The sequence below is a fragment of the Pseudomonas serbica genome (genome assembly GCF_028823535.1).
Lineage (GTDB): Bacteria > Pseudomonadota > Gammaproteobacteria > Pseudomonadales > Pseudomonadaceae > Aquipseudomonas > Aquipseudomonas serbica.
In genome coordinates this window covers 401,449-459,119 of the sequence record NZ_JAQIYM010000002.1, presented here as the reverse complement: position 1 = coordinate 459,119, position 57,671 = coordinate 401,449, and the positions used below count along the sequence as shown (strand labels likewise).

Below are 57,671 nucleotides of genomic sequence, written 5' to 3'. Positions count from 1 at the left end.
CCATGTTTCGTGTGGAGTTGGAAAATGGGCACGTCGTAACCGCGCATATTTCCGGCAAGATGCGCAAGAACTACATTCGTATTCTTACCGGTGACAAGGTGCGCGTCGAGCTGACGCCCTATGACTTGAGCAAAGGGCGCATCACTTACCGCGCTCGTTAATCAGGTCAATACAAGACGCCCGGCTTATGCCGGGCGTTTTTGTTTGCCTTCGACTTGAATCTGGCTGCAGCCCCATGTGGGAGCGAGCCTGCTCGCGAATGCGATATGCCAGTCAACATGAATGGAGACTGACACGCCCTCTTCGCGAGCAGGCTCGCTCCCACAGGGGCCGGCGCATTTCTTCAAGACAGCAAAAAGGCGCCGATCGGCGCCTTTTTGCTTTATTGCGATTTAACGTCAGGCCATTTCAGCCGTAGTCTCGAACTCAAAGGTCAGTTCGCCGTCCTTGATGTCGATGTGAACCACACCGCCATGTTCGGCCAGTTCGCCAAAGAGGATCTCCTCCGCCAGTGGGCGCTTGATCTTGTCCTGGATCAGGCGCGCCATCGGACGAGCTCCCATTGCCGAGTCGTAACCGCCAGCCGCCAACCAGCTGCGAGCCGCATCGGTGACTTCCAGCAACACGCGCTTGTCTTCCAGCTGCGCCTGAAGTTCGGTAAGGAACTTGTCCACCACGCTCTTGATAACCTCATGGCTGAGGCGACCAAACTGGATAATGGTGTCCAGACGGTTGCGGAACTCTGGCGTAAAGCTCTTCTTGATCACTTCCATCGCATCGGACGAGTGGTCCTGATGGGTGAAACCGATCGAAGCACGGGCTGCGGTTTCGGCACCGGCGTTGGTCGTCATGATAACGATCACGTTACGGAAGTCGGCCTTGCGCCCGTTGTTATCGGTCAGCGTTCCGTGATCCATCACCTGCAGCAGCAGGTTGAAGACTTCCGGATGCGCCTTCTCGATTTCATCGAGCAACAGCACGCAGTGTGGCTGCTTGGTGATGGCCTCGGTCAGCAGACCGCCCTGATCGAACCCGACATAGCCTGGAGGTGCACCGATCAGACGCGATACGGTGTGACGCTCCATGTACTCGGACATGTCGAAGCGAATCAGCTCGACACCCAGCGCCTTGGCCAGCTGACGTGCCGCTTCGGTTTTACCGACGCCGGTAGGCCCCGCAAACAGGAACGAACCGACTGGCTTGTCAGGCGACTTGAGGCCGGCACGGGACAGCTTGATCGCGGTCGCCAACGAATCGATCGCAGCATCCTGGCCAAACACCGTCAGCTTCAGGTCACGCTCAAGGTTACGCAGCAGCTCTTTATCGGAACTGGTGACGTGTTTTGGCGGAATCCGCGCGATTTTCGCGACGATGTCCTCGACTTGTGGCACCTCGATGCGCTTGACGCGCATTTCGATGGGTTGCAGGCGCTGATAGGCACCCGCCTCGTCGATCACGTCGATCGCCTTGTCCGGCATGTGCCGGTCATTGATGTAGCGTGAAGCCAGTTCGGCAGCGGCGCGCAGGGCCTCATCACTGTATTCGATATTGTGATGGGACTCGAAACGCCCTTTCAGGCCGCGCAGGATACCGATGGTGTCTTCCACCGAAGGCTCCGATACATCGACTTTCTGGAAGCGACGCGCCAGGGCACGATCCTTCTCGAAAATCCCGCGAAATTCCTGGAAGGTGGTCGAGCCGATGCAGCGGATATCACCGGACGACAACAATGGCTTGAGCAGGTTCGAGGCATCCATGACCCCACCGGACGCTGCACCCGCACCGATGATGGTGTGGATTTCGTCGATGAAGAGGATCGCCTGCGGACGTTTTTTCAACTCATTGAGCAACGCCTTGAAGCGCTTCTCGAAATCGCCGCGGTACTTGGTCCCGGCCAGCAAGGCACCCAGGTCGAGGGAATACACGACGCTGTTGGCCAGCAGGTCCGGCACCTGGTTGTCGACAATGCGCTTGGCCAGGCCTTCGGCGATCGCGGTTTTACCCACGCCCGCCTCGCCCACCAGCAGCGGATTGTTCTTGCGACGACGGGCCAGGATCTGGGCGACGCGCTCGACTTCCAGCTCACGGCCTACCAATGGATCGATTCGACCCTGGCGCGCGAGTTCATTAAGGTTGCTGGCATAAGCATCCAGTGGATTGCCTGAAGATGAAGACTCACCGCCCTCGTCGTCCTGCATATCTTGCTCGCCCTCAGAGTGATCGCCGTGCCCTGGCACCTTGGAAATGCCGTGGGCGATGTAGTTGACGACATCGATACGGGCAACGCTCTGCTGTTTCAGCAGGAACACTGCCTGACTCTCTTGCTCACTGAAGATCGCGACCAGCACGTTGGCGCCAGTCACTTCGCGTTTGCCCGAGCTCTGTACGTGAAACACAGCACGTTGCAGGACACGCTGGAAGCCCAGGGTTGGCTGGGTCTCACGATCCTCGTCATGCACGGGGATCAATGGCGTGGTGGAGTCGATGAACTCCTGCAGGTCATGCTTGAGTTTGTCGAGGTTCGCGCCGCACGCACGCAAAACGGTGGCGGCAGCCTCATTGTCCAATAGGGCCAGCAGCAGGTGTTCGACGGTCATGAATTCATGACGCTTCGAACGAGCCTCCTTGAAGGCAAGATTGAGGGTGACTTCGAGCTCACGGTTTAACATAGCTTCACCTCATACCCAAGTGGTCGGCGATTAACCGTCCTTCTCGATTTCACAGAGTAGCGGATGCTGGCTTTCCCTGGCGTACTGGTTGACCTGCATGGCCTTTGTCTCGGCGATGTCGCGGGTAAACACTCCACATACTGCCCGCCCTTCTGTATGGACGGCCAGCATGACCTTGGTCGCCAGCTCGCGATTCAGGTTAAAAAACACCTCGAGCACTTCGACGACGAAATCCATCGGTGTGTAGTCATCATTGAACAAAACCACCTTGTACATCGGCGGCGCCTGTAAAGCAGGCTTAGCCTCCTGAACAGCAATGCCTGCGGAATCGTCGTCGTGTTCCTCCGGGCGATCTTTCTGGAGAGTCGGGCGATCCTGATTGAATGTTAGTCGAATCTGGCTGATTGCATGCATGGAAAGAAAGGTTCGTCAGTTGTGCAAATACAGTGGTGGGGGCGGTCTTGGGTGATTTCAACTCCGACTGCCTGGTCACCTTGACTATCGGCAAAACGGTGTTACAACCAATAGAGCCCACAGTGGGTAAAAAAGGTCCGCGGAGTCAACTTTTTTTCTAAGAAGTGACTGCGGATGTACTGGATGATACTCCAGTGATGGAGTCTGTTGCAGAGGGAGTTGGTATGTCAGGTGTCAAGGTCAGTGGCAAGGTGAAATGGTTCAACAACGCCAAGGGGTACGGTTTCATCATCGAGGATGGCAAGACAGAAGATCTGTTTGCCCACTACTCGGCCATTCAGATGGAGGGTTATAAAACCCTGAAAGCCGGACAGGCCGTCGTCTTCGAGATCATCCAGGGGCCCAAGGGCCTGCACGCCGTCAACATCGGCGCTCCTGTCGATACCACGAAGGCCGCGAACCCTGCTACGCAACAAACCGTTACGGTTTAAACGCAGCATCGTCATCCAGTCATAAAAAAACCGCCCGGTTCAATCGCTTGAGCCGGGCGGTTTTCGCATGCATCGATGTTTCTTACATGTGCGAGATCAGCGCATCGCCGAAGCCGGACGAAGACACCAGCTTGGCGCCTTCCATCAAGCGCTCGAAGTCATAGGTCACGGTCTTGGCGGAAATCGCGCCATTGGTGCCCTTGATGATCAGGTCGGCCGCTTCGGTCCAGCCCATGTGGCGTAGCATCATTTCAGCCGACAGGATCAACGACCCCGGGTTGACCTGGTCCTTGCCGGCGTACTTGGGCGCGGTACCGTGGGTGGCTTCGAACATGGCCACGGTGTCGGACAGGTTGGCGCCTGGCGCAATACCGATACCACCCACTTCCGCCGCCAGGGCGTCGGAGAGGTAGTCGCCGTTCAGGTTCAGGGTTGCGATCACATCGTATTCCGCCGGGCGCAGCAGGATCTGCTGGAGCATGGCGTCAGCAATGGCGTCCTTGACGATGACATTCTTGCCGGTTTTCGGGTTCTTGAACTGCATCCACGGACCGCCGTCGAGCAGGGTCGCACCGAACTCTTCAGCCGCCACTTCGTAGGCCCATTCCTTGAAGGCACCTTCGGTGAACTTCATGATGTTGCCTTTGTGCACGATGGTCAGCGAATCGCGGTCGTTGTCGACAACATATTGCAGGGCCTTGCGCGCCAGGCGCTTGGTACCTTGCAAGGACACCGGCTTGACGCCGATACCGCAGTTTTCGTCGAAACGGATCTTGGTGACGCCCATTTCTTCTTTAAGGAACTTGATGACCTTGGTGGCTTCCGGGGTACCGGCCTTCCACTCGATACCGGCATAGATGTCTTCGGAGTTCTCGCGGAAGATCGTCATGTCGACGTCGCCTGGCTTCTTGACCGGGCTTGGCACGCCTTCGAACCAGCGCACCGGGCGCAGGCAGACATACAGGTCGAGTTGCTGGCGCAGGGCCACGTTGAGGGAACGAATACCGCCACCGACCGGCGTGGTCAGCGGGCCCTTGATGGAAACCACGTAGTCCTTGACCGCGTCCAGGGTTTCCTGGGGCAGCCAGGTGTCCTGATCGTAGACCTGGGTCGCTTTTTCCCCGGCGTACACTTCCATCCAGGAAATCTTGCGCTCGCCGCCGTAAGCCTTTTTCACAGCAGCATCGACAACCTTGATCATGACCGGGCTGATGTCGACACCAATGCCGTCGCCTTCGATGAAGGGAATGATCGGGTTATTAGGAACATTGAGAGAATGGTCTGCATTGACGGTGATTTTGTCGCCGACGGCTGGAACCTGAATCTTCTTGTAACCCATGCTGAACTCCATTGATTGGATTGAACATCTGGCTTGGTTCGAGCGTAACCCAGTTAAATCGGCGCGCAAACCCTATGTTCTATCGATAGGCCGCAAAGCTATACAACCTGCGCCCTACAAGCCTGAAATCAAAGGGAAAAGCGCCAAACTCAAGCATCGCGAATCACCTTACGCCCTGCTCGCTCCTGCGACCTTTAGACCAATGGACGACAAACGTTGTGTGTGAACCATCGGCAGATTGCCAGCTACCTATGTATAATGCCGCCGCTGACTAAAGGGTCACGTCAGGTTGAACAGCTCTACGACGAGTGTTTCAGCCCGATGAGACGGTCTGCTACCGCAGCCCGCCTACTTTGACGCCCTACTGATGCACCCAACATCACAGCAACGAAATCTCGATATTCGGCTCATGGATGACTTTGAACGAACGCGCTTACCCGGCGCCCCTCGAGTTTCTGCGCACGCTTTAGCAAAGAAGAGAGAGTTAATCCGAATATGCCCACCCGCTCGAAGATCATCTATACCTTCACCGACGAAGCTCCCGCCCTCGCCACCTATTCACTGTTGCCTATCGTAGAGGCGTTCACCGCCTCGGCTGATATCGCCGTTGAAACCCGCGATATTTCTCTTGCAGGGCGCATCCTGGCCAGCTTCCCCGAGCAATTGGGTGATAAAGCCGTAGCCGACCACCTCGCCGAACTGGGCGCCCTGGCCGTTACGCCTGAAGCCAACATCATCAAGCTGCCAAACATCAGCGCCTCGGTTCCGCAGCTGCAAGCCGCGATCAAGGAACTGCAAGCCCAGGGCTACGCCCTGCCGGACTACCCGGAAACCGTGAGCAGCGACGCCGACAAAGAAGCCAAGGCCCGTTACGACAAGGTCAAGGGCAGCGCCGTGAACCCGGTTCTGCGCGAAGGCAACTCTGACCGTCGCGCTCCGCTGTCGGTCAAGAACTATGCTCGCAAGCACCCGCACAAGATGGGCGCCTGGGCTGCGGACTCCAAGTCCCACGTTGCGCACATGAGCAACGGTGACTTCTACGGCAGTGAGAAGGCCGCCCTGATCGACGCCGCTGGCGCCGTGAAGATCGAGCTGATCGCTCAAGACGGCACCACCACCGTCCTGAAAGAAAAGACCACCGTCCAGGCTGGCGAGATCCTCGACTGCGCCGTCATGAGCAAAAACGCTCTGCGCGCTTTCATCGCCGCTGAAATCGAAAGCGCCAAGGCCCAGGGCGTGTTGCTGTCGGTTCACCTGAAAGCGACCATGATGAAGGTCTCCGACCCGATCATGTTCGGCCAGATCGTTGCCGAGTTCTACAAAGACGCACTGGCCAAGCACGCTGACGTGCTGGCACAGATCGGCTTCAACCTGAACAACGGCATCGGCGACCTGTACGCTCGCATCAAGGCCCTGCCGGCCGAGCAGCAAGCTCAGATCGAAGCCGATATCCAGGCGGTCTACGCCGCTCGTCCATCCCTGGCGATGGTCAACTCCGACAAAGGCATCACCAACCTGCACGTGCCGAGCGACGTCATCGTCGACGCATCGATGCCGGCCATGATCCGTGACTCCGGCAAGATGTGGGGCACCGACGGCCAGTTGCACGACACCAAGGCCGTGATCCCGGATCGCTGCTACGCCACCATCTACCAGGCGGTCATCGAAGACTGCAAGGCCAATGGCGCCTTCGACCCAACCACCATGGGCAGCGTGCCGAACGTTGGCCTGATGGCGAAAAAAGCCGAAGAGTACGGTTCCCACGACAAGACGTTCCAGATCAAGACCAACGGTGTTGTCCGCGTGACCGACACCAACGGCACCCTGCTGCTGGAACAGTCGGTTGAAGCCGGCGACATCTTCCGCATGTGCCAGACCAAGGACGCGCCGATCCAGGACTGGGTCAAGCTGGCCGTCAACCGTGCTCGCGCAAGCAGCACTCCGGCGATCTTCTGGCTGGACCCGATGCGCGCCCACGACGGCGTGGTGATCGAGAAAGTCCAGGCTTACCTGAAGGATCACGACACTGCCGGCCTGGACATCCAGATCATGGCCCCGGTCGACGCGATGAAGTTCACCCTGCAGCGCACCCGCGCCGGCAAGGACACCATCTCGGTAACCGGCAACGTCCTGCGCGACTACCTGACCGACCTGTTCCCGATCATGGAACTGGGCACCAGCGCCAAGATGCTGTCGATCGTGCCGCTGATGAACGGCGGTGGCCTGTTCGAAACCGGCGCTGGCGGCTCAGCGCCCAAGCACGTGCAGCAACTGCTGGAAGAGAACTTCCTGCGCTGGGATTCGCTGGGTGAATTCCTGGCCCTGGCCGCGTCCCTGGAACACCTGGGCGTGACCTACAACAACCCTAAGGCGCTGGTTCTGGCCAAGACCCTGGACCAGGCCACCGGCCAGTTCCTGGACAACAACAAGTCGCCATCGCGCAAAGTCGGCAACATCGACAACCGCGGCAGCCACTTCTACCTGGCGCTGTACTGGGCTCAAGCCCTGGCCGCCCAGACCGAAGACGCTGCACTGCAAGCGCAGTTCGCGACCCTGGCCAAGACCCTGACAGAGAACGAGGCAACTATCGTTGCCGAGCTCAACGCCGTTCAGGGCAAGCCAGTGGACATCGGCGGTTACTACCACGCCGACGCCGAGCTGATCAGCAAGGCCATGCGTCCGAGCGCAACTTTCAACGCAGCGGTTGCAGCGTTGGTTTAAGGTTGTAAGGAAGCACCACAAACCCCGGCCCTGTGCCGGGGTTTGTGTTTGTGGCCTTTGCTACAACTCTAATGTGAACACTGAACCCCTGTGGGAGCGAGCCTGCTCGCGAATGCGGTTTATCATTCAACATCAATGCTGGCTGACCCACCGCTTTCGCGAGCAGGCTCGCTCCCACATTGATCGCATTCCAAACTTGACATGAGGAAACTTCATGGAGTGGAAACCCCACATCACCGTCGCCACCATCGTCGAAGACAACGGCCGCTTCCTGATGGTCGAAGAACTCAAGCACGGTCGCGTGGTGCTCAACCAGCCCGCAGGGCATCTCGATCCGGACGAAACCCTGACCGAAGCCGCCGTGCGCGAAACCCTTGAGGAAACCGGCTGGGACGTCGAACCGACCGGCGTACTGGGCATTTACCTCTACACCGCCCCGAGCAACGGCGTAACCTACCAGCGGGTCTGCTTCATCGCAAAACCGCTGAAACACCACCCCGAGTATCAACTGGACGACGGCATCGTCGGCGCCAAGTGGTTGACCCGCGAGGAATTAATCGAGCAGCGCGGCAACTGGCGCAGCGAGCTGATCATGCGCTGCATCGATGACTATCTGGCAGGCATTCACTTTGGCCTTGCATTGATCCGTCCTTCTCTTTAGCCATGCAGGCTCCGGCCTGTTAGAATCGCGTCCTTTTTCAAGACACTCATTGAATCCCTATGCGTGATCCAGCCCCTTCTGACACACAAAAGAAGCGCGTCATTGTCGGCATGTCCGGCGGCGTGGACTCTTCCGTTTCCGCCCTCCTGCTGATCGAGCAGGGCTATGAGGTGGAAGGCCTGTTCATGAAGAACTGGGAAGAAGACGACGGAACCGAATACTGCACCGCCATGGATGACCTGGCGGATGCCCAGGCCGTGTGCGACAAGATTGGCATCAAGCTGCACACCGCCAACTTCGCCGCCGAGTACTGGGACAACGTGTTCGAGCACTTCCTGGCCGAATACAAGGCCGGCCGTACGCCGAACCCGGACATCCTGTGCAACCGCGAAATCAAGTTCAAGGCGTTCCTCGACTACGCCATGATGCTCGGCGCCGACCTGATTGCCACTGGCCATTACGTGCGTCGGCGCGACATCGACGGCCGCACCGAACTGCTCAAGGGCCTGGACCCGAACAAGGACCAGAGCTACTTCCTGCACGCCGTCGGCGGCGAGCAGATCGCCAAGACCCTGTTCCCGGTCGGCGAGCTGGAAAAACCGCAGGTTCGCGCGATTGCCGAGAAATACGAGTTGGCCACCGCGAAGAAAAAGGATTCCACCGGTATCTGCTTTATCGGTGAGCGCCGCTTCAGCGACTTCCTCAAGCAATACCTGCCAGCACAGCCGGGCGAGATCAAGACCACCGAAGGCGAAGTCATCGGCCGTCACCATGGCCTGATGTACCACACCATCGGCCAACGCCAGGGCCTGGGCATCGGCGGCCTGAAAGACGCCAGCGACGAACCGTGGTACGTACTGATCAAGGACCTTGCGCACAACGAACTGATCGTTGGCCAAGGTAACGACCACCCGTGGCTGTTCTCCCGCGCCCTGCTCGCCTCGGACATCTATTGGGTCAACCCGATCGACCTGAGCCAGCCCCGCAAGCTGACCGCCAAGGTGCGTTATCGCCAGAGCGACCAACCCTGCACCCTGGAGAAAACCGCCACCGGTTACCGCGCGACCTTCGATGACCCGCAACGCGCAGTCACCCCGGGCCAGTCCGTGGTGTTCTACGACGGCGAAATCTGCCTCGGCGGCGGCGTGATCGAAGTGGCAGAACCCTGGACTAGCAAGGGCCAGGCTCAATGACCCCCACCCAGGAACAACTGACGGCCCTCGGCGGGGTATTTCTCGCCGCGGTGCTGGTCGACAAGATCGCCAAGACCGGCCAGACCAACGAGGCCGGCCTGACCTGCATGCTCGGCAGCCTGCTGATCCGCGACCCCAAGGACACCCTGGAAGTCTATGGCGGCGACGACATCAACCTGCGCGAAGGCTATCGCGCATTGATCGGCGCCCTCGAGCGCGACCCGAGTGCCCTGCAGCGCGAGCCGCTGCGTTATGCCCTGGCCATGCTCGGTCTTGAACGTCAGCTGGCCAAGCGCAGCGACATGCTGGACGTGATCGGCAAACGCCTGCCGCAGATCCAGTCCCAGGTCGAACACTTCGGCCCGGCCCACGAAAACGTGATCGCCGCCTGCGGCGCGCTGTATCAGGACACCCTGAGCACGTTGCGCCAACGCATCCAGGTACATGGCGACATGCGCAACCTGCAGCAGCCGAGCAACGCCTCGAAAATTCGTGCCCTGCTGCTGGCCGGCATCCGTTCGGCACGCCTGTGGCGGCAATTGGGCGGTCATCGCTGGCAGTTGGTGATCAGCCGGCGCAAATTGCTCAAAGAGCTTTACCCATTGATGCGTAACGAATAACCCGCATCGGCGACACAGAACTCAGCAATACGCGTAATACGCCGGTCAGTTGGCGACGGACCGGCGGATTTTTTCATGTATGATACGCGCCCCATTTCGTTGCCCGACTGTCCGAGAACACCCCATGCAGCTCTCTTCGCTCACTGCGGTTTCCCCTGTTGACGGCCGCTACGCCGGCAAAACCCAGGCCCTGCGCCCAATTTTCAGCGAGTACGGCCTGATCCGTGCCCGTGTCCTGGTTGAAGTGCGCTGGCTCCAGCGCCTGGCCGCTCACCCTGCCATCAGCGAAGTGCCGGCGTTCTCCGCCGAAGCCAACGCTGTACTCAACACCCTGGCGGAAAACTTCTCTCTGGAGCACGCCGAGCGCGTCAAAGAGATCGAGCGCACCACCAACCACGACGTAAAAGCCATCGAGTACCTGCTCAAGGAGCAGGCAGCCAAGCTGCCGGAACTGGCCAAGGTCAGCGAATTCATCCACTTCGCCTGCACCAGCGAGGACATCAACAACCTGTCCCACGCCCTGATGCTGCGCGAAGGCCGTGATGACGTGATGCTGCCGCTGATGCGCCAGACTGCCAACGCCATCCGCGAACTGGCCATCCGTTTCGCCGACGTGCCGATGCTGTCGCGCACCCACGGCCAGCCGGCCTCGCCGACCACCCTGGGCAAAGAACTGGCGAACGTGGTTTACCGCCTGGAGCGCCAGATCGCTCAAGTCGCCGCCGTACCGCTGCTGGGCAAGATCAACGGCGCTGTTGGCAACTACAACGCTCACCTGTCGGCCTACCCTGAGATCGACTGGGAAGCCAACGCCCGCGCCTTCATCGAAGACGAGCTGGGCCTGGGCTTCAACCCGTACACCACGCAGATCGAACCGCACGACTACATCGCCGAGCTGTTCGACGCGATCGCGCGCTTCAACACCATCCTGATCGACTTCGACCGCGATATCTGGGGCTACATCTCCCTGGGTTATTTCAAGCAGCGCACCATCGCTGGCGAAATCGGTTCGTCGACCATGCCGCACAAGGTCAACCCGATCGACTTCGAAAACTCCGAAGGCAACCTGGGCATCGCCAACGCACTGTTCCAGCACCTGGCAAGCAAGCTGCCGATCTCCCGCTGGCAGCGCGACCTGACCGACTCCACCGTACTGCGCAACCTCGGTGTCGGCTTCGCCCACAGCGTGATCGCGTACGAAGCCAGCCTCAAGGGCATCAGCAAGCTGGAGCTCAACGAGCAGAAGATCGCCGCCGACCTGGACGCCTGCTGGGAAGTGCTGGCCGAGCCGATCCAGACCGTGATGCGTCGCTACAACATCGAAAACCCGTACGAAAAGCTGAAAGAATTGACCCGCGGCAAGGGCATCAGCCCCGAAGCGCTGCAGACTTTCATCGATGGCCTGGACATGCCTGCCGCTGCCAAGGCCGAGCTGAAACTGCTCACCCCGGCCAACTACATCGGCAATGCTGTAGCGCAAGCCAAGCGCATCTGATCGACCGTTAGAACCGTTTAAGACGCCCGGCCGCGCCGGGCGTTTTTATTCCCGTATGAAAAGTGCTTTTTTTCAATAGGTTACACATGAATCCTGACATTCCTCTTCAACTTCTGGGCGGCATCACGGCACGCGAATTCCTGCGCGACTACTGGCAGAAAAAACCGTTGCTGATCCGTCAGGCGATTCCCGATTTCGAAAGCCCGATCGACGCCGACGAACTGGCCGGCCTGGCGCTGGAAGAAGAAGTCGAATCGCGTCTGGTGATCGAGAACGGCGAGCGTCCATGGGAATTGCGTCGCGGCCCGTTCGCCGAGGACGAATTCAGCAAATTGCCGGAGCGTGAGTGGACCCTGCTGGTTCAGGCCGTGGACCAGTTCGTGCCGGAAGTCAGCGAACTGCTGGAAAACTTCCGCTTTCTGCCGAGCTGGCGTATCGACGACGTGATGATCAGCTTCGCCGCCCCCGGTGGCAGCGTCGGTCCGCACTTCGACAACTACGACGTGTTCCTGCTGCAGGGCCATGGCAAGCGCAACTGGAAAATCGGCCAGATGTGCGACTCCGAAAGCCCGCTGCTGCAACACGCGGACCTGCGGATTCTCGCTGAATTCGAAGCCACCGATGAGTGGGTCCTGGAACCGGGCGACATGCTTTACCTGCCGCCGCGCCTGGCCCATTGCGGCGTGGCCGTCGACGACTGCCTGACCTACTCGGTCGGCTTCCGCGCACCGAGCGCCGCCGAAGTGCTGACCCACTTCACCGACTTCCTCAGCCAGTTCCTGCCGGACGAAGAGCGCTACACCGACGCCGATGCCCTGCCGGTGGCAGATCCGCATCAGATCCAGCATGACGCCCTCGATCGCCTCAAAGGCCTGCTGGCCGAGCACATGAGCGATGAGCGCCTGCTGCTGACCTGGTTCGGCCAGTTCATGACCGAGCCACGCTACCCGGAACTGGTGGTCGGTCCGGAAGACCTCGAAGAAGACGACGTCCTCGGCGCGCTGGAGCAAGGCGCGGTACTGATCCGTAATCCGAGCGCACGCCTGGCCTGGTCGGAAGTCGATGACGACCTGCTGCTGTTCGCCAGCGGCCAGAGCCGCTATCTGCCGGGCAAACTGCGTGAGTTGCTGAAGATGATCTGCGCTGCCGACGCGCTGCACGTCGACAACCTGGGTGACTGGCTGGCAGACGAAGATGGCCGCGGCCTGCTGTGCGAACTGGTCAAGCAAGGAAGCCTGGGGTTCGCCGATGAATAAGATTCACGTACGTGTCGCAGACTGGCAAAAGGACAACGCCGAGATCCGCCGCATTCGTGAAGCGGTTTTCGTCGCCGAGCAGTCCGTTCCGCCGGAACTGGAATGGGATGCCGACGATGTGACGGCCGTGCACTTCCTCGCCCTCGAAGGCGACTTTCCGGTTGGCACTGCCCGCCTGCTGCCCGACGGTCACGTCGGCCGGGTATCGGTTCTCAAGGACTGGCGCGGCTTGAAAGTCGGTGACGCACTGATGCACGCGGTAATCGGCGAAGCCGAAGAGCGCGGATTGAAGCAGCAGATGCTCAGCGCCCAGGTGCAAGCCACGGCGTTCTATGAGCGGCTGGGCTTTCACATGGTCAGCGAGGAGTTCCTGGAAGCAGGGATTCCGCATGTGGACATGGTCCGCCACTCGGCCTGACACCGAGGCGCGGCCTTCGCGAGCAAGCCCGCTCCCACAATTGGAATGCATTCCCCTGTGGGAGCGGGCTTGCTCGCGAAGAGGCCAGTAGCCGCACCACAAAACGCCCCGACATCACACGATGCCGGGGCGTTTTGCTGTCCAGGATTCAACTTGCCCCCTCCCTGGCCGACAAACTGGCAATATCAAGCCCTTTGATTGCGGAGATAACGGATATGTCCCTACGCACCCTGCTCACCACATTGCTGGCGACCTGCAGTTTTTCGCTCATGGCCGCCACCGAAATCGTGCCGCTGAACTACCACACCAGCGCCGACATGTTGCCGGTGGCGCAGGATTTCATCGGTAAGGACGGCCAGGTCAGCGCCTACGGCAATCAGCTCATCGTCAACGCCGATCAGCGCAGGATCGACGAACTTAAAGCGCTGATCGGCCAGCTCGATACCGCACCCAAACGCCTGCTGATCACCGTCGACACCAACGAAAACAACGTTCAGGGCAATCAGGGTTATTCGGTCAATGGCGCCAAACCGAACCAGACCCGCATCATCAGCCATACCACCGACAGCCGTGACGGAGGCATCCAGCAAATCCAGGCCACTGACGGCATGCCAGCGCTGATCCAGGTGGGCCAAAGCGTGCCGTTGACCAGCAGCCAGACCGACGCCTACGGCGACCTGCGCACCCAGACCGAATACCGCAACGTCACCCAGGGTTTCTACGTCACCGCCAACGTCACCGGCGAGATCGTTCACCTGACTATCAGTACCAACCGTGACCGGTTGAGCCAGGAACGTCCCGATGTAGTGAACGTGCAAAGCACCGACACAACTGTCACCGGACGCCTGGGCGAGTGGATCCTGTTGGCCGGCGTCAATGGCCAGACCCAGGCCGACAAACAGGGCGTGGCCCGCAGCTACTCGACCCAGAGTCGCAACGACATGACCTTGCGGGTGAAAGTCGATACTTTGGACTAAAGCCTCGAAAACTGACTGACGAGTCGTATTAGACCAAAGATGTAGTGCCTTGAAAAAAGCACTACAAAACGTTTGACGAGGCAAAAAAGCGAAGGCATGATGGCCTCGCTCCCGCTAATCAGGGGCCCTGGCAAGGGCCTTCGAGGCGATGTTCGCACCTACCCCGCGAACCGCTTCGTGTCTGTACCGCCCACAAGGTGTGTTTGACGAGGTTGCCGACTGGAACGAAGTTGTCCCGAGGGACGGAAGCGTATTTAGGTAAACCCGGCATCACACTGAAGTTCGCACCAAGGCCCACGACGCCCGAATGCGCCCGCCAGTTCGCCCTTACCTGCTCACTTCCCCTCGAGCCCATCGTTCATCCCGTCGCCATCCCCGCCGAACCCGACTTGACCACCTAAGCTTCTGGTCAGCGAGCGCAGGAATTTTCCACCGCAGAACAACTTTTCATAAAGACGCGACGAGGTTTATCTCCCATGGCACTGACACGCGAACAGCAAATTGCAGCCCTCGAAAAAGACTGGGCTGAGAACCCGCGCTGGAAAGGCGTGACACGCACTTACTCCGCTGCTGACGTCGTCCGCCTGCGTGGCTCGGTTCAACCTGAGCACACCTTTGCAAAAATGGGCGCCGAGAAGCTGTGGAACCTGGTTACCCAGGGTGCCAAGCCAGCCTTCCGTCCTGAGAAAGATTTCGTCAACTGCATGGGCGCCCTGACCGGCGGCCAGGCTGTACAACAAGTCAAAGCCGGCATCCAGGCCATCTACCTGTCGGGCTGGCAAGTGGCTGCGGACAACAACTCCGCCGAATCGATGTACCCGGACCAGTCGCTGTACCCGGTTGACTCGGTACCGACCGTGGTCAAGCGCATCAACAACTCGTTCCGTCGCGCCGACCAGATCCAGTGGAAAGCCGGCAAGAACCCGGGCGACGATGACTACATCGACTACTTCGCGCCAATCGTGGCTGACGCCGAAGCCGGTTTCGGCGGCGTACTGAACGCCTACGAGCTGATGAAGAGCATGATCGAGGCAGGCGCCGCCGGCGTTCACTTCGAAGACCAGCTGGCTTCCGTGAAAAAATGCGGCCACATGGGCGGCAAGGTACTGGTTCCTACCCAGGAAGCCGTGCAGAAGCTGACCGCTGCCCGTCTGGCGGCCGACGTTGCCGGTACTCCGACCATCATCCTGGCCCGTACCGACGCCAACGCTGCTGACCTGCTGACGTCCGACTGCGACCCGTACGACCAGCCATTCGTGACTGGCGAACGCACCCAGGAGGGTTTCTACAAGGTTCGTGCTGGCCTGGACCAGGCTATCGCCCGCGGCCTGGCTTATGCTCCGTACGCCGACCTGATCTGGTGCGAAACCGCCAAGCCCGACCTGGACGAGGCTCGTCGCTTTGCCGAAGCGATCAAGAAGGAATACCCGGACCAACTGCTGTCGTACAACTGCTCGCCTTCCTTCAACTGGAAGAAAAACCTGGACGACGCGACCATCGCCAAGTTCCAGCGCGAACTGTCCGCCATGGGCTACAAGCACCAGTTCATCACCCTGGCCGGCATTCACAACATGTGGCACAGCATGTTCAACCTGGCGCACGACTACGCCCGCAACGACATGACTGCCTACGTGAAGCTGCAGGAGCAGGAATTCGCTGACGCCGCCAAGGGCTACACCTTCGTGGCTCACCAGCAGGAAGTGGGCACCGGCTACTTCGACGACATGACCACCGTGATCCAGGGTGGCTCGTCCTCGGTAACCGCACTGACCGGTTCGACCGAAGAAGAACAGTTCCACTGATCTGCTTCGCTTGAGACATCAGCCGCTGTGGGCCGTATAGAAAGCTAACCGCAGCGCTGCACCTCTGACGCCCCGACTGGTTCGGGGCGTTTTTTTTGCCTGCAATCCCCCAAACACCGCAAAACCCTGTGGGAGCGAGCCTGCTCGCGAAAGCGGTAGATCAGTCAGCAATGATGTTGGCTGACCCGCCGCTTTCGCGAGCAGGCTCGCTCCCGCAAGGGTCAGTGGTGAGGCAGGCAAAAACATTGATCCAGCACGGTATCCGCGTCAGAAAAATCCGCTAAAAGGAACACCACCACTACTTGCAGTAACGCGCAAATAAGACAACTTCCCCACCCAAAACCCACTAAACAGTTTAAAAACCACTACAAACAATATTGATTATCATTTAGCCAAAACCATGTTCGTTACATTCCTTACAAAACATAATTCCCGAAATGCCGGCTAATGCCCGCAACGCAAGGGCTACGGCGCTTTTACCCCTCGCTATGTCCTTATTCCTATAAATAATTTCGCTATAGGAATTTTACTTGCTGGGTGTTTAGCCATAAAATCAGCGGGATTGATTGCTGCGACATATCGTCACTGCTTTGTTACTTTTTCAAGCTCAGAGACCTTTGCTCTCTGTTAAGGATTACCAGCATGCCCGAAGCGACAGGACTCATGGCCCACAACTGGGGCTTTGCCATTTTCCTTCTAGGCGTCGGCGGCCTCTGTGCCTTCATGCTCGGTGTTTCCAGCCTACTCGGGTCAAAAGCCTGGGGCCGCAGCAAAAACGAACCGTTCGAGTCCGGCATGCTACCTACAGGTGGCGCCCGCTTGCGGCTCTCAGCCAAATTCTATCTGGTCGCGATGCTGTTCGTGATCTTCGATATCGAAGCCCTCTTTCTCTTTGCATGGTCTGTGTCCGTCCGCGAAAGCGGCTGGACCGGATTCGTCGAAGCTCTCGTTTTCATAGCAATTCTGTTGGCAGGTCTTGTCTACCTATTCCGAGTGGGCGCCCTTGACTGGGCTCCGGAAGCTCGGCGCAAGCGGCAAGCGAAGCTGAAACAATGAGGCTTTGGCAATGCAATACAATCTCACCAGGATCGACCCCGATGCTCCTAACGAGCAGTATCCGATTGGCCAGCGGGAAACCGTTTCCGATCCGTTAGAAGATCAAGTCCACAAAAACATCTTCATGGGCAAGCTCGAAGACGTGCTTAACGGCACGATCAACTGGGGGCGCAAGAACTCCCTGTGGCCGTATAACTTCGGTCTTTCGTGCTGCTACGTGGAAATGACCACCGCCTTCACGGCGCCCCACGACATCGCGCGCTTTGGCGCCGAGGTTATCCGGGCATCGCCGCGCCAGGCGGATTTCATGGTTATCGCCGGTACCTGCTTCATCAAGATGGCACCGATCATCCAGCGTCTCTACGAGCAAATGCTCGAACCCAAGTGGGTCATCTCCATGGGTTCGTGCGCCAACTCCGGTGGCATGTACGACATCTACTCCGTCGTTCAAGGGGTGGACAAGTTCCTGCCCGTGGACGTCTACGTGCCTGGCTGCCCACCCCGTCCTGAAGCTTTCCTGCAAGGTTTGATGCTGTTGCAGGAGTCGATTGGACAGGAGCGTCGTCCGCTTTCCTGGGTCGTTGGTGATCAAGGCGTATACCGCGCCGAGATGCCTTCGGAGAAGGATAAGCGCCGCGAACAGCGAATCGCAGTCACCAACCTGCGCAGCCCCGACGAAGTCTGATCCAGATCTGCTTCTTTAATAGAACGAGACACTGGCTTCATTCTTTACGTTGACCGAAAGCGATAAAATAACCATGACTACAGGCAGTGCTCTGTACATCCCGCCTTACAAGGCAGACGACCAGGATGTGGTCGTCGAACTGAACAATCGTTTTGGCCCGGAGGCGTTCACCGCCCAGCCTACCCGCACCGGCATGCCGGTGCTTTGGGTTGCCCGCGCCAAACTCGTCGAAGTCCTGACCTTCCTGCGCAACCTGCCCAAGCCGTACGTCATGCTCTATGACCTGCACGGCGTGGACGAGCGTCTGCGCACCAAGCGTCAAGGGCTGCCAAGCGGCGCCGACTTCACTGTGTTCTATCACTTGATGTCGATCGAACGTAATAGTGACGTAATGATCAAGGTCGCCTTGTCCGAGAGCGACCTCAGCCTGCCGACCGTCACCAGCATCTGGCCGAATGCCAACTGGTACGAGCGTGAAGTCTGGGACATGTACGGTATCGACTTCAAAGGCCACCCGCACCTGTCGCGCATCATGATGCCGCCGACCTGGGAAGGTCACCCGCTGCGCAAGGACTTCCCGGCCCGTGCCACCGAGTTCGACCCGTTCACCCTGAACCTGGCCAAGCAGCAGCTCGAGGAAGAGTCCGCGCGCTTCAAGCCGGAAGACTGGGGCATGAAGCGTTCCGGCCCGAACGAGGACTACATGTTCCTCAACCTCGGTCCGAACCACCCTTCGGCGCACGGTGCGTTCCGCATCATCCTGCAGCTCGACGGTGAAGAGATCGTCGACTGCGTTCCGGACATCGGCTACCACCACCGTGGCGCCGAGAAGATGGCCGAGCGCCAGTCCTGGCACAGTTTCATCCCGTACACCGACCGTATCGACTACCTCGGCGGTGTGATGAACAACCTGCCGTACGTGCTCTCGGTGGAGAAACTGGCCGGCATCAAGGTGCCGGAGAAGGTCGACGTCATCCGCATCATGATGGCCGAGTTCTTCCGGATCACCAGCCACCTGCTGTTCCTGGGTACCTACATCCAGGACGTCGGCGCCATGACCCCGGTGTTCTTCACCTTCACCGACCGCCAGAAGGCGTACACGGTGATCGAAGCCATCACCGGTTTCCGCCTGCACCCGGCCTGGTACCGCATCGGTGGCGTCGCCCACGACCTGCCGCGCGGCTGGGAAAAACTGGTCAAGGATTTCGTCGAGTGGATGCCCAAGCGCCTGGACGAATACCAGAAAGCCGCACTGGACAACAGCATCCTGCGTGGCCGGACCATCGGCGTCGCCGACTACAACACCAAGCAAGCCCTGGAATGGGGCGTCACCGGTGCCGGCCTGCGTGCCACCGGTTGCGACTTCGACCTGCGTAAAGCGCGTCCGTACTCGGGCTACGAGAACTTCGAGTTCGAAGTGCCGCTGGCCGCCAATGGCGATGCCTACGACCGTTGCATCGTGCGCGTCGAGGAGATGCGCCAGAGCATCCGGATCATCGACCAGTGCCTGCGCAACATGCCGGAAGGCCCGTACAAGGCGGATCACCCGCTGACTACGCCGCCACCGAAAGAGCGCACGCTGCAGCACATCGAAACCTTGATCACGCACTTCCTGCAAGTTTCGTGGGGCCCGGTCATGCCGGCCAACGAATCCTTCCAGATGATCGAAGCGACCAAGGGCATCAACAGTTATTACCTGACGAGCGATGGCGGCACCATGAGCTACCGCACCCGGATTCGTACCCCAAGCTTCCCGCACCTGCAGCAGATCCCTTCGGTGATCAAAGGCAGCATGGTCGCGGACTTGATCGCGTACCTGGGTAGTATCGATTTCGTTATGGCCGACGTGGACCGCTAAGCATGAACAGCACGCTTATCCAGACAGACCGTTTCACCTTGAGTGAAACCGAGCGCTCGGCCATCGAGCACGAGTTGCATCACTACGAAGACCCGCGCGCGGCGTCGATCGAAGCCCTGAAGATCGTCCAGAAGGAACGTGGCTGGGTGCCGGACGGCGCCCTGTACGCCATCGGCGAGATCCTCGGCATCCCGGCGAGCGACGTTGAAGGCGTGGCGACGTTCTACAGCCAGATCTTCCGTCAGCCTGTTGGCCGTCACATCATTCGCGTCTGCGACAGCATGGTCTGCTACATCGGCGGCCACGAGTCGGTGGTCAGCGAAATCCAGAGCAAACTCGGCATCGGCCTGGGTCAGACCACCACCGATGGTCGTTTCACCCTGCTGCCGGTCTGCTGCCTCGGCAACTGCGACAAGGCGCCGGCGTTGATGATCGACGACGACACTTTCGGGGATGTGCAGCCAGCAGGCGTTGCCAAATTGCTCGAGGGCTACGTATGACCCTGACTTCCTTCGGTCCAGCCAACCGCATCAAGCGTTCGGCCGAGACTCACCCGCTCACCTGGCGTCTGCGTGACGACGGCGAAGCCGTCTGGCTCGACGAATACCAGGCCAAGAACGGTTACGCGGCTGCACGCAAGGCCTTCGCCGACATGGCGCAGGACGACATCGTCCAGACCGTGAAAGACTCCGGCCTCAAAGGCCGCGGCGGTGCAGGCTTCCCCACGGGCGTGAAGTGGGGCCTGATGCCCAAGGACGAATCCATCAATATCCGCTACCTGCTGTGCAACGCGGATGAAATGGAGCCGAACACCTGGAAAGACCGCATGCTGATGGAGCAACTGCCCCATCTGCTGATCGAAGGCATGCTGATCAGCGCCCGCGCGCTGAAAACCTACCGTGGCTACATCTTCCTGCGTGGCGAATACACCACCGCCGCCAAGCACCTCAACCGTGCCGTGGAAGAAGCCAAGGCAGCAGGCCTTTTGGGCAAGAACATCCTGGGCTCGGGTTTTGATTTCGAGCTGTTCGTCCACACCGGCGCCGGGCGTTACATTTGCGGTGAAGAAACCGCACTGATCAACTCCCTCGAAGGCCGTCGCGCCAACCCGCGCTCCAAGCCGCCCTTCCCTGCCGCCGTGGGTGTGTGGGGCAAGCCGACTTGCGTGAACAACGTCGAGACCCTGTGCAACGTGCCGGCGATCATTGCCGACGGCGTGGATTGGTACAAATCCCTGGCTCGCGAAGGCAGCGAAGACATGGGCACCAAGCTCATGGGCTTCTCCGGCAAGGTCAAGAACCCGGGCCTGTGGGAACTGCCATTCGGCGTCACCGCTCGCGAGCTGTTCGAAGACTACGCTGGCGGCATGCGCGACGGTTACAAGCTCAAGGCCTGGCAACCAGGCGGTGCTGGTACCGGCTTCCTGTTGCCGGAGCACCTGGACGCACAAATGTACGCCGGCGGCATCGCCAAGGTGGGCACCCGTATGGGTACCGGCCTGGCCATGGCGGTGGACGACAGCGTCAACATGGTGTCCCTGCTGCGCAACATGGAGCAGTTCTTCGCCCGCGAATCCTGTGGCTTCTGCACCCCGTGCCGCGATGGCTTGCCATGGAGCGTCAAGCTCCTGATGGCCATCGAGAACGGTGAAGGCCAGCCCGGCGACATCGAGACCCTGCTGGGTCTGGTCGGCTTCCTCGGCCCAGGCAAGACCTTCTGTGCTCACGCACCGGGCGCCGTGGAGCCGTTGGGCAGCGCAATCAAATACTTCCGCCATGAGTTCGAAGCCGGTATCGCGCCTGTCAGCGCCGCCGTCCCGCCTCTGGCAAGGCCGATCGTAGTCGGCGCGTAAACGCTTAAAACAGGCGAAGGGTCCGTGCCCTTCGCTTTTCGTGCGATGACGCCTTTACCGGCTGTGTTGATTCGCGCGGATAACAAGATTCCATTAGCCACGCCCGCTGACACCGGGCCAACGAAGAACTTTGAACCATGGCCACTATCCACGTAGACGGCAAAGCGCTCGAAGTCGATGGGGCAGACAACCTGTTACAGGCATGTCTGTCTCTGGGCCTCGATATTCCGTATTTCTGCTGGCACCCTGCCCTTGGCAGCGTTGGCGCTTGCCGCCAGTGCGCGGTCAAGCAGTACACCGACGAGAACGACACCCGTGGTCGCATCGTCATGTCCTGCATGACCCCTGCTACCGACAACACCTGGATCTCCATCGACGATGAAGAATCCAAGGCCTTCCGCGCCAGTGTTGTCGAATGGCTGATGACCAACCACCCTCACGACTGCCCGGTCTGTGAAGAAGGCGGTCACTGCCACCTGCAAGACATGACGGTCATGACTGGCCACAACGAGCGCCGTTACCGCTTCACCAAGCGTACCCACCAGAACCAGCAACTGGGCCCGTTCATTTCCCACGAGATGAACCGCTGCATCGCTTGCTACCGCTGCGTGCGCTTCTATAAAGACTATGCTGGCGGCACCGACCTCGGCGTATTCGGCGCCCACGACAATGTGTACTTCGGTCGCGTTGAAGACGGCACCCTGGAAAGCGAGTTCTCCGGCAACCTCACCGAGGTCTGCCCGACCGGTGTGTTCACCGACAAGACTCACTCCGAGCGCTACAACCGTAAATGGGACATGCAGTTCTCGCCGAGCATCTGCCATGGCTGCTCCAGCGGTTGCAACATCTCCCCGGGCGAGCGCTACGGTGAACTGCGTCGTATCGAAAACCGTTTCAACGGTTCGGTAAACCAGTACTTCCTGTGCGACCGTGGCCGTTTCGGCTACGGCTACGTCAACCGCGAAGACCGTCCGCGCCAGCCACTGCTGGCCAATGGCGCCAAGCTGAGCCTGGACGAAGCGCTGGATAAAGCCGCCGACCTGCTGCGCGGTCGCAACATCGTCGGTATCGGTTCGCCCCGCGCCAGCCTCGAAAGCAACCACGCGTTGCGCGAACTGGTCGGCGCCGAGCACTTCTACTCCGGTATCGAAGCGTCCGAGCTGGAACGCATCCGCCTGGTCCTGCAGGTGCTCAAAGACAGCCCGCTGCCTGTGCCGAACATGCGCGACATCGAAGACCACGACGCCATCTTCGTCCTCGGCGAAGACCTGACCCAGACCGCCGCACGCATGGCCCTGTCCCTGCGTCAATCGGTCAAGGGCAAGGCCGAAGACATGGCCGACGCCATGCGCGTCCAGCCTTGGCTCGACGCCGCGGTGAAGAACATCGGCCAGCACGCGCTGAACCCTCTGTTCATCGCCAGCCTGGCTGAAACCAAGCTGGACGACATCGCCGAAGAATGCGTACATGCCGCTCCAGACGACCTGGCCCGCATCGGTTTCGCCGTGGCTCACGCCCTCGACGCCAGCGCGCCTGCCGTCGAAGGCCTGGACGCCGAAGCCCTCGAACTGGCCAAGCGCATCGCCGACGCCCTGCTCGCGGCCAAGCGTCCACTGATCATCGCCGGTACTTCCCTGGGCTCCAAAGCCTTGATCGAAGCCGCCGCGAACATCGCCAAAGCGTTGAAGCTGCGCGAGAAGAACGGTTCCATCAGCCTGATCGTGCCAGAGGCCAACAGCCTCGGCCTGGCCATGCTCGGAGGCGAATCGGTCGACGCCGCGCTGCAAGCCGTGATCGACGGTAAAGCCGACGCCATCGTCGTGCTGGAAAACGATCTGTACACCCGTACCGACAAAACCAAGGTCGATGCTGCCCTGAGCGCGACCAAAGTGCTCATCGTCGCCGACCATCAGAAGACCGCGACCAGCGATCGTGCGGACCTGGTCCTGCCAGCCGCCAGCTTCGCTGAAGGCGACGGTACCTTGGTCAGCCAGGAAGGCCGCGCCCAGCGCTTCTTCCAGGTCTTCGATCCGAAGTACATGGATGCCAGCATCCTGGTTCATGAAGGCTGGCGCTGGCTGCATGCCCTGCGCTCGACCCTGCTGAACCAGCCGATCGACTGGACCCAACTGGACCACGTCACCGCTGCCGTCGCTTCGAGCACACCGCAACTGAACCGCATCGTCGATGCCGCACCGTCCGCCGCGTTCCGCATCAAGGGCATGAAACTGGCCCGTGAACCGCTGCGTTACTCCGGTCGTACCGCCATGCGCGCTGACATCAGCGTGCACGAACCGCGTACCCCGCAGGACCAGGACACCGCGTTCGCCTTCTCCATGGAAGGCTACTCGGGTTCCGCCGAACCGCGTCAGCAAGTGCCATTCGCCTGGTCTCCGGGCTGGAACTCGCCGCAAGCCTGGAACAAGTTCCAGGACGAAGTCGGTGGTCACATCCGTGCTGGCGACCCGGGCACGCGCCTGATCGAAAGCAACGGTGACTCGCTGAACTGGTTCGCCAGTGTTCCGCGCGCGTTCAACCCGGCTCCCGGTACCTGGCAGGTCGTGCCGTTCTTCCACCTGTTCGGCAGCGAAGAGAACTCTTCGAAAGCCGCTCCGGTCCAGGAACGCATCCCGGCCGCCTACGTCGCACTGGCCAAATCCGAAGCCGATCGCCTGGGTGTCAACGACGGCGCCCTGCTCAGCCTGAACGTAGCCGGCCAGACCCTGCGTCTGCCGCTGCGCATCAACGAAGAGCTGGGTGCAGGTCTGGTGGCATTGCCTGCGGGCATCGCCGGCATTCCGCCAGCCATCTTTGGCAAATCCGTTGACGGTCTGCAGGAGGCAGCTCAATGACCTGGTTCACTCCTGAAGTGATCGACATCATCCTCGCGGTCCTCAAGGCCGTGGTGATCCTGCTTGCCGTGGTGGTCTGCGGCGCCCTGCTCAGCTGGGTGGAGCGTCGTTTGCTCGCCCTCTGGCAGGACCGTTACGGTCCGAACCGCGTTGGCCCGTTCGGCGCGTTCCAGATCGCTGCCGACATGATCAAGATGTTCTTCAAGGAAGACTGGACGCCTCCATTCGCCGACAAGATGATCTTCACCCTGGCACCGGTAGTCGCCATGAGCGCCCTGCTGATTGCCTTCGCGATCATCCCGATCACCCCGACCTGGGGCGTGGCGGACCTGAACATCGGCATCCTGTTCTTCTTCGCCATGGCCGGCCTGTCGGTCTATGCGGTGCTGTTCGCCGGCTGGTCGAGCAACAACAAGTTCGCCCTGCTGGGCAGCTTGCGGGCCTCGGCGCAGACCGTGTCGTACGAAGTGTTCATGGGCCTGTCGCTGATGGGCATCGTGATCCAGGTTGGCTCGTTCAACATGCGTGACATCGTTGACTACCAGGCGCAGAACCTCTGGTTCATCATTCCGCAGATCTTCGGTTTCCTGACCTTCTTCATCGCTGGCGTGGCCGTGACTCACCGTCACCCGTTCGACCAGCCGGAAGCGGAACAGGAACTGGCCGACGGTTACCACATTGAATATGCCGGCATGAAATGGGGCATGTTCTTCGTCGGCGAGTACATCGGCATCGTGTTGATTTCGGCGCTGCTGGTGACCTTGTTCTTCGGTGGCTGGCACGGTCCGTTCGGCATCCTGCCGCAGATCCCGTTCATCTGGTTCGCACTGAAAACCGCGTTCTTCATCATGATCTTCATCCTGCTGCGCGCTTCGATTCCGCGCCCACGGTATGACCAAGTGATGGATTTCAGCTGGAAGTTCTGCCTGCCGCTGACCCTCGTCAACATGCTGGTGACCGCTGCGCTCGTGTTGCTCAACACGCCCGCCGTCGCGGCTCAGTGAGGATAGAGAATCATGAAGTACATATTTGACATCGTGCATGGCTTCTACACCCAGCTTCGCAGCCTGGTGATGATTTTCGGCCACGCCTTCCGCAAGCGCGACACGCTGCAGTACCCGGAAGAACCGGTCTACCTGCCGCCGCGCTACCGTGGACGTATCGTCCTGACCCGCGACCCCGACGGCGAAGAGCGTTGTGTAGCCTGCAACCTGTGCGCCGTAGCGTGCCCGGTCGGTTGCATCTCGCTGCAGAAAGCTGAAACCGAAGACGGTCGCTGGTACCCGGACTTCTTCCGCATCAACTTCTCGCGCTGCATCTTCTGCGGCCTCTGCGAGGAAGCCTGCCCGACCACCGCGATCCAGCTCACGCCGGATTTCGAAATGGCCGAGTTCAAACGTCAGGACCTGGTTTACGAGAAAGAAGATCTGCTGATCTCCGGCCCCGGCAAAAACCCTGATTACAACTTCTATCGTGTTGCAGGTATGGCGATTGCCGGTAAGCCAAAAGGCTCCGCGCAGAACGAAGCCGAACCGATCAACGTGAAGAGCTTGCTGCCTTAAGGAAGAAAGATGGAATTCGCTTTCTATTTCGCATCGGGTATCGCGGTGGTGTCCACGCTTCGCGTGATCACCAACACCAACCCAGTGCACGCCCTGCTCTACCTGATCATTTCGCTGATCGCCGTGGCCATGACGTTCTTCGCCCTCGGCGCACCGTTTGCCGGTGTCCTGGAAGTGATTGCCTACGCTGGCGCCATCATGGTGCTGTTCGTGTTCGTGGTGATGATGCTGAACCTTGGCCCGGCCTCGGTTCAGCAGGAGCGCGTCTGGCTCAAGCCCGGTATCTGGCTCGGCCCGGTCGCACTCGGCGCCCTGCTGCTGGTTGAACTGCTGTACGTGCTGTTCGCCCACCAGAGCGGCCAGGCCGTCGGCCACACCACCGTAGACGCGAAGGCCGTGGGCATCAGCCTGTTCGGTCCTTATCTGCTGGTGGTCGAACTCGCCTCGATGCTGCTGCTCGCCGCAGCTGTCACGGCGTTCCACTTGGGCCGCAACGAAGCCAAGGAGCAATGACGATGCCTGCTATCCCCATGGAGCATGGTCTGGCGGTCGCCGGCATCCTGTTCTGCCTCGGTCTGGTCGGCCTGATGGTCCGCCGCAACATTCTCTTCGTGCTGATGAGCCTGGAGGTCATGATGAATGCCTCCGCCCTGGCGTTCATCGTTGCCGGTAGCCGCTGGGCGCAGCCGGATGGACAGATCATGTTCATCCTGGTGATCAGCCTGGCAGCCGCCGAGGCCAGTATCGGCCTGGCGATCCTGCTGCAACTGTATCGCCGCTTCCACACGCTCGATATCGACGCTGCCAGTGAGATGCGCGGATGAATCTTCTCTATCTGACTTTCGTATTCCCTCTCATAGGTTTCCTGCTGCTGTCGTTCTCCCGTGGACGCATCTCGGAAAACCTCGCCGCGCTGATTGGCGTCGGCTCCATCGGTCTGTCGGCGATCGTCACCGCCTACGTGATCTGGCAATTCAACGTCGCCCCGCCAGAAGGCGGCCACTACACCCAGGTGTTGTGGCAGTGGATGGCGGTGGAAGGCTTCACGCCGAACTTCGCGCTGTATCTGGACGGCCTGTCGGTCACCATGCTCGGCGTGGTCGTCGGCGTCGGCTTCCTGATCCACCTGTTCGCGTCCTGGTACATGCGCGGTGAAGCCGGTTACTCGCGCTTCTTCGCCTACACCAACCTGTTCATCGCCAGCATGCTGTTCCTGGTGCTGGGCGATAACCTGTTGTTCCTGTACTTCGGCTGGGAAGGCGTGGGCCTGTGCTCGTACCTGTTGATCGGCTTCTACTACAGCAACCGCAACAACGGTAACGCGGCGCTCAAGGCCTTCATCGTCACCCGTATCGGCGACGTGTTCATGGCCATCGGCCTGTTCATCCTGTTTGCCCAGCTGGGCACGCTGAATGTCCAGGAACTGCTGGTGCTGGCACCGCAGAAATTCCAGGCCGGCGATTTCTGGATGGTCATGGCCACCCTGATGCTGCTGGGCGGCGCTGTCGGTAAATCCGCGCAACTGCCGCTGCAAACCTGGCTGGCGGACGCGATGGCCGGTCCTACCCCGGTTTCGGCACTGATCCACGCCGCGACCATGGTGACCGCCGGTGTCTACCTGATCGCCCGTACCCATGGCCTGTTCACCCTGGCGCCGGAAATCCTGCACCTGGTGGGCCTGGTGGGCGGTGTGACCCTGGTTCTCGCAGGTTTCGCCGCACTGGTTCAGACCGACATCAAGCGTATCCTCGCCTACTCGACCATGAGCCAGATCGGCTACATGTTCCTGGCCCTGGGCGTCGGTGCCTGGGATGGCGCGATCTTCCACCTGATGACCCACGCCTTCTTCAAGGCCCTGCTGTTCCTTGCCTCCGGTGCGGTGATCGTTGCCTGCCACCACGAGCAGAACATCTTCAAGATGGGCGGCCTGTGGAAGAAACTGCCACTGGCCTACGCCAGCTTCATCGTCGGCGGTGCGGCCCTGGCGGCCCTGCCTCTGGTGACCGCGGGCTTCTACTCCAAGGACGAAATCCTCTGGGAAGCCTTCGCCAGCGGCAATCACGGTCTGCTTTACGCAGGTCTGGTCGGCGCATTCATGACCTCGCTGTACACCTTCCGTCTGATCTTCATCACGTTCCACGGTGAAGCGAAGACCGAAGCCCATGCCGGTCACGGCATTGCCCACTGGCTGCCACTGTCGGTGCTGATCGTATTGTCCACCGCCATTGGCGCGATGATCGTTCCGCCACTGCATGGTGTACTGCCGGAAAGCGTCGGCCATGCCGGCGGCGAAGCCAAGCACAGCCTGGAGATCGCCTCGGGCGCCATCGCCCTGTCCGGTATCCTGCTGGCCGCGCTGCTGTTCCTCGGCAAGCGTCGTTTCGTCACCGCCATCGCCAACAGCGGCATTGGCCGTTTCCTCTCGGCCTGGTGGTTCGCTGCCTGGGGCTTCGACTGGATCTACGACAAACTGTTCGTCAAGCCATACCTGGCGATCAGCCACATCCTGCGCAAAGACCCGCTCGACCAGACCATCGGTCTGATCCCGCGCATGGCCAAAGGCGGTCACACCGCCCTGAGCCGTACCGAGACCGGTCAACTGCGTTGGTACGCCGCCTCGATGGCTGCTGGTGCCGTGCTGGTCATCGGCGCCGTCGTGCTGGTAGCGGTCTGATATGAACCTTGCGAATTTGCGAAAGGAAACGAACCCGTCATGATTCTGCCTTGGCTAATCCTGATCCCCTTCATCGGCGGCCTGCTGTGCTGGATGGGCGAGCGCTTCGGCGCCACCCTCCCCCGCTGGATTGCGCTGATCACCATGTCCCTGTTGCTCGCTCTAGGCCTCTGGCTGTGGGCCAACGGTGATTATTCATTGGCACCAAAGCCTGGCGCCGACCCAACCTGGGCGCTTGAGTTCAAGCACGTCTGGATCGAACGCTTCGGCATCAACGTGCACCTGGCCCTCGACGGCCTGTCGCTGTTGATGATCATGCTGACCGGTCTGCTGGGTGTGCTCTCGGTACTCTGCTCGTGGAAAGAGATCCAGCGTCACGTTGGCTTCTTCCACCTGAACCTGATGTGGATCCTGGGCGGTGTCGTTGGCGTGTTCCTCGCCCTCGACCTGTTCATGTTCTTCTTCTTCTGGGAAATGATGCTGGTGCCGATGTACTTCCTCATCGCGCTCTGGGGTCACAGTTCTTCGGACGGCAAGAAAACCCGGATCTACGCGGCGACCAAGTTCTTCATCTTCACTCAGGCTTCCGGCCTGATCATGCTGGTGGCGATCCTCGGTCTGGTCCTGGTCAACTTCAACGACACCGGCGTGATTACCTTCAACTACGCCGACCTGTTGAAGACCAAGATGTCGATGACCACCGAGTACATCCTGATGCTCGGCTTCTTCATCGCCTTCGCGGTCAAGCTGCCAGTCGTGCCGTTCCACTCCTGGTTGCCTGACGCTCACGCCCAGGCGCCGACCGCAGGTTCCGTCGACCTCGCCGGTATCTTGCTGAAAACCGCGGCCTACGGCCTGCTGCGTTTCGCCCTGCCGCTGTTCCCGAATGCCTCGGCCGAGTTCGCGCCGATCGCCATGGCCCTGGGTCTGATCGGGATTTTCTACGGTGCGTTCCTGGCGTTCGCGCAAACCGACATCAAGCGTCTGATTGCCTTCTCGTCCGTTTCCCACATGGGCTTCGTACTGATCGGCATCTACTCCGGCAGCCAACTGGCGCTGCAGGGCGCGGTGATGCAGATGCTGGCGCACGGCCTGTCGGCGGCGGCACTCTTTATCCTCAGTGGCCAGCTGTACGAGCGCACCCACACCCGCGACATGCGTGAAATGGGTGGCCTGTGGTCGAAGATCGCCTACCTGCCGGCCCTCAGCCTGTTCTTCGCAGCCGCTTCCCTGGGCTTGCCGGGTACCGGTAACTTCGTCGGCGAGTTCCTGATCCTGATCGGCACCTTCCCGATCGCTCCATGGGTCACCATCATCGCCACCACCGGCCTGGTATTCGGTTCTGTGTACTCGTTGATCATGATCCACCGTGCCTACTTCGGTCCGGCCAAATCGGACGCGGTACTGCATGGCATGGACGGTCGCGAAATGATCATGGTGGTCGGCCTGGCAGCACTGCTGATCTACATCGGCGTGTACCCGCAACCGTTCCTCGATACCTCTGCCGCGACGATGCATGGCGTGCAGCAGTGGCTCGGCACCGCCTTCACTCAACTCGCTTCGGCCCGGTAAGAGCGCTATGGAATTCACGACTCAACACTTTATCGCGCTAGCGCCGTTGTTGATCACCAGCGCCACGATCATCGTGGTGATGCTGGCGATTGCCTGGCGCCGCAACCACTCCCAGACCTTCCTACTGTCCGTGGCGGGTCTGAACCTGGCACTGCTGTCGATCCTCCCAGCTCTTAAAGTCGCGCCTCTGGCGGTGACTCCACTGCTGCAGATCGACACCTTCGCCTGCCTGTACATGGCGCTGATCCTGGTCGCCACCCTCGCCTGTGTGACCCTCGCCCACGCCTACCTCGGCGATGGCGGTTCGGGTTACCCGGGCAACCGTGAAGAACTGTACCTGCTGATCCTGATGGCCGCCGCCGGTGGCCTGGTACTGGTCAGCGCGCAGCACCTGGCCGGCTTGTTCGTCGGCCTGGAACTGCTGTCGGTGCCGGTCTACGGCCTGGTGGCCTATGCCTTCTTCAACAAGCGCTCGCTGGAAGCCGGCATCAAGTACATGGTGCTCTCGGCTGCCGGTTCCGCGTTCCTGTTATTCGGCATGGCCCTGCTCTACGCCGACGCCGGCTCCCTGAGTTTCACCGGCATCGGCCAGGCCCTGGCGGCCACCGGCATGCCAAGCTCCCTGGCACAACTGGGCCTGGGCATGATGCTGATCGGCCTGGCGTTCAAGCTGTCGCTGGTACCGTTCCACCTGTGGACCCCGGACGTGTACGAAGGTGCTCCGGCACCGGTTGCCGCGTTCCTCGCCACCGCTTCGAAAGTGGCAGTGTTCGCGGTGATGGTGCGTCTGTTCCAGATCTCCCCTGCTGCAAGCAGCGGCGTGCTGAGCAACGTGCTGACCATCATCGCCATCGCGTCGATCCTGTTCGGTAACCTGCTGGCCCTGACCCAGAGCAACCTCAAGCGTCTGCTGGGTTACTCGTCCATCGCCCACTTCGGTTACCTGCTGATCGCCCTGGTGGCGAGCAAGGGCCTGGCCGTGGAAGCCATCGGCGTGTACCTGGTCACCTACGTGATCACCAGCCTCGGCGCGTTCGGCGTGATCACCCTGATGTCCTCGCCGTACAACGGTCGTGACGCCGATGCCCTGTACGAATACCGCGGCCTGTTCTGGCGCCGTCCGTACCTGACCGCCGTACTGACCGTGATGATGCTGTCCCTGGCCGGTATCCCGCTGACCGCGGGCTTCATCGGCAAGTTCTACATCATCGCCACCGGCGTGCAGTCGCAACAATGGTGGCTGGTCGGCTCCCTGGTACTGGGCAGCGCCATCGGCGTGTTCTACTACCTGCGTGTGATGGTCACTTTGTACCTGATCGAACCGAACCTGCGTCGTCACGATGCGCAACTGCATTGGGAGCAACGTGCGGGCGGCGTGATGTTGCTGGCTATCGCCGTACTGGCGTTCTTCCTTGGGCTGTATCCACAGCCGTTGTTGAGCCTGGTCCAGCAATCGGGCCTGGCGGGTTGATCGCTTAAGCTTCATGCGGTAGAAAACAGAAACGGCACCTTCGGGTGCCGTTTTTTGTGGCGAGGGAGCAGGCTCGCTCCCACAGGGGATATTGTGTGGACACAAAAATCACGAGCACCGCCGATCTAATGTGGGAGCGAGCCTGCTCGCGATAGCGGTGGGACAGGCACCAACAAAAACGGCACCTTCCGGTGCCGTTCGCCTTTCACAACTTCAGCGCTTTACTTACGCGCCGCCTCCCACGATTTCAGCAGCTCGGCATAACTCACGGTCTCGCCCTGAGGCTTCTCGTTCGCCAATTTCGGTTTCGGTGCACCCGGTTGATCGAACCAGTATTGCGCATCGCGCTCCGGGTTCATTTTCGGGGCGCAGGTGGCTTGGGCCTTCGAACGCTCCAGACGGGTCATGATCGCGTCCTGATCCTTGGCCAGGCCATCCAGCGCCTGTTGCGGGGTTTTCTCGCCGCTCGCCGCTTCGGCGATGTGGCTCCACCACAACTGCGCCAGACGCGGATAATCAGGCACGTTGGTCCCCGTCGGAGTCCATTGCACGCGGGCCGGGCTGCGATAGAACTCAACCAGGCCACCGAGTTTCGGTGCCAGGTCGGTCATGGCTTGCGAGTTGATGTCCGACTCGCGGATCGGGGTCAGGCCGACGATGGTTTTCTTCAGCGAGACGGTTTTCGAAGTCACGAACTGCGCGTACAGCCAGGCCGCGAGTTTCTGTTTCTCAGGCGTGGACTTCATGAACGTCCAGGAGCCCACGTCCTGGTAGCCCAGCTTCATGCCCTCTTCCCAGTACGGCCCGCGCGGTGAAGGCGCCATGCGCCATTTCGGCGTGCCGTCGGCGTTCATCACCGCCAGCCCCGGCTTGGTCATGTCGGCAGTGAACGCGGTGTACCAGAAGATCTGCTGGGCGATGTTGCCCTGGGACGGCACGGGACCTGATTCGGAGAAAGTCATGCCCGCCGCTTCCGGTGGCGCGTACTTCTTCAGCCAGTCGACGTATTTGGTGGTGGCGAACACCGCCGCCGGGCCGTTGGTGTCGCCACCGCGGGTGACGCTGGAACCTACCGGGTGGCAATCCTCCACCCGGATGCCCCACTCGTCCACCGGCAAGCCGTTGGGGATGCCCTTGTCGCCGCCACCGGCCATGGAGAACCAGGCATCGGTGAAGCGCCAGCCCAGGGACGGGTCTTTCTTGCCGTAGTCCATGTGCCCGTAGACACGCTTGCCGTCGATTTCCTTGACGTCTTCGCTGAAGAATTTGGCAATGTCTTCATAGGCCGACCAGTTCACCGGTACACCCAACTCGTAGCCGTACTTTTCCTTGAACTTGGCCTTGAGGTCCGCACGCTCGAACCAGTCGGCGCGGAACCAGTACAGGTTGGCAAACTGCTGGTCCGGCAATTGATAGATCTTGCCGTCCGGCGCGGTGGTGAAGGAGATGCCGATGAAATCCTTGATATCGAGGGTCGGCGAGGTGAAGTTCTTGCCCTCGTTGGCCATCAGGTCGGTGATCGATTCGGTCTTGCCGTACCGGAAGTGCGTACCGATCAGGTCCGAGTCGTTGACCCAGCCGTCATAGATGTTCTTGTCCGATTGCATCTGGGTCTGCAGCTTTTCCACCACGTCGCCTTCCTGCAGCAGGTCGTGGGTCAGCTTGATCCCGGTGATTTCGGTAAAGGCCTTGGCCAGCACCTTGGACTCGTATTCGTGGGTGGCGATGGTTTCCGACACCACCTTGATGCTCATGCCGCGAAACGGCTCCGCCGCCTTGATGAACCACTTCAGCTCTTCGAGCTGCTGATCGGCCGTCAGGGTCGAGGGTTTGAACTCGCTGCCGATCCATTTCTTCGCAGCGTCTTCATAGGCATCGGCCCAGGCAGACGCGCTCAAACCGCTGAGTGCCAGCAGGGCTGCCAATGAAATGCTATGTCGCAGCTTATTGTTTTTGTCGAACATAGAGACCTCCTGTTTAAGTTTCGGAGCAACATTGCCGAGCAATTCGACTAGCCCCAACGCATCACAGCCAACAGCCACACCAGGGACATCGCGAAGGCGACCCAGATGCTCCAGTCGGTTACGCCGATGACCAGCAAATGCAGGTAGGCGCTACCGAGAAGACCGATGAACAACCGATCGCCACGGGTGGTGGCAATCGGCAAAAAGCCTCGCCTGAGAATGCTCGGCGAACGTAACTCCCAGGTCGTCATGCCCACCAGGATCAAGGCAATGACGCTGAAGAACGCCGCCGTGGGGACGGTCCAACTCATCCATTCCATCATCAGCTCCTCATACCCGGCCCAGGGCAAAGCCCTTGGCCACGTGGTTGCGCACAAACCAGATCACCAGCATGCCGGGCAGGATGGTCAACACCCCCGCCGCTGCCAGCACGCCCCAGTCGATACCCGACGCCGAGACCGTGCGGGTCATCACCGCCGCAATGGGCTTGGCGTTCACCGAAGTCAGGGTTCGCGCCAGCAGCAGTTCGACCCAGGAAAACATGAAACAGAAAAACGCCGTGACGCCGATGCCGGAGCCGATCAACGGGATGAAAATCTTCACGAAGAACTTGGGAAAACTGTAGCCATCGATGTAGGCGGTTTCGTCGATTTCCTTGGGCACGCCAGACATGAAGCCTTCGAGAATCCACACCGCCAGCGGCACGTTGAACAGGCAGTGCGCCAGGGCCACCGCGATGTGGGTGTCGAACAGGCCGATCGATGAATACAGCTGGAAGAACGGCAACAGGAACACCGCTGGCGGTGCCATGCGGTTGGTCAGCAGCCAGAAGAACAGGTGCTTGTCGCCAAGGAAGCGGTAGCGCGAGAACGCATAGGCGGCCGGCAATGCCACGGTCAGGGAGATGATCGTGTTCAGGCTCACGTAGTACGCCGAGTTGATGTAGCCGGTGTACCAGCTCGGATCGGTGAAGATCACCTTGTAGTTGGCCAGGGTGAAATCCTGTGGGAAAAGCGTCAGGCCGCCGAGGATTTCGCTGTTGCTCTTGAAGGACATGTTCAGCAGCCAGTAGATCGGCACCAGCAGGAACAGGATGTAGATCAGCAGTGGAACAAGCTTTCTCATGCTCATGATGGCCTCAACGGTTGGCGTCAGAGTGAGTCATGGCGGTATAGAACAGCCAGGACACCAACAGGATGATCAGGAAGTACACCAGCGAGAACGCCGCGGCCGGCCCCAGGTCGAACTGCCCGATCGCCATCTGCGTCAGGGTCTGGCTGAGGAAGGTGGTGGCGTTGCCCGGCCCGCCGCCGGTCAGTACGAACGGCTCGGTGTAGATCATGAAGCTGTCCATGAAGCGCAGCATCACGGCGATCAACAGCACGCTCTTGAGCTTGGGCAACTGGATATGGCGGAACACCGCCCAGGCTGATGCACGATCGATCCGCGCCGCCTGGTAGTACACGTCCGGTATCGCCCGCAAGCCGGAGAAGCACAAGAGCGCCACCAGCGAGGTCCAGTGCCAGACGTCCATCACCAGCACGGTGACCCAGGCGTCCATGGTGTTCGCCGCATAGTTGTAGTTGACGCCCATGGCCTTGAGACTGGCCCCCAGCAGGCCGATGTCGGCCCGGCCGAAGATCTGCCAGATGGTGCCGACCACGTTCCACGGGATCAGCAATGGAATCGCCAGGATGATCAGCACTACCGACGACCAGCGCCCCTTGGTCGGCATGGTCAGGGCAATGGCGATGCCCAGGGGGATTTCGATCAACAGCACGCAAGCCGAGTAGATGAACTGGCGCAGCAGCGAGTCGTGCAGGCGCGGGTCGAGCAGCACTTGCTTGTACCAGTCGGCACCGACGAAGTAGCGGCTGGACTGGTCGAAAATATCCTGCACCGAGTAATTGACCACGGTCATCATCGGGATTACCGCACTGAACGCCACCAGCAGGAACACCGGCAGCACCAGCCACCAGGCCTTGTTGTTCTGCACCTTGTTCATGGCTGCACCTCAATGCCGGCTTGGGTTTCCAGGAGAAAGTCGTCGGCATAGACCATCAGCCACTGCGCCGGAAAGCTGATATACGCCGTGCCCTCGGGCACCGGTTTGTCTTCGGCCAGGCGCACTTTCAGCGGCACGCCGTCGAGGTTCAGGGTCAGGATCTTGTAGGTGCCGAGGTCTTCGACGTGTACGACTTGTGCCCGCAGCGCTTCATCAAAGGGCTCGTCCCAGACGTGTATGAACTCTGGACGAATGCCGACCTTCAGGGTTTTCCACGTCGATTCGGCGATGCGTTTCTGCATGGCTTCAGACAGTGGTAAATGGGTCGAAGCGAAACCGACACCACCGGGTTGCGGCTGCACCTCGATCAGGTTCATGCCCGGACTGCCGATGAAGTAGCCGACAAAGGTATGGGTCGGCCGTTCGAACAATTCCCGCGGCGTGCCGAACTGGACGATCTGCCCGCCGTACATCACCGCGATCTTGTCGGCGAAGGTCGAGGCCTCCAGTTGATCGTGGGTGACGTAGACCATGGTGATGTTGAATTGCTCGTGAATCTGCTTGAGCTTGCGCCGCAGCTTCCACTTCAGGTGCGGGTCGATCACCGTCAGCGGCTCGTCGAAGAGGATTGCCGAGACGTCATCGCGCACCAGCCCACGGCCCATGGAGACTTTCTGTTTTTCGTCGGCGGTGAGGTTGCTGGCTTTTTTGCTCAGCAGTTTCTGCAGGTCGAGTACTTCGGCAATTTCCTGCACCTTGGTGTGAATCTTCGCCTCGGCCATGCCTTGGTTACGCAATGGAAAGGCCAGGTTGTCGAACACCGTCATGGTGTCGTAGACCACCGGAAACTGGAAAACCTGGGCGATGTTGCGTTTTTCCGGGGTCAGGTTGTTGACCGCCTTGCCATCGAACAGCACATGGCCCTGGGACGGGCTGAGCAACCCGGAAATGATGTTGAGCAAGGTCGATTTGCCGCAGCCCGACGGGCCGAGCAAGGCGTAGGCGCCGCCCTGCTCCCAGATGTGGTCCATCTGGCGGATCGCGTAATCCTCGGGCCCTGTCGGCGTGCTGGTGTAACTGTGGGCGAGGTTCTGCAAACGGATTTCGGCCATCAGGCAACCCTCGCGACGCGCCGCCCGGGCGCTTGGACCAGCCGCCCCTGCGCATCGAACACGAACAGTTTATGGGTCGGGATGTAGATGCGGATCGGCGCATCGACGTCGTATTCGTGAACGCCGGGCAAGTGCAGCACCAGCAGGAAATGCTCGTTGCGCACGTGCAGGAAGGTTTCCGAGCCGCTGATTTCCGCGACTTCAACGGTCACTGCCAACTCCAGGTCATCATCGTTGCTGGGTACCAGCGAGATATGGCTGGGGCGCACCCCAAAGCGAAACTCGCCCTCGCCCACCGGGCGCAAATCGACGTTGAGCGGGAAGTGCACGAAATTGGCGAAGCTCACTTCGTTGCCGGCAATGCGACCCGGCATCAGGTTGATCGGCGGTTCGGAGAACAACTCGGCTGCCAGCACGGTCTGCGGCTGGTGGTAGACCTCGGAGGACTGGCCGCTCTGGATCACCCGGCCCTCATGCAAAATGGTGGTGGTGCCGCCCAGGGCCAGGGCTTCGTTGGGCTCGGTGGTGGCGTAGATGGCAATGGTGTGGCGCGCCTTGAACAGCTCGCGCATTTCCTGGCGCAGCTCTTCGCGCAATTTGTAGTCGAGGTTGACCAGCGGCTCATCGAACAGGATCAGCTCGGCATCCTTGACCAGCGCCCGGGCCATGGCCGTGCGCTGCTGCTGGCCACCGGACAGTTCCAGGGGATAACGCTGCAGGAATTTCTCGATGCGCAGCATCTTCGCGGTTTCCAGCACCTTGCTCTGGATCTGTTCATTGGAGACACCGGCCTGGCGCAAGGGCGAGGCGATGTTCTCGAAGACGGTCATGGTCGGGTAATTGATGAACTGCTGATAGACCATCGACACATTGCGCAGGCGCACCGGGCGCTGGGTGACATCGACGCCATTCATCAGGATGCGGCCGGTGTCGGGCTTATCCAGCCCGGCCATCAGGCGCATGAGACTGGTCTTGCCGGACAGCGTGCGCCCGAGCAAGACGTTGAAGGATCCGGGTTCGAAACGCAGGCACGCATCGTCGATCCAGGTCTGGCCCTCGACGGTACGGCTGACATGCTCCAGGGTTAATGACATGGCTCGGCCTTTTTTATTTTTGGAGTCAAGCGATCTGAGCGATAGAGCGACTTTCGTGCCAGAAATCACAAGCGGCTGATTCAGCTCGAAAATTCTGAAAATCACCGGGACAGTGCGTTCGTTGCTGAACACAAATGAACAATCGGAAATGAACAATTGAACAGTTCACCGATTGACAATGAACAATAGTGAACAACACTCTATGGACTGTTCACGGCCCCTGTAGGAGCCCGGCTTGCCGGCGATGGCGTCATCGATATCGCCATCGCCGGCAAGCCGGGCTACTACAGGTATGTGGCGTGTGTGAAACACCATAAGAACAATAAAAGCTTGCCCAGAGATCGACTGCCATGGCCGCACCCGCCTCGCCGCTGTCCCACGACGCCATCATCCAGGACTCCTGGTCCCGCTGCCGCGCGTTCGGCCTCGATCACCAGAGCACCCCGGCGTTCGACCAGCTGCCGGCTGAAGGCATCGCCCAGTTGCTGGAGAGCCAGCACTCACTGGTACAAACCACCCATCAGGAAGTGCTGCCGTATTACGAAAACATCCTGAGCAACTCCAATTGCCTGATCATGCTCGCCGACAACCAGGGCCAGGTGCTGACGTCCTGGGGCACCCAACGGTTTATCCAGCCGAGCCTGACCCGCGGTTTCAGCGCGGGCGCCAGCTGGATGGAGCGTTGCAGCGGGACCAATGCGATCGGTACCGCGCTGGCCTGCGGGCAAGCGGTGCACATCGAGCACGATGAACACTTTCTCAAGGCCAACCGCTTCATGACCGGCTCCGCTGCGCCGATCTTCGATGCCGAACGCAAGGTCATCGCCGTGCTGGATGTGTCCAGCGACAGCTACCTGCCACCGTCCCATACCCTGGGCATGGTCAAGATGATGAGCCAGACCGTGGAAAACCGGCTGATCCTCAACCTGTTCCACGGCCAGCATTTTCAGCTGACCTTCAACACCGGCCTGAACAACCTCGACAGCCAGTGGGCCGGTTTGCTGATTTTCGATGAGAGTGGCCAAGTGCTGTCCGCCAACCGCCGCGCCGACAACCTGCTCGGCGTGCGCCTGTCGCGGGTCAGTGTCGAGAGCCTGTTCAAGGTCTCGCTGCTGGAGCTGCTGAATCAACCCGAAGGCCTGCCCTTCTCGCTCCAGGCTTCCGGGCGCAATCGCTTCCAGTGTCTGCTCAAACGTCCAAAACAGGTGCCGATCCAGGCCAGACTTTTTTCTGAAACCAAGAGCGTTGAACCCGCCGTATCGGTACTCCCGGCGATCAGCCTCAATACCCTGCATTTCGGCGACAGCCGCGTGGAAAAAGCCGTGCGCCAGGCCGAGCGCTTGCTGGAAAAAGACATTCCGTTGTTGATTCATGGCGAAACCGGGGTCGGCAAGGAAGTGTTCGTCAAGGCCCTGCATCAGGCCAGCTCGCGCAGCAAACAGGCGTTCATCGCCGTGAACTGCGCAGCAATCCCCGCTGAACTGGTGGAGTCAGAACTGTTCGGCTATGAAAAAGGTGCCTTCACCGGGGCCAACCAGAAAGGCAGCATCGGCCTGATCCGCAAGGCCGACAAAGGCACGCTGTTCCTCGATGAAATCGGCGACATGCCGCTGCCAACCCAGGCCCGCTTGCTGCGAGTATTGCAAGAGCGCTGCGTGCAGCCGGTGGGTAGCAGTGAGTTGTTCCCGGTGGACATCCGCATCATTTCCGCAACCAACCGCTCGTTGCGGGAGCAGGTGCAGTTGGGGCGTTTTCGCGAGGATTTGTATTACCGGATTGGTGGTTTGACTCTGGAACTGCCGCCGTTGAGGGAGCGCAGTGACAAGGAGGCGCTATTCAAACGCTTGTGGGAACAGCACCGCGAGCCCTCGCAATGGGCGGGATTGAGTCGCGAAGTGCTGGAACTGTTCAGCCGTCACCCGTGGCCGGGGAATTTGAGGCAGGTCAGCAGCGTGATGCAGGTGGCACTGGCCATGGCCGAGGAACAACCGGTGCGGCCGGAGCATTTGCCTGATGACTTTTTTGTCGATCTGGAGATGGAGCCGGTGGAGACGCCGGAGCCGTTGGCCGTTGATCTGAATGATGCCGAAGATCTGAACCGGCAGTTGCAGGCGGCTGGGGGGAATATTTCGTACTTGGCGCGGCGCCTCGGGGTCAGTCGCAATACCCTTTACAAGCGGTTGCGTCAGGCTGAGTAGTGGGTGATCCGCAATGGTTGTGTTCGGCTTGAGACCATTCGCGAGCAAGCCCGCTCCCACATTGAATTTGTGCCGTGCACTTGACTCAATCACACCGCAGATCACTGTGGGAGCGGGCTTGCTCGCGAAGACGTTAGTCCAGTCGCTACAGCGTTTACGTCCAGCCCATAAACAAAAACCCGCACAAGGCGGGTTTTGTTTTTTAAGCATTACATCTATCAGTCCGCCAAACGCCAGGTCGTCCCGCCCTTGCCGTCTTCCAGCACCACGCCCATGGCGGTGAGCTGGTCGCGGATACGGTCGGATTCGGCCCAGTCCTTGCCGGCACGGGCCGCCAGGCGCGCAGCGATCAGCGCTTCGACTTCAGCCGCATCCACACGCCCTTCGGCGCCGGCTTGCAGGAAGTCATCGGCTTCGAGCTGCAACACACCCAGCACGCTGGCCAGTTCTTTCAAACGGGCAGCCAGGCCGGCCGCTGCGTTGAGATCGCTCTCGCGCAGGCGGTTGATCTCGCGGACCATCTCGAACAGCACCGCGCAGGCTTCCGGCGTGCCGAAGTCGTCGTTCATCACCTGGGTGAAACGCTCGACGAAAGCTTCGCCGCCAGCAGGCGCGACAGTCGGCAGGCCTTTCAACGCGTGGTAGAAACGCTCCAGGGCGCCCTTGGCGTCCTTGAGGTTGTCTTCCGAATAGTTGATCGCGCTGCGGTAGTGGCTCGACACCAGCAGGTAACGCACGACTTCCGGGTGGTACTTGTCCAGCACGTCGCGAATGGTGAAGAAGTTGTTCAAGGACTTGGACATCTTCTCGCCATTGATGCGGATCATGCCGCAATGCATCCACGCGTTGGCGTAGGTCTTGCCGGTGGCCGCTTCGCTCTGGGCGATTTCGTTCTCGTGGTGCGGGAACTCAAGATCGCTGCCGCCGCCATGAATGTCGAAGGTCTCGCCCAGGCAGCAGGTCGACATCACCGAGCACTCGATGTGCCAGCCCGGACGCCCGGCGCCCCAAGGTGACTCCCAGCTAGGCTCGCCCGGCTTGGCGGCTTTCCACAGCACGAAGTCCAGCGGGTCTTGCTTGGACTCGTCGACTTCGATACGCGCGCCGATGCGCAGGTCTTCGATCTTCTTGCGCGACAGCTTGCCGTAGCCCATGAACTTGCCGACGCGGTAGTACACGTCGCCATTGCCCGGGGCGTAGGCGTAACCCTTGTCGATCAGGGTCTGGATCATCGCGTGCATGCCAGGGATGTGATCCGTGGCACGCGGCTCCATGTCCGGCTTCTTGATGTTCAGGCGCGCTTCGTCTTCGTGCATCGCCGCGATCATGCGCTCGGTCAAGGCTTCGAACGACTCGCCGTTCTCGTTCGCCCGGTTGATGATCTTGTCGTCGATGTCGGTGATGTTACGCACATAAGTCAGGTCATAACCGCTGAAGCGCAACCAGCGCGTCACCAGGTCGAAGGCGACCATGCTGCGGCCGTGGCCCAGGTGGCAGTAGTCGTACACGGTCATGCCGCACACGTACATGCGCACCTTGTTGCCATCCAGTGGCTTGAAGACTTCTTTGCTCTTGGTGAGCGTGTTGTAGATCGTAAGCACGTTATTTCCTTGAATCACTGGCCCCAGGAGTCACGCAGGGTCACGGTACGGTTGAAGACCGGAGCGCCCGGTTTCGAGTCCTTGATATCCGCGACGAAGTAACCTTCGCGCTCGAACTGGAAACGGTCCTCCGGCTGTGCATTGCCCAGCGAGGGTTCAGCACGACAACCGGTGAGTACCTGCAGCGAGTCAGGGTTGATGTTGTCCAGGAAACTGGCGCTGTCTTCGGCCTTCTCCGGGTTCGGAGAACGGAACAGACGGTCGTACAGGCGCACTTCGCACTCGACGCTGGCAGCGGCCGGCACCCAGTGCACCACACCCTTGACCTTGCGGCCTTCAGGGTTCTTGCCCAGGGTGTCCGGATCGTAGGAGCAACGCAGTTCGACGATGTTGCCATCGGCGTCCTTGATCGCTTCGTCGGCGCGGATCACGTAGCTGCCGCGCAGGCGCACTTCGCCGTTCGGTTCCAGGCGCTTGTAGCCTTTTGGCGGTTCTTCCATGAAGTCTTCACGGTCGATGTAGATCTCACGGGCGAACGGCAATACGCGCACGCCCATGTCTTCTTTCGGGTGGCATGGCAGTTCGAGGTTCTCGAACTGGCCTTCCGGGTAGTTGGTGATCACGACTTTCAGCGGACGCAGTACGCACATGGCGCGCGGAGCGCTGTGGTCGAGGTCGTCACGGATGCTGAATTCGAGCATGCCGAAGTCGACCACGCCGTCGGAACGGTTGGTGCCGATCATTTCGCAGAAGTTGCGGATCGATTTCGGCGTGTAGCCACGGCGGCGGAAGCCCGACAGCGTGGACATGCGCGGGTCATCCCAGCCGTTGACGTGCTTTTCATCGACCAGCTGCTTGAGCTTGCGCTTGCTGGTGATGGTGTAGTTCAGGTTCAGGCGGCTGAACTCGTACTGGCGCGGGTTGGCCGGCACCGGCAGGTTCTCGAGGAACCACTCGTACAACGGACGGTGGCTTTCGAATTCCAGGGTGCAGATCGAGTGGGTGATGCCTTCGATCGCGTCCGACTGACCGTGGGTGAAGTCGTAGTTCGGGTAGATGCACCACTTGTCACCGGTCTGGTGGTGATGCGCGTGACGGATGCGATACATGATCGGGTCGCGCAGGTTCATGTTCGGCGAGGCCATGTCGATCTTGGCGCGCAGCACGCGTGCACCGTCCGGGAATTCGCCGGCACGCATGCGGGCGAACCAGTCCAGGTTCTCTTCAACCGAACGGTCGCGGAACGGGCTGTTCTTGCCCGGCTCGGTCAGGCTGCCGCGGTATTCCTTGGCTTGTTCAGGGGTCAGGTCGTCGACATAGGCCTTGCCGGACTTGATCAACTCCACTGCCCAGTCGTGCAACTGGTCGAAATACTGCGAGGCGTAGCGCACTTCACCGGACCATTCGAAGCCCAGCCATTTGACGTCGCTTTCGATCGCGTCGATGTATTCCTGGTCTTCCTTGGCCGGGTTGGTGTCGTCGAACCGCAGGTGCGTGACGCCGCCGAACTCCTGGGCCAGGCCGAAGTTCACGCAGATCGACTTGGCGTGGCCGATGTGCAGGTAGCCGTTGGGCTCAGGCGGGAAACGGGTGACGATCTGCGTGTGCTTGCCCGAGTCCAGGTCTGCCTGGATGATCGGCCGCAGGAAGTTGACCGGCACGGCAGGGCCGGTCTTGGCATTCGAGGTAGGGTCGACAGTGGGCTTGCTCATAGGATCCTTGAACGTATTGGTGCGTGGCCGTAATGAAGGCCGGACAAAACAAAGCCGCTATCATAGCCGATGCCGTCAAGTACCTGACAGAGCGCACCCTGTAAACCGTCGTATTTAATAGGCCGTAAATGAAAAAACAGCCTCGAAATTCGCGCCTGTCACGCTAAACTGCGCACCTTGGCCGAGACTGGCTGAACCGGTCGCGGGACCGAATGTCCCAAGACCACGAATTCCTCTTGATGAGTAACGATCATGACCCAAGTCAAACTGACTACCAACTTCGGCGACATCGTCCTCGAACTGAACGCCGACAAGGCCCCGATCACCGTGGCCAACTTCGTCGAGTACGTTAAAGCCGGTCACTACGAAAACACCGTTTTCCACCGCGTCATCGGTAACTTCATGATCCAGGGCGGCGGTTTCGAGCCAGGCATGAAAGAAAAGAAAGACAAGCGCCCAAGCATCCAGAACGAAGCCGACAACGGTCTTTCCAACGACAAGTACACCGTCGCCATGGCCCGCACCATGGAGCCGCATTCGGCTTCCGCGCAGTTCTTCATCAACGTGGCTGACAACAGCTTCCTCAACCACAGTGGCAAGAACGTGCAAGGCTGGGGCTACGCGGTATTCGGCAAAGTGACCGCCGGCACCGACGTTGTCGACAAGATCAAAGGCGTGGCCACCACTTCCAAGTCCGGCCACCAGGACGTACCAGCAGACGACGTGATCATCGAGAAAGCCGAGATCATTGAGTGATACTGCTGATTTCAGACTTGCATCTGGAAGAGGAGCGCCCGGACATTACCCGGGCGTTTCTGGATTTGCTCGCCGGACGCGCCCGTTCGGCGAGTGCTCTCTATATCCTGGGCGACTTTTTCGAGGCGTGGATTGGCGACGATGCCATGACGCCGTTCCAGCGCTCCATCTGCCAGGCCCTGCGCGAATTGAGCGACAGCGGCACGGCGATTTTCCTGATGCACGGCAATCGCGACTTCATGTTGGGCAAGGCGTTCTGCAAACAGGCCGGCTGCACCCTGCTGAAAGATCCGAGTGTCGTGCAGTTCAATGGCGAACCCGTGCTGTTGATGCACGGCGACAGCCTCTGCACCCGCGACGAAGCCTACATGAAGCTGCGTCGCTACCTGCGCAACCCGATTACCCTGTTCATCCTGCGGCACTTGCCGCTGCGTACCCGGCAAAAGCTGGCGCGCAAACTGCGCAGTGAAAGCCGTGCGCAAACCCGGATGAAGGCCAATGACATCGTTGATGTCACGCCCCTGGAGATTCCGCGGATCATGCAGCAATACGGGGTGAAAACCCTGATCCACGGCCATACCCACCGCCCCGCCATCCACAAGCTGCAGCTGGGCGAACAGGCGGTTCAGCGCATTGTGCTGGGGGATTGGGACAAGCAGGGCTGGGCATTGCAGGTGGATGAGCAAGGGTTCGCGTTGGCGCCGTTTGATTTTGCGGCTTCTTGAATGATCGTTCCCACGCTCTGCGTGGGAACGATCTGTAGTCAGTGACCGCTGGCTTCAGGCCCCGCCTTCGCCGCAAACGGCGGTTTCGCCAGCCAGACGATCACGATCAAGCCCATGAACGCCCACCCCAGCAACGTGAAGTAATCCACGGTGGAGAGCATGTACGCCTGGCTGGTCAGCACATGATCGAGCTGCGCATACGCCTGATTGCTCGCACCACCCAGTGAATGCAGGGCCTCACGGGTTGCCGGCTCGAAGGTGCTGATGCTTTCGCTCATGTAGGCATGGTGCTGGTCGGCCCGGCGAATCCAGATCCAGGTGGTCAACGACGCCGCGAAGCTGCCGCCCAGGGTACGCAGGAAGGTCGCGAGACCCGCGCCGTCGGCGATCTGGCTTGGCGGCAGGTCCGACATCAGGATGCTCAGGGTCGGCATGAAGAACAGCGCCACGCCAATGCCCATGAACAACTGCACCAGGGCGATGTGCTGGTAGTCCACTTCGTTGGTAAAGCCGGCGCGCATGAAACAGCTCAGGCCGATGGCCAGGAAGGCGATACCCGCCAACAGGCGCAGGTCGAACTTGTGCGCGTACTTGCCGACAAACGGCGACATCAGCACCGGCAAAATCCCGATCGGCGCCACCGCCAGGCCGGCCCAGGTGGCTGTGTAGCCCATCTGGGTTTGCAGCCATTGCGGCAGGATCAGGTTGATCCCGAAGAACCCGGCGTACCCCAACACCAGCACCAGGGTGCCGATGCGGAAGTTGCGGTAGGCAAACAGCCGCAGGTTGACCACCGGGTGGCGGTCAGTCATTTCCCAGATCACGAACACCGCCAGGGCAATCACCGAAATGGCCGCGCCGATGAGGATGAAGCTCGATTCGAACCAGTCCAGGTCATTGCCCTTGTCGAGGATGATCTGTAAGGCCCCGACGCCGATGACCAGAGTGATCAAACCAACGTAATCCATCGGCTGATAACTGGTCACCACCGGCCGCGCCTTGAGCTGCGAACGCACGACCATGACCGCGAAGATGCCGATCGGCACGTTGATGAAGAAGATCCACGGCCAGCTGTAGCTGTCAGTGATCCAGCCGCCGAGGATCGGTCCTGCAATAGGCGCGACCACCGTGACCATCGCCAGCAACGCCAGGGCCATGCCGCGCCTGGCGGGTGGGTATACGGCGATCAGCAGCGTCTGGGTCATCGGGTACAACGGCCCGGCCACCAGGCCTTGCAGCACCCGGAAACCGATCAACTCCGGCATCGAGGTGGAAATACCGCAGAGAAACGAAGCCAGCACAAACAGCACGGTTGCCCACAGGAACAGCTTCACCTCACCGAACCGCCGGCTGAGCCAGCCGGTCAGCGGCAACGCGATGGCGTTGCTAACCGCAAAGGAGGTGATGACCCAGGTGCCCTGCTCCGAACTCACCCCCAGGTTGCCGGAAATGGTCGGCAGCGCCACGTTGGCGATGGTGGTGTCGAGCACCTGCATGAAGGTCGCCAACGACAGGCCGATGGTGGTCAGCACCAGGCTTGGGGGCGTGAAAGACGCGTTATTGCTCATCGCGAATCCTTTGGAGCTGAATTTACTGCAGCGGGAATGGCGCTGCGCCCGTTACAGACGCAGCTGACCTTTGTGGGAGCGAGCCTGCTCGCGATGGAGCGTCAGTCGACAGTGATGCAGCTGACCCACCATCGCGAGCAAGCTGGCTCCTACAGGGGGGCGGTGTGATGGCACACCGGCGATCAACGATGAACGGTCTTGCTGACTGCGGCGCTGTTGTCGTGGATCAACTGGGTGATCATGGCGTCGGCCTCGGTCAACTGGCGGTCATAGATGCTGGTACTGAACGACGCCTTTTGCGGCGGCTGTTGCGCCAGCACCGGGCCGCTCTGGTCACGCAGGTTCACATCGACCACGGTCGACAGGCCAACGCGCAACGGGTGCTCGGCCAACTGCTGGGCGTTGACATGAATGCGCACCGGCACCCGCTGCACGATCTTGATCCAGTTGCCGGTGGCGTTCTGCGCCGGCAGCAAGGCAAACGCGCTACCGGTGCCGGCACCGAGGCTGTCGATGGTGCCGCTGTATTTCACGCTGCTGCCATACAGATCGGATTCGATGTCCACCGGTTGGCCGATTCGCATGTCACGCAGTTGGGTTTCCTTGAAGTTGGCGTCGATCCACAGTTGGTCCAGCGGGATCACCGCCATCAGCGCCTCGCCCGGCTGCACCCGCTGCCCCAGTTGCACGGTGCGCTTGGCCACATAGCCGGTGACCGGCGCGATCAGGATGCTGCGGGCGTTGTTCAGGTAGGCCTGGCGCAATTGCGCAGCAGCAGCCATCACGTCCGGGTGCGAGGAAACCACCGTGTCATCGACCAGCGCGCTGGTGGTCTTGAGCTTCTGTTGTGCATTGGCGAGGGCGTTTTGCGCCGAGGTCAGGTCGTCACGGGCGTGGGACAGCTCCTCCTGGGAAATCGCCCCGCCGACGGCGAGATTCTTCCGCCGGTTGAAGTTGTCCTGGGCTTTTTGCACTTCGGCTTGTTGGGCATTGACCTGGGCTTTCATGCCGTCGACGTCGCTGTACAGGCCGCGCACCTGGCGCACGGTGCGGGCCAGATTGGCCTGGGCGCTTTGCAGGCCGACTTCGGCGTCGTTCGGGTCGAAGTTCACCAGCACCTGGCCTTCGTGGACCAGATCGCCATCGTCGGCACCGATGCTGACGACAGTGCCGGTGACCAGCGGGGTGATTTCCACCACGTTGCCGTTCACATAGGCGTCATCGGTGCTTTCGCTCCAGCGCCCGTAGAACTCGTGGTAGGCCCAGACGCCCGCGCCGCCCAGTGCGACCACCACGGCCAGGACCAGCAGCATGAACTTGCGCTTGCCTGAATCGGGATTGGCGGTTGGGGTTTCAGGGGTTGCAGTTGTATCGGCAGTGGCCATGACAAATACCTTGAATTAGTGGGTCAGCGTGGCGGGTGCGGCGTTGGCCGAGGCAACGGCCTCAGGCTGGAAACCGCCACCCAGCGCTTGTATCAGCTGGATCGACAGGTCGATCTGCTCGGCATTCAGGTTGGCCAGCTGACGCTGGGCCTGGAGCAACTGCTGCTCGATGCTGAGCACGTCCAGGTAGTTACCGATGCCGGAACCGTAGCGCTGGACCACGGTGTTGTAGGAATCCTGGGCGATGTCGGTGGCGTGCTGCTGGGCCGCGATCTGCCGACCGATGTCGCGCAACTGGTTGATGCTGTCGCTGACGTCGGCCAGCGCCCTGACCAGGCTCTTGTTGTACTGCGCCACTGCGAGGTCGTAGTCGGCGTCGCGGGAATCGAGGTCGGCGCGCAGGCGGCCACCGTCGAAAATCGGTACGGAGATCGTCGGTGCGACATTGAAGAAGCGACTGGCCGAACCAAACATCGCGTCCCCCAGCAAGGATTCGGCACCGGCCGCGGCGCTGAGGTTCAAATTCGGATAAAACTGCGTCTTGCCGGCATCGATATTCTTGCTTGCCGCTTCTACCCGCCAGCGCGCGGCCACCAGGTCCGGACGCCGTCCGAGCAGTTCGGCCGGCAGCACCGATGGCAAGGCCACGGCACCGGGCTTGAGAATGTTCGGCCGGGCGATTTCATTGCCGCGATCCGGGCCTTTGCCCAGCAGTACGGCTAGCGCTATCTTGGCGCTTTGCAGGCGTTTTTCGGCGTCGATCAGGTTGGCCTGGGAGGTGGCCTCCAGGCTTTCGGTCTGCTGGAACTGGTACTGGCTGTCGATCCCGGAACTCAGGCGACGCTGGCTCAGGTCGAGCATTTGCCGGGTGCGCTTGAGGTCTTCGGCGGACAGGTCATGGACGATGTGCGCCTGGCCCAGGTCGCTGTAGGCGCGGGCCACGTCGGCAGACAGGGTCAACTGCGCGGCCTGCTGGTCGACTTCGGCGGCGCGGGCCTGGCCCAGTGCAGCTTCCCAGGCGTCACGCTGACCGCCCCAGAGGTCGAAGTTGTAATTGAAGGTGGCGCTGATATTGCGCACGGTGGCGTAATTGTCGCCCTGCCCCAGCGGGTCCTGGTCGCGGGCCAGGCGCGAACGGCTGACGCCGGCGCTGGCATCCAGGGTCGGCATCCGCGCGGCGTCGGCCGCGTAGGCCGCGGCGCTGGCCTGGTGGGCGCGGGCGTCGGCGATCTGCATGTCGGGGCTGTCGCGCAGGGCTTCGCGGATCAGGCCGTCGAGCTGCGGATCGCCGAGGCTTTTCCACCAGTCGCTTTTCGGCCATGCCGCCGGCGACAGCGTCACGCCGCTGAGGGATTGCCCGGCCTTGAGGTTTTTCGCCTCGAGGCTGACACCTTCGGTGGTCAGGCCGCTGTAGCTGGCACAACCGGCCAGGCTCAAGGCCAACAGCACCAGGCTCAGGCCGGCGCGCAAGGTTTTACTGTTCATTGGTCACCTACCCGCAGCAGGGTGATCGAGTCACCGGCGGCTATCAGGATTTTCTTGAGGATCGACTCCAGGGTCTTCAGCTCTTCCGGCGTGATGGCGCCGGCCAGTTCATTCATGGCTTGGGCGCCGATGTGTGGCAGGCGATCGGCCAGCTTCTGGCCTTCGGAGGTCAACACCAACTGCACCTGACGACGGTCGGCCTCGGAGCGTTGGCGTGCGAGGAAACCTTTCTGTTCCAGACGATCGAGCATGCGGGTCATCGATCCGCTGTCCAGTGACAGGTGCCGGCACAGCTCGCCCGGCGAATCGACGCCGTACTGGGCGATGATGATCAACACCTTGAACTGCGCGGCGGTGATGCCGTGGGGCTCCATGTGCGTGTCGATGATGCGGTCCTTGAGCAGCGCGGCGCGCCCCAGCAGCAGGCCGAGGTGGCAATTGTGGAAATCGTCTGGCGTGAAATGTTTCATCTGGACACCAATTAGCTGCCTAGGCAGTGAATGTATGTCGAGATATTACTGCCTAGGCAGTCAATGTCAACGTAATAGTTAGGTTGCTTTGTAATTAGTTGACTAATGGCCTCGGGTATAACGTCATATAGGCAGATGCTGGAAGCGAAACTACCTATCTGGTTAAACTACGCCGCCGCGGCTCCCGCAGCCCGCCTGAAGATCACGGGGACACCACAGTGGCCGTTAGACCGCCCAAGCATTCGCGACTCACACCACACTGGTCATCGTTGCGCCGCCTCTTTGACAAGGGATCGGCCGGGCCAGACCGTCACTGCGCGAACGCCCGGGTCATACACGACTATTTCCACCACAAGGCCGGTTCCCAGGGCTACACCCTCAGCCATAGCCAGCAACGGGTGATCGACTGCATGGCGCAGCATGCCTCGACGCTGTTGGGCACCTCAGGCAAGGCTCTACCGGGGCTCTACCTCCACGGAGCTGTCGGGCGTGGCAAAAGCTGGTTGCTCGACGGTTTTTTCCAGGCGATCCCTCTTGCCCAGAAGCAGCGCCTGCACTTCCACGGTTTTTTCGCCCGCCTGCACCAGGGCATGTTCAGCCATCGCGAGCAACCGGATGCGCTGGCGACCACGCTGGATGAGTTATTGAGCGATTGCCGGGTGCTGTGTTTCGACGAGTTTCACGTCCACGACATCGGCGATGCGATGCTGATCACGCGGCTGTTCAAGGCGCTGTTCCAGCGCGGGATCCTGCTGCTGGTCACCTCCAACTACCCGCCGGAAGGCCTGCTGCCCAACCCGCTTTACCATGCGCGCTTCAAACCGGTGATCGAGTTGATCAACGCGCGCATGCAGGTCATGGAAGTCGGCGGGCCCCACGACTACCGCAGTCAGGCCAGAAGCCATGCGCATCAACTGTTCACCCAAGGCCGATACGTCTGGCCCGCCACCCTGGCGCAGCGTCAGGCGGCCAACCTGCCGGGACCGAACGGGCCGGCCATTGCCCTGCCGGTCGGCGCGCGCCATCTGTCGGCCCGCTACTGCGCAGGCCGCACCATCGGCTTCACCTTCAGCGACCTGTGCGACCACCCCACAGCGGTCATGGATTACCTGGAACTGTGCCGGCGCTACGACCACTGGATCATCGACGACCTGCCCGACCTCGCCGACTGCACGATTGCCGCCCAGCAGCGTTTCATCAACCTGGTCGACGTCTTGTATGACCAGGACAAGCACCTGACCCTGCTGGGCCAACACTCCCTGCGCGAAAGTTTGGGCGGTGACGCCATCGACCTGGCGCGTACGCGCAGTCGGCTGGGACAGTTGGTGGAGGTGCGGGAGGGGGTTTGACGGGGGGTGAGACACATCTGCAGGAGCCGGCTTGCTGGCGATGCGATGGTGGCCGTTATGCCACCTTCGCTGCGATGCGGCGACCCGACAAGCCAGCTCCTACAGTAGATCGGGTCCAGCCGCGAGAGATGTTATCCGGCCAGGCCGACAAACATGTCCTGCACGTCATCATGGTTATCGAGGCCTTCGAGGAACGCTTCGACTTCAGCCATCTGCTCATCGCTCAAGCCACTGACCGGGTTCTTCGGCTGGTAGCCAAGCTTGGCCGACAACACCGTGAAACCTTGTTCAGGCAGGGCTTTCTGCACGGCGTCCAGGTCCGTAGGCTCGGTCAGGAACAGCGTCGCGCCGTCTTCGCCCGGCTCGAAATCCTGGGCACCGGCTTCGATCGCGGCCATTTCCGGATCGGCGTCCGGGGTGTCCGGCGAGGCTTCGATCATGCCCACGTGGTTGAAATCCCAGGCCACCGAACCGGAAGCGCCCAGTTGGCCCTTGCGGAAGGCCACGCGGATTTCAGCCACGGTGCGGTTGATGTTGTCCGTCACGCACTCGACGATCAGCGGCACCTGGTGCGGCGCGAAGCCTTCATAGGTCACGCGATGGTATTGCACGGTCTCGCCCAACAGGCCCGCACCCTTCTTGATGGCACGGTCCAGTGTTTCCTTGGGCATCGACGCTTTCTTGGCCTGTTCAACCACCAGACGCAGGTGTGCGTTGGTGGCGGTATCGGCACCGTTGCGCGCAGCAATGGTGATTTCCTTCACCAGTTTGCCGAAGATCTTCCCCTTGGCATTGGCTGCCGCTTCTTTGTGTTTAACCTTCCACTGTGCGCCCATTACTCACTCTCTTGTCTATGGCGCCGAAACATCTATTGGCCGACGCATGCCGCCAAGTTTATACGGCCTAAAGTTGGCAATCGACCAAAAAATCTCATCACCGGATCGGCATCTTTACCGATGGTTGTAGGGCGATTCTGAAATTTCGATTTGCCATGTCCACAAGGCATGCGGGTTTCGTACCCTCCAAGGCCCTACTCCATGGTAGAAGCGCGATCAATGCAAAACGACAAGGAAAGTCCCTTCACCCTGACACTCCTCGACGATCACCTGAGTTTGCAAGTGGTGCAGTTCAGTGGGCGCGAGGCCCTCAATCAACCCTATCGATTCGATATCGAAGTGATCGGCCTGGCACCGGCCCTCAACCTTGATCGGCTGCTGCAACAACCGGCGCTGCTCGACCTTGGGCAAGCCCAGGTCGTTCATGGCGTGCTGCACAGTGCCAGTTGCGAATATCAGGGGCGAGGCCGGGTCGGCTACAAACTGGTGCTGGTGCCGGCCTTGCTAGCGCTGGATCAATACCGATCGCGGCGGGTGTTCCAGCGCCTCAGCGTGCCCATGATCCTGCGCCAGCTGCTGGAGGAACATGAATTGGCTGCAGGCAGCTATCGCCTGGAACTGGCAGACGGGCACTATCCCCTGCGGCCTTTTTGCATTCAGTACGAGGAAACCGACCTGGCCTTGCTGCAGCGCCTGTGCGAGGAAGAAGGCATTCACTACCACTTCGAACACGCCCATCACAGCCATGTATTGGTGCTGGCCGACGACAACATGAGCTTTCCCCAGGAGCCCCTGTTGATGCCGTTTCATGGCGCTGAAGCCGAAGAAAGCGCAACGCCTGTGATCAGCGAACTGTTTCAGCGCCACGACACCCAAGCCGTTTTCCCACGAGCCAATGCGAAAAATCGTGGTGCTTCGCAGATCGGTGAAGGTGCGGCCAATCACGCCTTTAACCACGCGCGTGCACCCCGTTCCACCGAGGAACAGCGTCATCACGATCAACTCGACCGTCGCGACCTGCAGCGCATGCGTTGCCAGCAGCTACAGCTTCACGGCCAAAGCAATCAGCCTTTGTTAGGCAGTGCCCGCATCGTGCAGGTGGCAGAGCATCCGATGCCGGGGTTCAACGATCAATGGCTGGTCTGCCAGGCGCGGCATCAGGGCCGGCAGGGTTCGATCCTGGCTGAAGACAACAGGCCCCGGCACTACCGCAATCAGTTCACGGCCATTCCCTGGTCGACGGTATTTCGCCCACCCCTGGACCAGGCCCGGCCGCGCATCCCCGGTTTGCAGCCAGCCCGGGTCTGTGGCCCGGCCGGACAGCAAGCGGCACAGGATGATCAAGGTCGTTTGCAGGTAAGTGTGTGGCCCGACACGGGGGTCAATCCCGCAGAGGGCCTCTGGCTACCGGTCGCACTAACAATGTCGCAGGCCCCGGCGCAACCGGTCCAGCTGCCAATGGCTGGCAGCGACGGCTGGGTCAGTTTTCTCGACAGCGACCCCGACCGTCCGGTGTTCTGCGCCAGCACCAGGCAGCGCCGCAGCCCGCCCGCGGTACGCAACGACAAGCCCCGCAGTGACACCCGCCTGCTGCTCGATTGGCTGATCAATCGCCCCGACGACGAGCCTTGAGGGTTCAGGTGCGCAGCGGTTTGATGGTCATCGCCCTGTTGGGCACATAGGCATGGTCGGTGCCCTGGCCCGCGGGGCGGCTGTTCCAGTGCGGAACCAGCACCAGCGCCGAGAACAGCGCGCAACCGGCGAAGACGATGAACACGGTGACGGTGTCGAAGTAGCCCGGCAGCAGACCGCCGAGAATCGCCCCCACCGAACCGCAACCGTTGACGAACCCCGCCGCCGTCGCACCGGCCTTGGCGGTGCCGAAATCGATGGCGGCGGCGCCACTGATCATCGAGTCTGGTCCGTAGAGTGTCAGGCCCATGACGAACAACAGCGCCACCACCAGCATCACGCTGCCGGTGTGCAAGGCGCCCATGAAGAAGGCCAGCGATACGGTCAGCGCCAACAGGCTGATGACGCAGGCCGGCATGCGCCGGGCGCCGAACAGTTTGTCCGAGGCCAGGCCGATCATGATCGGCCCGAGCAACCCGGCCAGTTCGAACGCCGTGGGAATGATCGCCGCGCCGACCTTGCCCACCGAGGGCATCTGTTCAAAAACGATCACCGGGCCCCACAGCAGAATCGCGTAGCGCGCTGGTTTCAACATGAAATACGCGAGGCCGAGAATCAGCACAGTGCGGTTACGCAGGATTTCCTTCAGCGGCTCCAGCACGCTGATCTTGCTTTGGGCATACGCCTCTTCAGCGCTCAGTTCGGGCTCAGGCTCCACGGCCGGCAAGCCCACGTCTTCAGGTTTGTTGCGTTGGAAAATAAAGAACAGCACGGCGACCAGCCCAACCACCGCCGCGCTGGAAATGAACGCTGCGTGCCAGGAGCCGATCAGCGTGTAGGCCCACCATCCGGCGAATGGCGACGCTACCAGTCCGCCAAAGGCGTAGCACGAACTCCATAGCCCCAGTACTCGCCCGCGTTGCTCGGACGGAAAAAAACTGCCGAGGTTCTTGCACAGCCCCGACCAACCGGTGGACTGCGCCAGGCCTTGAATCAGCATGCAGGTGGCGAAGATCGGCAAGGTGGCGAAACTGCCCATCACCAGCGCGGCCGCCGCCGATATCAGCAAACCGCCAAGGACCACCACCCTCGGTCCGAAGCGGTCGGCCAGGATGCCCCAGGTGAACTGGCCGATGGCGTAGGCGGTCAGGTAAATGGCGTCGAGGTTGGCCATGGCCATCTTGTCGAGCATGAAGGTCGGGTCTTCGCCGATGCCGAGCTTGGCAACGGAAAACGCTTTGCGGGTGAAGTAGAAAGCGGCGTAGGCGAGCCAGGTGATCGCGAAGATCTGCACGCGCCAACGCTTGATTGTGCCGATGTGCTTGTTCATTGTGGTTCTGACCTCAGGGAGTGAGTGTGCCGGCAGAATTAGAAGAAAACGCCTGTATTTTTTTATTGTTGAGCACTGCGAAATCACCCTGTCCCTGTGGGCGATTCCGGTCAGATGAGTCCTGTTGATGCACGCACAGGCCCATGACTCCCGCGCTGATCGACTGAGCAGTCACTGGGGCTGAGGTGGATCAAAACAATTACTGATTAATAAGTGAAATCGATTTATCGTATTTCCAAAACAAGCTCAGCTTGTTACTGGAGATTTCCATGTCGGTTTCCCACGCCCAACTCAAAGCTTTCCATGCCGTGGCCGTGCATGGAAGTTTCACCAAAGCCGCCGAGCGGCTATTTCTCACGCAACCGGCGATTTCCGACCAGGTGCGCAAACTCGAAGAGCGCTATGGCGTATTGCTGTTCCACCGCAACAAACGCTCGGTTCGTCTCACCGACCTTGGCGAGCGCCTGCTGGGCGTTACCCAGAAACTGTTCGTGATCGAAGCCGAGGCCCAGGAGTTGTTGCAGGATTCCCAGGCGTTGCAGACCGGTAGCCTGATCCTGGCGGTGGATGCGCCGGTGCACGTGCTGCCGCAGATCGCCCGGTTTTGCGAGCGCTACCCCGGCATCAGCGTGAAAATCGAAACCGGTAACACCGATGAGTCGCTGTTCCGCCTGTTCAACTATCAGGCCGACCTGGCATTGCTTGGCCGCGAAGTAAGCGACGAACGATTGATTTCGCTGCCGCTGCGCAACGACCCGATGGTGGCATTCGTGTCGCGTAACCATCCGTGGGCCGATCGCGAGTCCATCACCCTCGCCGACCTGGACGACACGCCGCTGGTGCTGCGGGAAATCGGTTCGGTGACCCGCCAGACTTTGGAAGAAGAAATGGCCGGCGCCGGTTTCCGCATCCGCCCGGGGATTCAGGTCGAAGGCCGGGAAGCCGCGCGGGAAGCGGTGGTGGTAGGGATCGGGATTGGCGTGGTGTCGGCGGCCGAGTTCGGCGCCGACTCGCGGGTGTGTGCGTTGCCGATTACCGATTGCAAAAGGCGTTTGACCGAGACGCTGGTGTGTTTGCGAGAACAGAGCTCACGGCGGGTGGTGGCGACGTTTCTGCAGATGGTTCGCGAGAGTCTTGTGTAGGCAGGTCTGGCCTCTTCGCGAGCACTGGGGGATGTGTGTACGCCGCACATCCAATGTGGGAGCGGGCTTGCTCGCGAATGCAGACAACTCGGTCTAACTGGCAGGCGCCAGGCCGAAAAACGCCTGGATCAGGCGCAAGTCCCGCCGCCGCTCCATGCACCCCATCATGTGCCGATTGACCAGCCCTTCGCCTATGATCGGCACCGCCGCCACCCGCGGGTCATGGCTGACCTCCACCGACGACACTACACCCACCCCCAGCTCGGCCGCGACCGCCTCGGTCACCGCTTCCCGGCTGTCGAGCTCCAGCAGCACCCGCGGATTGACCTTGGCCTGCACGCAGGCTACATCGAAGGTGCGCCGGGTGATCGAGCTCGGCTCACGCAACACCATGATCACCTGGTCCAGTTCCTTGAGCGGCACGCCCTGGGTGCGCCGCGCCCAGGGATGGCCCGCAGGCACCAGGGCGCAGATCCGCGACTCGCTCAGGGCTTGCAGATGCAGGCCCTTGCGCGGTTCGACCTCAGTCAATACCGCCACGTCGGCATGCTCGGACAACAGCGCCGCCAGGGTTTCCTGGGCATTGCCCAGGCGCAGGTTGACGGTGATCCCCGGATAACGCGCACGCAGGCTCGCGAGCATCGGCATGACCATGTGCGGGCCGTCCGCCGCCACTTCCAGGCGCCCGGTCAGCAACTGCCGGTTGGCCTCCAGCATGGCTTGCGCCTCTTCGGCCAGGCCGAACATCGCCCGGGTGATTGCCGCCAGCTTGGTGCCCTCCTCCGTCAGCTCTACCCGTCTGGCAGTGCGCCGCAACAGGGTGATCTGGTAGTGCTCCTCCAGCGACTTGATGTGCCCGGTGACCGCCGGTTGGCTGATGAACAGCCGCGCCGCGGCGCGGGTGAAGCTGCCCTCCCGGGCCACGGCGTCGAACGCACGGAGCTGAAACAGGTTCATGGATAACTCTCACTGATGGCTGGCATAACAACAAACAATTTGATTGATAGCTCGGCAAATTGCAATTTAAGTCCCATAGCTTCATCCCATCGATTGCGAGGACACGAGAATGAGTACTGCCGCCCCCATCCTGCTCACCCCCGGCCCTTTGACCACGTCGGCCCGCACCCGCCAGGCGATGATGGTTGACTGGGGTTCATGGGATGACCGCTTCAACCAGCTGACCGCCAGCCTCTGCGAACAACTGCTGGCGATCATCAATGGCGCTGCCAGCCACCACTGCGTGCCCCTGCAAGGCAGCGGCACCTTCGCCGTCGAAGCGGCCATCGGCACCCTGGTGCCGCGCAACGGCAAGGTCCTGGTGCTGATCAACGGCGCCTACGGCAAACGCCTGGCGAAGATCTGCGAAGTCCTCGGGCGCTCATTCAGCACTTTCGAAACTGCAGAAGACGAACCGACCACCGCCGCCGATGTCGACCGCCTGCTACGCGCCGATAGCGGAATCACTCATGTGGCCCTGATTCACTGCGAAACCAGCACCGGCATCCTCAATCCGCTGCCGGAAATCGCCCAGGTGGTCGAGCAACACGGCAAACGCCTGATCATCGATGCGATGAGCTCTTTCGGCGCGCTGCCGGTGGACGCCCAACGGGTGCCGTTCGATGCGCTGATCGCCGCTTCCGGCAAATGCCTGGAAGGCGTGCCGGGCATG

General features: G+C 60.7%; 50 protein-coding genes (2 of these 50 only partly in view). 32 read left to right on the top strand and 18 right to left on the bottom strand.

Going from position 1 to position 57,671, the window contains the following annotated elements:
- Positions 1 to 161 carry the 3' portion of a translation initiation factor IF-1 gene (infA, locus tag NQL71_RS04765; RefSeq protein ID WP_002553999.1) on the top strand. It extends 58 nt beyond the left edge of the window, so 161 of the gene's 219 nt are visible here — the last part of the coding sequence; its start codon lies beyond the left edge, outside the window; its stop codon occupies positions 159 to 161.
- Between the two features lie 237 nt (positions 162 to 398).
- Here infA and clpA read toward each other — a convergent pair whose 3' ends face one another.
- Both clpA and clpS read right to left on the bottom strand, forming a co-directional pair.
- Positions 399 to 2,669 (bottom strand): ATP-dependent Clp protease ATP-binding subunit ClpA, encoded by a 2,271-nt coding sequence (gene clpA, locus NQL71_RS04760; RefSeq protein ID WP_046817173.1) that lies wholly within the window; start codon positions 2,667 to 2,669, stop codon positions 399 to 401.
- A 30-nt stretch (positions 2,670 to 2,699) separates the two neighbouring features.
- The gene (gene clpS, locus NQL71_RS04755) at positions 2,700 to 3,083 is read right to left on the bottom strand and encodes an ATP-dependent Clp protease adapter ClpS (RefSeq protein WP_020799529.1); all 384 of its coding nucleotides are present in this window, start codon (positions 3,081 to 3,083) and stop codon (positions 2,700 to 2,702) included.
- Positions 3,084 to 3,307: 224 nt separating this feature from the next.
- Here clpS and cspD point away from each other — a divergent pair, with 224 nt between their 5' ends.
- A complete protein-coding gene (cspD, locus tag NQL71_RS04750; protein WP_077185919.1) occupies positions 3,308 to 3,574 on the top strand; it encodes a cold shock domain-containing protein CspD in 267 nt (88 codons plus the stop codon).
- 82 nt (positions 3,575 to 3,656) lie between these two features.
- On the opposite strand, the gene icd is transcribed toward cspD, so the two are convergent.
- Entirely contained in the window at positions 3,657 to 4,913 is a 1,257-nt protein-coding gene (gene icd / locus NQL71_RS04745; protein ID WP_007972065.1) for an NADP-dependent isocitrate dehydrogenase, read from the bottom strand.
- Here icd and NQL71_RS04740 point away from each other — a divergent pair.
- The 23 genes from NQL71_RS04740 to nuoN all read left to right on the top strand — a co-directional run bounded on the left by NQL71_RS04740 (position 4,912) and on the right by nuoN (position 31,638).
- Positions 4,912 to 5,139: a hypothetical protein gene (locus NQL71_RS04740; RefSeq protein WP_077185920.1), complete on the top strand. Its 228-nt coding sequence runs from the start codon at positions 4,912 to 4,914 to the stop codon at positions 5,137 to 5,139. The two genes, icd and NQL71_RS04740, sit on opposite strands and share 2 nt — an antisense overlap.
- A gap of 269 nt (positions 5,140 to 5,408) precedes the next feature.
- Positions 5,409 to 7,634 carry an NADP-dependent isocitrate dehydrogenase gene (locus NQL71_RS04735; RefSeq protein ID WP_046817171.1) on the top strand — a complete coding sequence of 742 codons (2,226 nt, stop codon included), beginning with the start codon at positions 5,409 to 5,411 and terminating at the stop codon, positions 7,632 to 7,634.
- Between the two features lie 214 nt (positions 7,635 to 7,848).
- On the top strand, positions 7,849 to 8,295 hold the full coding sequence (locus tag NQL71_RS04730; protein WP_274642333.1) for an NUDIX hydrolase: 447 nt from the start codon (positions 7,849 to 7,851) through the stop codon (positions 8,293 to 8,295).
- Between the two features lie 59 nt (positions 8,296 to 8,354).
- Positions 8,355 to 9,488 carry a tRNA 2-thiouridine(34) synthase MnmA gene (mnmA, locus tag NQL71_RS04725; protein ID WP_046817169.1) on the top strand — a complete coding sequence of 378 codons (1,134 nt, stop codon included), beginning with the start codon at positions 8,355 to 8,357 and terminating at the stop codon, positions 9,486 to 9,488.
- Complete coding sequence (gene hflD / locus NQL71_RS04720; RefSeq protein WP_046817168.1) at positions 9,485 to 10,108, top strand: high frequency lysogenization protein HflD; 624 nt, start codon at positions 9,485 to 9,487, stop codon at positions 10,106 to 10,108. Before mnmA ends, hflD begins: the two co-directional genes overlap by 4 nt.
- A 124-nt stretch (positions 10,109 to 10,232) precedes the next feature.
- Positions 10,233 to 11,603: an adenylosuccinate lyase gene (purB, locus tag NQL71_RS04715; protein ID WP_007940861.1), complete on the top strand. Its 1,371-nt coding sequence runs from the start codon at positions 10,233 to 10,235 to the stop codon at positions 11,601 to 11,603.
- A gap of 86 nt (positions 11,604 to 11,689) precedes the next feature.
- Positions 11,690 to 12,859, top strand: a complete 1,170-nt coding sequence (locus tag NQL71_RS04710; protein WP_046817167.1) for a ribosomal protein uL16 3-hydroxylase — start codon at positions 11,690 to 11,692, stop codon at positions 12,857 to 12,859.
- Entirely contained in the window at positions 12,852 to 13,277 is a 426-nt protein-coding gene (locus NQL71_RS04705; RefSeq protein ID WP_032831798.1) for a GNAT family N-acetyltransferase, read from the top strand. Before NQL71_RS04710 ends, NQL71_RS04705 begins: the two co-directional genes overlap by 8 nt.
- A 215-nt stretch (positions 13,278 to 13,492) precedes the next feature.
- A complete protein-coding gene (locus NQL71_RS04700) occupies positions 13,493 to 14,254 on the top strand; it encodes a secretin N-terminal domain-containing protein (RefSeq protein ID WP_046817166.1) in 762 nt (253 codons plus the stop codon).
- A gap of 476 nt (positions 14,255 to 14,730) precedes the next feature.
- Positions 14,731 to 16,056: an isocitrate lyase gene (gene aceA / locus NQL71_RS04695; RefSeq protein WP_274642332.1), complete on the top strand. Its 1,326-nt coding sequence runs from the start codon at positions 14,731 to 14,733 to the stop codon at positions 16,054 to 16,056.
- Positions 16,057 to 16,698: 642 nt separating this feature from the next.
- Positions 16,699 to 17,112 carry an NADH-quinone oxidoreductase subunit A gene (locus NQL71_RS04685; protein WP_007905050.1) on the top strand — a complete coding sequence of 138 codons (414 nt, stop codon included), beginning with the start codon at positions 16,699 to 16,701 and terminating at the stop codon, positions 17,110 to 17,112.
- Positions 17,113 to 17,122: 10 nt separating this feature from the next.
- Positions 17,123 to 17,797 carry a NuoB/complex I 20 kDa subunit family protein gene (locus NQL71_RS04680; RefSeq protein WP_008061991.1) on the top strand — a complete coding sequence of 225 codons (675 nt, stop codon included), beginning with the start codon at positions 17,123 to 17,125 and terminating at the stop codon, positions 17,795 to 17,797.
- A gap of 73 nt (positions 17,798 to 17,870) precedes the next feature.
- A complete protein-coding gene (gene nuoC / locus NQL71_RS04675) occupies positions 17,871 to 19,655 on the top strand; it encodes an NADH-quinone oxidoreductase subunit C/D (protein ID WP_046817164.1) in 1,785 nt (594 codons plus the stop codon).
- 2 nt (positions 19,656 to 19,657) lie between these two features.
- Positions 19,658 to 20,155 carry an NADH-quinone oxidoreductase subunit NuoE gene (nuoE, locus tag NQL71_RS04670; RefSeq protein WP_008053447.1) on the top strand — a complete coding sequence of 166 codons (498 nt, stop codon included), beginning with the start codon at positions 19,658 to 19,660 and terminating at the stop codon, positions 20,153 to 20,155.
- Positions 20,152 to 21,507 (top strand): NADH-quinone oxidoreductase subunit NuoF, encoded by a 1,356-nt coding sequence (gene nuoF, locus NQL71_RS04665; protein ID WP_046817163.1) that lies wholly within the window; start codon positions 20,152 to 20,154, stop codon positions 21,505 to 21,507. Before nuoE ends, nuoF begins: the two co-directional genes overlap by 4 nt.
- 137 nt (positions 21,508 to 21,644) lie before the next feature.
- Positions 21,645 to 24,359 carry an NADH-quinone oxidoreductase subunit NuoG gene (gene nuoG / locus NQL71_RS04660; protein WP_274642331.1) on the top strand — a complete coding sequence of 905 codons (2,715 nt, stop codon included), beginning with the start codon at positions 21,645 to 21,647 and terminating at the stop codon, positions 24,357 to 24,359.
- Positions 24,356 to 25,363: an NADH-quinone oxidoreductase subunit NuoH gene (nuoH, locus tag NQL71_RS04655; RefSeq protein ID WP_046817161.1), complete on the top strand. Its 1,008-nt coding sequence runs from the start codon at positions 24,356 to 24,358 to the stop codon at positions 25,361 to 25,363. The genes nuoG and nuoH overlap by 4 nt, the downstream gene beginning before the upstream one ends.
- A gap of 12 nt (positions 25,364 to 25,375) precedes the next feature.
- Positions 25,376 to 25,921 (top strand): NADH-quinone oxidoreductase subunit NuoI, encoded by a 546-nt coding sequence (gene nuoI, locus NQL71_RS04650; RefSeq protein ID WP_007970449.1) that lies wholly within the window; start codon positions 25,376 to 25,378, stop codon positions 25,919 to 25,921.
- Positions 25,922 to 25,930: 9 nt separating this feature from the next.
- Positions 25,931 to 26,434 carry an NADH-quinone oxidoreductase subunit J gene (gene nuoJ, locus NQL71_RS04645; RefSeq protein WP_046817160.1) on the top strand — a complete coding sequence of 168 codons (504 nt, stop codon included), beginning with the start codon at positions 25,931 to 25,933 and terminating at the stop codon, positions 26,432 to 26,434.
- A 2-nt stretch (positions 26,435 to 26,436) separates the two neighbouring features.
- On the top strand, positions 26,437 to 26,745 hold the full coding sequence (nuoK, locus tag NQL71_RS04640; protein WP_007946416.1) for an NADH-quinone oxidoreductase subunit NuoK: 309 nt from the start codon (positions 26,437 to 26,439) through the stop codon (positions 26,743 to 26,745).
- Positions 26,742 to 28,595 (top strand): NADH-quinone oxidoreductase subunit L, encoded by a 1,854-nt coding sequence (gene nuoL / locus NQL71_RS04635; RefSeq protein ID WP_046817159.1) that lies wholly within the window; start codon positions 26,742 to 26,744, stop codon positions 28,593 to 28,595. The genes nuoK and nuoL overlap by 4 nt, the downstream gene beginning before the upstream one ends.
- A 39-nt stretch (positions 28,596 to 28,634) precedes the next feature.
- A complete protein-coding gene (gene nuoM / locus NQL71_RS04630) occupies positions 28,635 to 30,167 on the top strand; it encodes an NADH-quinone oxidoreductase subunit M (protein ID WP_046817158.1) in 1,533 nt (510 codons plus the stop codon).
- A gap of 7 nt (positions 30,168 to 30,174) precedes the next feature.
- A complete protein-coding gene (gene nuoN, locus NQL71_RS04625; protein ID WP_046817157.1) occupies positions 30,175 to 31,638 on the top strand; it encodes an NADH-quinone oxidoreductase subunit NuoN in 1,464 nt (487 codons plus the stop codon).
- Positions 31,639 to 31,859: 221 nt separating this feature from the next.
- Here nuoN and NQL71_RS04620 read toward each other — a convergent pair whose 3' ends face one another.
- The 6 genes from NQL71_RS04620 to NQL71_RS04595 are packed head-to-tail and all read right to left on the bottom strand — an operon-like array spanning position 31,860 to position 37,813.
- Positions 31,860 to 33,602, bottom strand: a complete 1,743-nt coding sequence (locus tag NQL71_RS04620; RefSeq protein ID WP_046817156.1) for an ABC transporter substrate-binding protein — start codon at positions 33,600 to 33,602, stop codon at positions 31,860 to 31,862.
- Between the two features lie 47 nt (positions 33,603 to 33,649).
- Complete coding sequence (locus tag NQL71_RS04615) at positions 33,650 to 33,922, bottom strand: DUF2160 domain-containing protein (protein ID WP_008061969.1); 273 nt, start codon at positions 33,920 to 33,922, stop codon at positions 33,650 to 33,652.
- Positions 33,923 to 33,932: 10 nt separating this feature from the next.
- Positions 33,933 to 34,733, bottom strand: coding sequence for a carbohydrate ABC transporter permease (locus tag NQL71_RS04610; protein ID WP_008061967.1), 801 nt, complete (start codon positions 34,731 to 34,733; stop codon positions 33,933 to 33,935).
- A 7-nt stretch (positions 34,734 to 34,740) separates the two neighbouring features.
- Positions 34,741 to 35,607 carry a carbohydrate ABC transporter permease gene (locus tag NQL71_RS04605; protein WP_008061965.1) on the bottom strand — a complete coding sequence of 289 codons (867 nt, stop codon included), beginning with the start codon at positions 35,605 to 35,607 and terminating at the stop codon, positions 34,741 to 34,743.
- Positions 35,604 to 36,719: an ABC transporter ATP-binding protein gene (locus tag NQL71_RS04600; RefSeq protein ID WP_077185925.1), complete on the bottom strand. Its 1,116-nt coding sequence runs from the start codon at positions 36,717 to 36,719 to the stop codon at positions 35,604 to 35,606. The genes NQL71_RS04605 and NQL71_RS04600 overlap by 4 nt, the downstream gene beginning before the upstream one ends.
- Positions 36,719 to 37,813, bottom strand: coding sequence for an ABC transporter ATP-binding protein (locus NQL71_RS04595; RefSeq protein ID WP_046817153.1), 1,095 nt, complete (start codon positions 37,811 to 37,813; stop codon positions 36,719 to 36,721). Before NQL71_RS04595 ends, NQL71_RS04600 begins: the two co-directional genes overlap by 1 nt.
- 350 nt (positions 37,814 to 38,163) lie before the next feature.
- Here NQL71_RS04595 and NQL71_RS04590 point away from each other — a divergent pair, with 350 nt between their 5' ends.
- A complete protein-coding gene (locus NQL71_RS04590; protein ID WP_077185926.1) occupies positions 38,164 to 40,011 on the top strand; it encodes a sigma-54-dependent Fis family transcriptional regulator in 1,848 nt (615 codons plus the stop codon).
- 218 nt (positions 40,012 to 40,229) lie between these two features.
- Here NQL71_RS04590 and cysS read toward each other — a convergent pair whose 3' ends face one another.
- Together cysS and NQL71_RS04580 are read right to left on the bottom strand one after the other, a co-directional pair.
- The gene (gene cysS, locus NQL71_RS04585) at positions 40,230 to 41,612 is read right to left on the bottom strand and encodes a cysteine--tRNA ligase (RefSeq protein ID WP_077185927.1); all 1,383 of its coding nucleotides are present in this window, start codon (positions 41,610 to 41,612) and stop codon (positions 40,230 to 40,232) included.
- 14 nt (positions 41,613 to 41,626) lie between these two features.
- Complete coding sequence (locus NQL71_RS04580) at positions 41,627 to 43,324, bottom strand: glutamine--tRNA ligase/YqeY domain fusion protein (RefSeq protein WP_274642330.1); 1,698 nt, start codon at positions 43,322 to 43,324, stop codon at positions 41,627 to 41,629.
- Positions 43,325 to 43,576: 252 nt separating this feature from the next.
- Between NQL71_RS04580 and NQL71_RS04575 the strand changes: the two genes are divergently transcribed.
- Both NQL71_RS04575 and lpxH read left to right on the top strand, forming a co-directional pair.
- The gene (locus tag NQL71_RS04575) at positions 43,577 to 44,080 is read left to right on the top strand and encodes a peptidylprolyl isomerase (protein ID WP_008053603.1); all 504 of its coding nucleotides are present in this window, start codon (positions 43,577 to 43,579) and stop codon (positions 44,078 to 44,080) included.
- On the top strand, positions 44,077 to 44,805 hold the full coding sequence (gene lpxH / locus NQL71_RS04570) for a UDP-2,3-diacylglucosamine diphosphatase (RefSeq protein WP_046817149.1): 729 nt from the start codon (positions 44,077 to 44,079) through the stop codon (positions 44,803 to 44,805). The genes NQL71_RS04575 and lpxH overlap by 4 nt, the downstream gene beginning before the upstream one ends.
- Positions 44,806 to 44,843: 38 nt before the next feature.
- On the opposite strand, the gene NQL71_RS04565 is transcribed toward lpxH, so the two are convergent.
- The 4 genes from NQL71_RS04565 to NQL71_RS04550 form a co-directional block, all read right to left on the bottom strand.
- Positions 44,844 to 46,373, bottom strand: coding sequence for a DHA2 family efflux MFS transporter permease subunit (locus tag NQL71_RS04565; RefSeq protein ID WP_046817148.1), 1,530 nt, complete (start codon positions 46,371 to 46,373; stop codon positions 44,844 to 44,846).
- A gap of 182 nt (positions 46,374 to 46,555) precedes the next feature.
- Positions 46,556 to 47,758 carry an HlyD family secretion protein gene (locus tag NQL71_RS04560; RefSeq protein WP_274642329.1) on the bottom strand — a complete coding sequence of 401 codons (1,203 nt, stop codon included), beginning with the start codon at positions 47,756 to 47,758 and terminating at the stop codon, positions 46,556 to 46,558.
- Positions 47,759 to 47,773: 15 nt separating this feature from the next.
- Entirely contained in the window at positions 47,774 to 49,243 is a 1,470-nt protein-coding gene (locus NQL71_RS04555; RefSeq protein WP_274642328.1) for an efflux transporter outer membrane subunit, read from the bottom strand.
- The gene (locus tag NQL71_RS04550; protein ID WP_274642327.1) at positions 49,240 to 49,713 is read right to left on the bottom strand and encodes a MarR family winged helix-turn-helix transcriptional regulator; all 474 of its coding nucleotides are present in this window, start codon (positions 49,711 to 49,713) and stop codon (positions 49,240 to 49,242) included. The genes NQL71_RS04555 and NQL71_RS04550 overlap by 4 nt, the downstream gene beginning before the upstream one ends.
- A gap of 218 nt (positions 49,714 to 49,931) precedes the next feature.
- Between NQL71_RS04550 and zapE the strand changes: the two genes are divergently transcribed.
- Positions 49,932 to 51,062 carry a cell division protein ZapE gene (zapE, locus tag NQL71_RS04545; protein ID WP_274642326.1) on the top strand — a complete coding sequence of 377 codons (1,131 nt, stop codon included), beginning with the start codon at positions 49,932 to 49,934 and terminating at the stop codon, positions 51,060 to 51,062.
- A gap of 131 nt (positions 51,063 to 51,193) precedes the next feature.
- Here zapE and NQL71_RS04540 read toward each other — a convergent pair whose 3' ends face one another.
- The gene (locus tag NQL71_RS04540; protein ID WP_008063883.1) at positions 51,194 to 51,898 is read right to left on the bottom strand and encodes a YebC/PmpR family DNA-binding transcriptional regulator; all 705 of its coding nucleotides are present in this window, start codon (positions 51,896 to 51,898) and stop codon (positions 51,194 to 51,196) included.
- A gap of 219 nt (positions 51,899 to 52,117) precedes the next feature.
- Here NQL71_RS04540 and NQL71_RS04535 point away from each other — a divergent pair, with 219 nt between their 5' ends.
- On the top strand, positions 52,118 to 53,530 hold the full coding sequence (locus NQL71_RS04535) for a type VI secretion system Vgr family protein (RefSeq protein WP_274642325.1): 1,413 nt from the start codon (positions 52,118 to 52,120) through the stop codon (positions 53,528 to 53,530).
- Between the two features lie 4 nt (positions 53,531 to 53,534).
- On the opposite strand, the gene NQL71_RS04530 is transcribed toward NQL71_RS04535, so the two are convergent.
- A complete protein-coding gene (locus NQL71_RS04530; RefSeq protein WP_046817141.1) occupies positions 53,535 to 54,860 on the bottom strand; it encodes an MFS transporter in 1,326 nt (441 codons plus the stop codon).
- A 269-nt stretch (positions 54,861 to 55,129) separates the two neighbouring features.
- Between NQL71_RS04530 and NQL71_RS04525 the strand changes: the two genes are divergently transcribed.
- The gene (locus tag NQL71_RS04525) at positions 55,130 to 56,002 is read left to right on the top strand and encodes a LysR family transcriptional regulator (RefSeq protein ID WP_046817140.1); all 873 of its coding nucleotides are present in this window, start codon (positions 55,130 to 55,132) and stop codon (positions 56,000 to 56,002) included.
- Positions 56,003 to 56,095: 93 nt separating this feature from the next.
- Here NQL71_RS04525 and NQL71_RS04520 read toward each other — a convergent pair whose 3' ends face one another.
- Positions 56,096 to 56,959, bottom strand: coding sequence for a LysR substrate-binding domain-containing protein (locus NQL71_RS04520; protein ID WP_046817139.1), 864 nt, complete (start codon positions 56,957 to 56,959; stop codon positions 56,096 to 56,098).
- A 109-nt stretch (positions 56,960 to 57,068) separates the two neighbouring features.
- Between NQL71_RS04520 and NQL71_RS04515 the strand changes: the two genes are divergently transcribed.
- Positions 57,069 to 57,671, top strand: partial view of a 2-aminoethylphosphonate--pyruvate transaminase gene (locus NQL71_RS04515; protein ID WP_077185931.1) — the 5' portion only. Its footprint extends 507 nt past the window's final position; 603 of the gene's 1,110 nt are visible here — the first part of the coding sequence; its start codon is at positions 57,069 to 57,071; its stop codon lies off the right edge, out of view.

Coding starts and splice junctions, on each gene's coding strand:
- clpA (WP_046817173.1), bottom strand. CDS start 2,669: ATGTTAAACCGTGAGCTCGAAGTCACCCTCAATCTTGCCTTCAAGGAG.
- clpS (WP_020799529.1), bottom strand. CDS start 3,083: ATGCATGCAATCAGCCAGATTCGACTAACATTCAATCAGGATCGCCCG.
- cspD (WP_077185919.1), top strand. CDS start 3,308: ATGTCAGGTGTCAAGGTCAGTGGCAAGGTGAAATGGTTCAACAACGCC.
- NQL71_RS04740 (WP_077185920.1), top strand. CDS start 4,912: ATGCTGAACTCCATTGATTGGATTGAACATCTGGCTTGGTTCGAGCGT.
- icd (WP_007972065.1), bottom strand. CDS start 4,913: ATGGGTTACAAGAAGATTCAGGTTCCAGCCGTCGGCGACAAAATCACC.
- NQL71_RS04735 (WP_046817171.1), top strand. CDS start 5,409: ATGCCCACCCGCTCGAAGATCATCTATACCTTCACCGACGAAGCTCCC.
- NQL71_RS04730 (WP_274642333.1), top strand. CDS start 7,849: ATGGAGTGGAAACCCCACATCACCGTCGCCACCATCGTCGAAGACAAC.
- mnmA (WP_046817169.1), top strand. CDS start 8,355: ATGCGTGATCCAGCCCCTTCTGACACACAAAAGAAGCGCGTCATTGTC.
- hflD (WP_046817168.1), top strand. CDS start 9,485: ATGACCCCCACCCAGGAACAACTGACGGCCCTCGGCGGGGTATTTCTC.
- purB (WP_007940861.1), top strand. CDS start 10,233: ATGCAGCTCTCTTCGCTCACTGCGGTTTCCCCTGTTGACGGCCGCTAC.
- NQL71_RS04710 (WP_046817167.1), top strand. CDS start 11,690: ATGAATCCTGACATTCCTCTTCAACTTCTGGGCGGCATCACGGCACGC.
- NQL71_RS04705 (WP_032831798.1), top strand. CDS start 12,852: ATGAATAAGATTCACGTACGTGTCGCAGACTGGCAAAAGGACAACGCC.
- NQL71_RS04700 (WP_046817166.1), top strand. CDS start 13,493: ATGTCCCTACGCACCCTGCTCACCACATTGCTGGCGACCTGCAGTTTT.
- aceA (WP_274642332.1), top strand. CDS start 14,731: ATGGCACTGACACGCGAACAGCAAATTGCAGCCCTCGAAAAAGACTGG.
- NQL71_RS04685 (WP_007905050.1), top strand. CDS start 16,699: ATGCCCGAAGCGACAGGACTCATGGCCCACAACTGGGGCTTTGCCATT.
- NQL71_RS04680 (WP_008061991.1), top strand. CDS start 17,123: ATGCAATACAATCTCACCAGGATCGACCCCGATGCTCCTAACGAGCAG.
- nuoC (WP_046817164.1), top strand. CDS start 17,871: ATGACTACAGGCAGTGCTCTGTACATCCCGCCTTACAAGGCAGACGAC.
- nuoE (WP_008053447.1), top strand. CDS start 19,658: ATGAACAGCACGCTTATCCAGACAGACCGTTTCACCTTGAGTGAAACC.
- nuoF (WP_046817163.1), top strand. CDS start 20,152: ATGACCCTGACTTCCTTCGGTCCAGCCAACCGCATCAAGCGTTCGGCC.
- nuoG (WP_274642331.1), top strand. CDS start 21,645: ATGGCCACTATCCACGTAGACGGCAAAGCGCTCGAAGTCGATGGGGCA.
- nuoH (WP_046817161.1), top strand. CDS start 24,356: ATGACCTGGTTCACTCCTGAAGTGATCGACATCATCCTCGCGGTCCTC.
- nuoI (WP_007970449.1), top strand. CDS start 25,376: ATGAAGTACATATTTGACATCGTGCATGGCTTCTACACCCAGCTTCGC.
- nuoJ (WP_046817160.1), top strand. CDS start 25,931: ATGGAATTCGCTTTCTATTTCGCATCGGGTATCGCGGTGGTGTCCACG.
- nuoK (WP_007946416.1), top strand. CDS start 26,437: ATGCCTGCTATCCCCATGGAGCATGGTCTGGCGGTCGCCGGCATCCTG.
- nuoL (WP_046817159.1), top strand. CDS start 26,742: ATGAATCTTCTCTATCTGACTTTCGTATTCCCTCTCATAGGTTTCCTG.
- nuoM (WP_046817158.1), top strand. CDS start 28,635: ATGATTCTGCCTTGGCTAATCCTGATCCCCTTCATCGGCGGCCTGCTG.
- nuoN (WP_046817157.1), top strand. CDS start 30,175: ATGGAATTCACGACTCAACACTTTATCGCGCTAGCGCCGTTGTTGATC.
- NQL71_RS04620 (WP_046817156.1), bottom strand. CDS start 33,602: ATGTTCGACAAAAACAATAAGCTGCGACATAGCATTTCATTGGCAGCC.
- NQL71_RS04615 (WP_008061969.1), bottom strand. CDS start 33,922: ATGGAATGGATGAGTTGGACCGTCCCCACGGCGGCGTTCTTCAGCGTC.
- NQL71_RS04610 (WP_008061967.1), bottom strand. CDS start 34,733: ATGAGCATGAGAAAGCTTGTTCCACTGCTGATCTACATCCTGTTCCTG.
- NQL71_RS04605 (WP_008061965.1), bottom strand. CDS start 35,607: ATGAACAAGGTGCAGAACAACAAGGCCTGGTGGCTGGTGCTGCCGGTG.
- NQL71_RS04600 (WP_077185925.1), bottom strand. CDS start 36,719: ATGGCCGAAATCCGTTTGCAGAACCTCGCCCACAGTTACACCAGCACG.
- NQL71_RS04595 (WP_046817153.1), bottom strand. CDS start 37,813: ATGTCATTAACCCTGGAGCATGTCAGCCGTACCGTCGAGGGCCAGACC.
- NQL71_RS04590 (WP_077185926.1), top strand. CDS start 38,164: ATGGCCGCACCCGCCTCGCCGCTGTCCCACGACGCCATCATCCAGGAC.
- NQL71_RS04580 (WP_274642330.1), bottom strand. CDS start 43,324: ATGAGCAAGCCCACTGTCGACCCTACCTCGAATGCCAAGACCGGCCCT.
- NQL71_RS04575 (WP_008053603.1), top strand. CDS start 43,577: ATGACCCAAGTCAAACTGACTACCAACTTCGGCGACATCGTCCTCGAA.
- NQL71_RS04565 (WP_046817148.1), bottom strand. CDS start 46,373: ATGAGCAATAACGCGTCTTTCACGCCCCCAAGCCTGGTGCTGACCACC.
- NQL71_RS04560 (WP_274642329.1), bottom strand. CDS start 47,758: ATGGCCACTGCCGATACAACTGCAACCCCTGAAACCCCAACCGCCAAT.
- NQL71_RS04555 (WP_274642328.1), bottom strand. CDS start 49,243: ATGAACAGTAAAACCTTGCGCGCCGGCCTGAGCCTGGTGCTGTTGGCC.
- NQL71_RS04550 (WP_274642327.1), bottom strand. CDS start 49,713: ATGAAACATTTCACGCCAGACGATTTCCACAATTGCCACCTCGGCCTG.
- NQL71_RS04540 (WP_008063883.1), bottom strand. CDS start 51,898: ATGGGCGCACAGTGGAAGGTTAAACACAAAGAAGCGGCAGCCAATGCC.
- NQL71_RS04535 (WP_274642325.1), top strand. CDS start 52,118: ATGCAAAACGACAAGGAAAGTCCCTTCACCCTGACACTCCTCGACGAT.
- NQL71_RS04530 (WP_046817141.1), bottom strand. CDS start 54,860: ATGAACAAGCACATCGGCACAATCAAGCGTTGGCGCGTGCAGATCTTC.
- NQL71_RS04525 (WP_046817140.1), top strand. CDS start 55,130: ATGTCGGTTTCCCACGCCCAACTCAAAGCTTTCCATGCCGTGGCCGTG.
- NQL71_RS04520 (WP_046817139.1), bottom strand. CDS start 56,959: ATGAACCTGTTTCAGCTCCGTGCGTTCGACGCCGTGGCCCGGGAGGGC.